The organism is Microbacterium sp. BH-3-3-3 (assembly GCF_007679045.1).
Classification (GTDB): domain Bacteria; phylum Actinomycetota; class Actinomycetes; order Actinomycetales; family Microbacteriaceae; genus Microbacterium; species Microbacterium algihabitans.
Genome location: NZ_VEFS01000002.1, coordinates 57672 through 114215 on the forward strand (window position 1 = coordinate 57672; position 56544 = coordinate 114215).

The window sequence follows — 56544 nt, forward strand, 5'->3', positions numbered from 1 at the left end:
CCTCGTCGCCCTCTCGGGTCACATCTCGTACGGATCGTCGAAGGCCGCCCTCGACAACATCACGCGGGTCTCCGCCCTCGAGCTCGGCGGCTACGGCATCCGCGTCAACAGCGTGAACCCCACGGTCGTCATGACCCCGATGTCGGCCTGGTACTGGGGGCGTCCCGACATCGAGGGCCCCTTCCTCGAGGCCATGCCGCTGCACAAGTGGGCCACCGAAGACGACATCGCGGCCCCGATCGTGTTCCTGCTCGGCGACGGCGCGGGAATGATCTCGGGCGTCTCGCTCCCCATCGACGGCGGCTACTCCAGCCGCTGATCCCGGATGCCGTGAGGCGGCGCCGCGGTGGGCGGCGTCGTCTCGTGGTGAAGTGTTGGCGGCACGCGGGTTCCGGTCCCTTCGACAGGCTCAGGGACCTGGGTGAGGCTCAGGGACCTGGGTGGGGCGGGGGTTCCGGTCCCTTCGACAGGCTCAGGGACCTGGGTGACGCTGAGGGACCTGGGTGGGGCGGGGGTTCCGGTCCCTTCGACAGGCTCAGGGACCTGGGTGAGGCTCAGGGACCTGGGTGAGGCTGATCAGTCGCCGAAGATGCGCCGCAGGTAGGCGTTGCGGAAGACGCCGCGGGGGTCGGCCTCGCGGGCGACCGCGGCGAAATCGTGCGCGCGTGCCAGCGTCGTGAGGATCCGCTCGCCGGGCATGGTGAACGCCTTGCCCCAGTGCGGCCGCGCGTCGAACGGCGCGAGGGCTGCCTCGACGTGCGGAAGGGCCGACAGCACCCCCGCGGTGTCGTTGCGCCACGTGAAGTGGATGGCGAGGACGTCGCGCTGATACGCGGGGCTCAGCCACAGCTCGTCGGCGGCGACCGTGCGCAGCTCGGTCACCAGGAGGTGCTCGGCGAAGCCCGGGGCGATCTCGCGGACGGCCGCGAGGGCCTCGGCCGCCGAGCTCAGCGGAACGAAGTACTCCGACTGGATCTCGTCGCCGTCGCTGGGGAGGGCGTCGGCACGGAAGTGCGGCAGGCGCGTGTGCCACGGGCCGGAGGTGCCGCGCGGCGTCGTGTTGTCGACGGTGCGGATGCTGCCGAGGTGGATGTCATCGCCGACGGCGGTGCCGCCGAGCTCTTCGACCCACGTCGGAGACCCCGTGTCGCTCTTGGCCCAGACCAGGTCGTGCGCGGGGTCTCCCCAGGTCGTGAAGATGCTGACGCTGCGCGAGCCGCCGAGCACGGCGATCGGGTCGGCGATGATGTCGGCCCAAGCGACTCCGGTGTACGCCTGCTGCGTGACGGCGTAGGTCGGTTCGGTGCGCAGCTCGAGGGCCGTCACCACGCCCAGGGCGCCGATGCTGAGCGCGGCGGCGCCGAACCACGGGTGGGCTTCGTCGATGCGGTGCGTGCGGCCCTCGGCATCCATCAGCTCGACGCCCGTCACGGCGCTCGAGAGATTGCCGTTGCGAACGCCTGAACCGTGGGTGCCGGTCGCCGTCGCGCCGGCCACGGAGATGTGGGGGAGTGACCCGAGGTTGTGCAGCGCGCGGCCCTCGGCTTCGAGCACGGGAGCCAGCTGGGCGAAGGTCAGGAGCCCCTCGACACGCGCCCGGTCACCGGAGATGTCGATGCGCGTGGGCATCTTCTCGAGCGACACGAGGGTGGACTCGCTGTCGGCGACGTCGTTGAACGTGTGGCGGGTCGCCTGCACGCGCAGATGATCGGCGGATGCCACGACCTCGGCCAATTCGTCGGGCCCGGTCGGCAGCAGCACCTCGCGGGCACGGTACTGATGGTTGCCCGACCAGGTGGCCCCGGCGGAGCGTGTCTCGATCATCGGTTCTCCTCGCGTCGTCGCTCACCCATCCTGCCCCGGACCTCCGACATCGGGGCGCGGGTGGAGGGTTTCGGGAGGTGTTCCGCGCTCAGCGGGCCGGGAAGAGCGCGGCCTCGAACACGGCCTCGGCCGCGCCCACCAGTAGACGGTTCTCGCCGAGCTCGGCGGCTGCCAGGCGCAGACCCTCCGCGCAGGCGGGGATGGTCTGCGCGCGCACCGCGGCGTCGAGACCGGGCAGGTCGAGGTCGCCGAGGATCGCGAGAAACCCGCCCAGCACGATGACCGCGGGGTTCATCACGTTCGCGGCGTTGGCGAGGGCGGTGGCGAGGATCCGGCGCTGTCGATCGGTCTCGGCCCGCACCGCCGCATCGGTGCTGCGGGTGAGCGCCGCTGCGAGGGCCGCGTCGTCAGCGCCCTCGATGCCGAGCGCTCTCAGCAGCAGCGACCGGCTGACCTCGTCTTCGAGCACCCCCTCGGGCGCGCGACGGTCGTCGGGATCGGCGATGCCGGGCCTGTTCTGCCCGAACTCCCCGGCGTAGCCGCCCGCCCCGCCCAGCGGCATCCCACCGACGATCACCGCCCCGCCGATACCGCTCGCGCCGCCGTTGAGGTAGACGACGTCGTGCGCTCCGCGCGCGGCCCCGAACAGGTGCTCGGCCACGGCGCCCAGCGCCGCGTCGTTGGCGACGTGGGTGGGCAGGCCCGTGGCATCCGTCATCAGACCGGCGAGGGCGGCGTCGATCCAGCCGAGGTGCGGGGCTTCGCGTACGAGCCCGTCGGATGCGCGCACCGGACCGGGGACGGCGACCCCCACGCCCACAAGACGGGAGTCGGCGAGCGGCCCGCGGCGCCAGGAATCGAGGCGGATGCCGACGAGCTCGGCCGTGCGCTCGGGCGTGAGCAGCGTCGACTGGTCGAGGCGTTCGCGCGCGATGATCGACCCGTCCAGGGCGACCGCTGCGATGTCGAGGGCGTCGACCTCGGGGTTCACGGCGACGGCGACGACACGCGGGTCGGGCTCGACGATGGGGGAGGGGCGGCCGACGCGGCCCTGCGCCTCGGACGCCCGTTCGACGACGAGTCCCGCGCGCTGCAATTCGCCCACGAGGTCGGCGATGGTCGAGCGGTTCAGGCCCGTCGCCTCGGTCAGCGCGGCGCGCGAGCGCGGTCCCTCACGGTGCACGGTGCGCAGCACGAGGGCCAGATTGGCGCGGCGCATGCCGTCGCCCCGGCTGCCCGCGGTGACCATCCGACCACTGTGCCACGGGCGAGGCCGATTCCCACCCCGACCACAACCGCGCGGTGCCAGGATCGGAGCATGGACCTTTCCGGCATCCCCATCACGACCATCCGCGGCGAGCAGACGACCTTCGGCGAGCTGACCGACGGCAAGGCCGCCCTCGTGGTGAACGTCGCCTCGCGATGCGGCCTCGCCCCGCAGTACGAGGCGCTCGAGGCGCTGCACAAGAAGTACGCCGACCGCGGTTTCACGGTGATCGGCTTCCCCAGCAACCAGTTCCTGCAGGAGCTCAGCGACGAGGACAAGATCGCCGAGTACTGCTCGGCGACGTGGGGCGTGACCTTCCCGATGTCGGAGAAGGTCAAGATCAACGGGCGCAGCGCCCACCCCCTGTACAAGGAGCTCACGACGACTCCGGATGCCGAGGGCAAGACCGGCCGCATCTCGTGGAACTTCGAGAAGTTCGTCGTCGCCCCCGATGGTCGGGTGACCCGCTTCAGCCCGCGGACGCTGCCCGACGCCCCCGAGGTCGTCGCCGCGATCGAGGACGCGCTCCCGGCCTGATCCCCCCTCAGCCAGGCGCGCGGGTGTCCCCGCGATGTCGGAGCCGTGCCCTAATCTGAGCGGCATCCGACCCTCTGAGGAGTTGCCGTGGCCGATGCCGTCGTTCTCGTCTCCGGCGGCGCTGCCGTCACCCCGTTCACCGACACCGACCGGGGTGCCGGGTCGGGGCTCGCGGCGGGCAACACGCTGACCGCCCTCCGCGAGCACCACCGTGCGGCCGGGCGGCAGGTCTTCACCGCTCCGGCCCGCATCGGTGCGGGGACGGTCGAAGCGGATGCCGGGTGGCAGGGCTTCGGCGACGTCCCGGTCGTGCTGCCCGCCGAGCTGACGATCAACGCCGTCGGCGCTGTCGACCACGCGGGCGTGGCGCTCGCCGCATTCCTCCGCTGGCTCTCCGTCGAGTACGCCGTTTCGAGTGTCGATCTCGTCGCGCACTCCATGGGCGGTCTGTTCTCGCGCGCGGCGATCCGCGAGCTGGCCGGGGCGGCCCCGCGGGTGGACCACCTCGTGACCCTCGGCACGCCCTGGGACGGCGCGGTGCTCGGCGACGCCGTCGCGGGCGACATCACGGATGCCGACGCGCACGGCGACCCGGCGACCACGACGATCCTCGACCAGGCGCGTGCCTATGCGGCGGCGAACTCGCAAGGGGCGGCCGAGCAGGTGTCGCGGCGGTTCCTCCGCACCTGGAACGAGGCGCAGGCCGGAGTGCTCGACGACGTGGCGGTCACGGCGATCGGGGCGGGGTACTTCGCCGCCGCCACCGAGCCGGCGCAGCTCTGGCCGCACGACGGGCTCGTGTCGTTGCGCAGCGGTCGGGCCGACGATGTGCCGGCGGCCGTCGTTCCTCGCATCGATCGGCACTCCTTCCCCGACCACGTGCACAGCATCTTCTTCGCCGACGGGTTCGGCCTGCCGTGGGAGCGCGCGCTGACGTGGGATCCGCAGGTCTTCGACGTGGTCGACGCCGCTCTCCGGCGGTGATCCGAGCGGGACTCAGTTCGTCGGCGCGACGTATTCGTACGCCAGATCGCTCACCGCGGCGATGTGAGCGAAGTCGTGATCAGAACTCAGGACCGTCGCGTCGTTCGCGATGGCGTACGCCGCGATCAGGATGTCGACGGTGCCCGCGGCACGCACGAGGCCGGCGTTCCAGAGTGCGGACTGGATGCCGACGGCGAGCGTCTCGTCCGGTGCCCGTTCGAGAGGGAATCCCAGCGAGATCTGCTCGCGGTAGTGCGCGCGTTCCTCGGGCGAGCGTGCGCTGTGGCAGAACTCCACCACCTGCGGCGGGCACGTCACGAACAGGTCGGAAGGCGATCGCGCGATGCGTTCGAGCCGATCGCGGATGGCCGGGTCGCCTGAGGCCAAGCGCGCCCAGACCGAGTTGTCGACGAGGTAGTCGGTCACGACGTCGAGGCGACAGGCGCATCGAGCCCGGCCTCGAGGTCCGTCAGTCCGGCAATTCCGGCGATCATCGCGTCCTTCTGCTGGGAAGCGATGAGACGGCGGAGGGCGAGGTCGAGGACCGCGCGATTCGAGGGTGCTCCGGTGAGGATCCGCGCGCGTTCGATGAGTCGTGGATCGAGGTCGACGCTGGTCAGTGCCATGGGAAGCCCCCTTCGCTATATATCCCAGTATATGTCGGCCGAAGCGGTGAGAGGGGGTGGACGCCGCGGCATCCGGGATATATGTTGTGAGCACCAACAAACCCGCTGCGCGCCACCGCGCGCTCGTGCGTCCATGCGAAGGAGCAGGAATGCCCACCCCCACCCGCGACGACAAGTTCTCGTTTGGTCTCTGGACCGTCGGCTACAACGGCACCGACCCCTTCGGCGGCCCCACACGTGAGCCCCTCGACGTCGTGCACGTCGTCGAGAAGCTCGCCGAGCTCGGCGCCTACGGCCTGACCTTCCACGACGACGACCTCTTCGCCTTCGGCTCCACCGACGCCGAGCGTCAGAAGCAGATCGACCGCCTCAAGGGCGCGATGAGCGACACCGGCATCGTCACGCCGATGGTGACCACCAACCTCTTCTCGGCCCCCGTCTTCAAGGACGGCGGCTTCACCTCGAACGACCGCCAGGTGCGTCGTTTCGCGCTGCGCAAGGTGCTGCGCAACCTCGACCTCGCCGCCGAGCTCGGCGCGAAGACCTTCGTCATGTGGGGCGGCCGCGAGGGCGCCGAGTACGACTCCGCGAAGGACATCCGCCAGGCGCTCGAGCGCTACCGTGAGGCCGTCAACCTGCTCGGCGACTACGTCACCGACAAGGGCTACGACATCCGCTTCGCCATCGAGCCCAAGCCCAACGAGCCCCGCGGCGACATCCTGCTGCCCACGCTCGGACACGCGATCGCGTTCATCGACTCGCTCGAGCGCCCCGAGCTGGTGGGCCTGAACCCCGAGGTCGGCCATGAGCAGATGGCGGGCCTGAACTTCGCCGCCGGCATCGCCCAGGCGCTGTACCACGGCAAGCTCTTCCACATCGACCTCAACGGTCAGCGCGGCATCAAGTACGACCAGGACCTCGTGTTCGGCCACGGCGATCTGCACAACGCCTTCGCGCTCGTCGACCTGCTCGAGAACGGCGGCCCCGGCGGCGTGCCCGCGTACGACGGCCCCCGTCACTTCGACTACAAGCCCTCGCGCACCGAGGACGAGACCGGTGTCTGGGACTCCGTGTCGGCCAACATGAACACCTACCTGCTGCTCAAGGAGCGCGCCGCGGCCTTCCGCGCCGACCCCGAGGTGCAGGCAGCTCTCGAGGCCGCCAAGGTCGCCGAGCTCGCGCAGCCGACGCTGAACGAGGGCGAGACCTACGACGACTTCCTCGCCGACCGCTCGGCCTACGAGGACTTCGACACCGACGCGTACCTCGGCGGCAAGGGCTTCGGCTTCGTCCGCCTGCAGCAGCTCGCCACCGAGCACCTGCTCGGCGCGCGCTGAGTCGGAAGGGGTCCGGATGCCGCGGCATCCGGGCCCCTTCGCGTCACTTCCGCTGCGGTCGAGTCGCGCATCCCGCTCGGCATCCCGCCCGTACGCTGAGTGTCCGAAACACCCGGACGAATTCGAAAAGTCTCCGGGTGTTTTGGACACTCAAGAGGGCGGGGCGAGACGGGGCCTCGGCGCCACGGGGCCGCACCCCGCAACACAGACAACTCGGACCGCGCCGACGGAGGCGCGGCGGACAGAAGGGCAGAGCATGGCGCTCGTCATGGGAGTCGACTCGTCGACGCAGTCGTGCAAGGTCGTCGTCGTCGACGCCGAGACCGGGAAGGTCGTGCGCGAGGGGCGCGCGTCGCACCCCGCCGGCACGTCGGTCGATCCCGAGGCGTGGTGGAAAGCGCTTCAGGATGCCATCGCCCAGGCCGGCGGTCTCGACGATGTCGCCGCGGTGTCGATCGCGGGTCAGCAGCACGGCATGGTCGTGCTCGACGCCGAGGGGGCCGTCATCCGCGACGCCCTGCTCTGGAACGACACCCGGTCGGCGCAGGCCGCGCGCGACCTCATCGACGAGGTGGGCGCGGAGGCGTTCGCCGAGCGGACGGGTGCCGTGCCGGTCGCCTCGTTCACCGGCACCAAGCTTCGATGGTTGCGCGACGCCGAGCCGGACAACGCCGCGCGCGTCGCCGCCGTGGCCCTGCCCCACGATTGGCTGACCTGGCGTCTGCGCGGATTCGGCCCGGGCAACGCCGTTCTCGAGGAGCTCGTCACCGACCGGTCCGACGCCTCGGGCACCGCGTACTGGGGCGCCGACGGCTACGACCTCGACCTATTCCGACGCGCCCTCGGGCACGATGCCGTGCTGCCGCGCGTGCTCGGTCCGTGGGAGAGCGCGGGGACGCTGCCCGGCGGCGCCCTCGTCGGCCCCGGGGCAGGAGACAACGCCGGCGCGGCGCTCGGCCTCGGCGCGGGCGTGGGCGACGTGGTCGTCTCGCTCGGCACCTCGGGCACCGTGTTCGCCGTCACCGACACCCCGGCCCGCGATGCGACGGGCGCGGTGGCCGGCTTCGCCGACGCCACGGGGCGCTTCCTGCCCCTGGTGGCCACCCTCAACGCCGCCCGGGTGCTCGACGCCTTCGCGGGGCTCCTCGGCGTGTCCCACGACGAGCTCGGGGCCCTGGCACTCGAGGCCGAGCCCGGTGCCGGCGGCGTGGTGCTCGTGCCGTGGTTCGAGGGCGAGCGCACGCCCAACCTGCCGCACGCGCAGGCCTCGCTGACCGGCCTGACCCTGGCATCCACGAACCGCCCGAATCTCGCGCGCGCCGCCGTCGAAGGCATGCTGAGCGGGCTCGCCGTCGGGCTCGAGGCAATCGAGGCGCAGGGAGTCGAGGTGCGCCGCGTGCTGCTGATCGGCGGTGCCGCCGCGAACGAGGGCGTCGCCCGCATCGCCGCGCAGGTGTTCGACGCCGAGATCGTCGTCCCGGCCGCGGGTGAGTACGTCGCGCTGGGCGCGGCGCGCCAGGCGGCGGGGGTGCTCGCCGGCGGTCCGGTCGAGTGGACGGTATCCACCACGCGGGCGGTCGAGCCCGACCACCGCCCCGGGATCCGCGAGCGGTACGACGTGGTGGCGGCTCTGCGTGCGACGGAGTAGTGACACAGCGCACTCATAGGCCAAAGTAGAGGCGGGTCCGTCGGCGTCTTGTAAGGGGGGCGTCGGCGGACTCTCTGCGGGAGCGCTCCCTGTCAACCGTCTCGCGTGCGGGCCGGGCGGGATCCAGCCTGAGCGCATGACGCGCATCCGGCTCCACGCCCCATCCTTCGAGCGCGAGGTCGACGTCGACCTCGACGCGTCCTCCGGCGCCCGTGAAGACCTCATCGAGGCCGAGGGTATGACCTGGGTGCGCGACGGGGACAGCGGGGGGATGCCACGGTACGTGCCCGCATCGTCGGGCTGATCGGGCAGCGTCACGGCATCCGGAGCGTCGCCCCCTCTGCCTGCACCCGTTCGTACGACGGTTGACGCGCCGCCCGGACCCACGCGTAGGCCCGCGTTCCGGGCAGGGGTCGCCGCACCGCGTCGAATCGGAGCCCGGCATCGTCCTGGTCGGGCGAGACCGTCAACTCGGCGACGGCGAACGGATGCCACGCCCCCAGCGCCGACGCGTGGCCCAGGGTGAGCGTCCACTCGACGCCGTCGTCGGGTGTGGTCGCGGTCGCGAGTGACAGGCGGCGCGGGTCGGTCGCCCGAGGCCGTCCCGATCGCGTGCGCGCTCCGAGCAGCACGGCACTGCGCGGGCCCCGGTACGGCAGCAGGGTGCCGAATCGCGCTCGCTCGGCGCGTCGATGCGGCATGAGGGTGAAGCGTGCCGGGATCGACCATCCGGTCGACGCCAGTTCGATGTCGACCGGACGCCCGTCGTGGGTGACCCGCAGAGCGAGGCCGACGACGTCGGGCAGCGGCGCGGGCAGGCCGATCGAGCGCGACAGCCGGGCGACGACCGGGACGCCATGGGGCGGGGCGTCGTCGATCCATGACACGCCAGCGGGCGCTGCGCCCGGGATCCAGCGGATCCGCCCCTCGAACACCACGCCCCGCGAATGGATCGGGCGGGGAGCGCGCGCGAGACGGATCGCCGCGAAGGCGCCGTCGAGCAGCGCGCCGAGGGCTCGCGCAAAGGGGGCCCGGGAAGGACGGGGGACGCCGGTGTCAGCGATCATGCCCACATGGCACCCCGCGAGGACGGCGTGCAGCGAGGGGGTTGCGCCCCACTACTGTGAGTCACCATGAGCGGCGAGGTCGGGGGCAGGCGCATCGGCGTGCGCGAGGTCGCCGCCGCTGCGGGGGTCTCGACGCAGACCGTCTCTCGCGTGCTCAACGGGTATCCGGGCATTCGCGAGGCGACCCGCGAGCGCGTGCTCGATGCGGTGGCCGCCCTCGACTACCGGGTCAACAACGCCGCCCGTGCGCTGGGTACGAGCCTCACGCGCACGGTCGGGGTCGTGGCATCCGACGCCGTCCTGCATGGACCCGCCGCCGGCATCGCCGCCCTCGAACGGGCCGCGCGGGCGCGGGGTCGGTGGATCTCCACCGCGTACACCGACTCCGACGACCCGGCCGACATCGACGCCGCCGTGCGCCACCTGCTCGATCAGGGAGTCGATGGGATCGTGCTGGTCGCCGCCCACGGCGCCACCGCCCTCGACGGTTTCGACGTGCCGATCGTGCCGCTGTACGGCGAATCCGGGGCCCGCCAGCGCGACGCGGCCGCGCTCGTCGTCGAACACCTCGCCGACCTCGGACACCGTCGGATCATCGAGGTCGCCGGTCCCTCCGACTGGCGCGAATCCCTCGCCCGCACGGCGGGGGTCGCAGACGCCGTCGCCCGCCTCGACCTCGAGCTCGTCGATCGCGCGGAGGGCGACTGGAGTGCGGCATCCGGCTTCGCGCTCTCTGAGGCCGTCGCCGCCCGCGTGCGCAAGGGGGTCACGGCCGTCGCCGTCGCCAACGACCAGATGGCTCTCGGTCTCATCGGGGGGCTCACCGCCCGAGGCCTCGCGGTGCCGGGTGACGTCTCGATCGCGGGATTCGACGACAATCCGGATGCCGCGTTCTACACCCCCGCGCTCACGACCGTGCGCCTCGACGTCGAGGGCGAGGCCGCGCACGCGGTCGCGGCCGTGCTCGGCGATGCCTCGGCGTCCCCGGCGGCACCGGTGCTGGTGATACGCGCGTCGACGGCCTCGCCGCGCTGAGCGGTCGGCCCCCGGGCCGAATTCCGGAAAACCCGCCGGCGCGGCTTCCTCAGCCCGGCGACCTCGGCGTTCGACCGGAACCGGCGGCGCGGATCTCCGGAGTTCTGCACCGACGTCGCTGCACGGCCGCTCTCGGGGTCAGCCCGGCCGCCGACATCCGCTCTCGCGAAGACGCGATGTTACCGGTAACATCGAACCCGGCCCCACCCGACCCCGTCGAAGGAGACACGCGTGTCTGCTGCCGCCACGTTCGCACCCGAGGTGCAGGAGGCGATCGACGCCGTCCGCGCCGACGTCGCGAAACTGCACGCCGAGCTCGTGCGCTACAACCTCATCGTCTGGACCGGCGGCAACGTCTCGGGCCGCGTTCCCGGCGCCGACCTGTTCGTCATCAAGCCCTCCGGCGTCTCGTACGACGACCTGGCTCCCGAGAACATGATCCTCTGCGATCTCGACGGCAACGCGATCCCCGGCACGCCCGGCTCCGAGCGCAGCCCCTCGAGCGACACCGCGGCGCACGCCTACGTGTACCGGAACATGCCCGAGGTCGGCGGGGTCGTGCACACGCACTCCACCTACGGCGTCGCCTGGGCCGCCCGCGGCGAAGAGATCCCCTGCGTCATCACCGCGATGGCCGACGAGTTCGGCGGACCCATCCCGGTCGGCCCGTTCGCCATCATCGGCGACGACTCGATCGGCCGAGGCATCGTCGAGACCCTGCGCGGCCACCGCTCGCGCGGCGTGATCATGCAGAACCACGGTCCCTTCACGATCGGCACGAACGCGAAGGACGCCGTCAAGGCCGCCGTCATGCTCGAAGACGTCGCCCGCACCGTGCACATCGCGCGCGAGGCGGGCCCGCTCATCCCGATCCCGCAGGACAAGATCGACGCCCTCTACAACCGCTACCAGAACGTCTACGGACAGAGCACGGACGACCGCCGATGACCGCCCACATCACTGCACTGCTCGAAGAAGGCCGCGCCAGCCTCGGCATCGAACTCGGCTCCACCCGCATCAAGGCGTGCCTGATCGGCCCCGACGCCGAGGTGCTCGCCACCGGCTCCCACGAGTGGGAGAACGTCTACGCCGACAAGCTCTGGACCTACTCGCTGGATGCCGTGTGGTCGGGCCTGCAGGCCGCGTACGCCGCCCTGGTCGCCGACGTGCGGCAGCGCTTCGGCGTCACCCCCGAGCGCTACGCCGCGATGGGTGTGTCGGCGATGATGCACGGCTACCTCGCGTTCGACGCCGATGGTGAGCTGCTGGCGCCCTTCCGCACGTGGCGCAACACCAACACCGGTGTCGCAGCCGCCGAGCTCACCGATCTGCTGGGCGTGAACATTCCGCTCCGCTGGTCGATCGCGCACCTGCACCAGGCCGTCGTCGACGCCGAGCCCCACGTCCCCGAGATCCGCTTCCTCACCACCCTCGCCGGGTACGTGCACTGGAAGCTGAGCGGCGAGAAGGTGCTCGGCGTGGGCGATGCCTCGGGCATGTTCCCCATCGACTCCGCCACCCGCGACTACGACGCCGAGCTCGTCGCGCGCTACGACGCGCTCGCCGCGGGCCGGGTGCCCGCGCTCAACGACCTGTTGCCGCGCGTGCTCGTGGCGGGCACGGCCGCCGGCGCGCTGACCGACGCCGGTGCGACGCTGCTCGACCCGAGCGGAACCCTGCGCCCCGGCATCCCGTTCGCTCCTCCGGAGGGCGACGCGGGCACCGGCATGGTCGCGACCTGCGCCGTGGCTCCGCGCACCGGAAACGTCAGCGCCGGCACGAGCATCTTCGCGATGGTCGTGCTCGAGCGCCCGCTCACCGAGGTGCACCACGAGCTTGACCTCGTCACGACGCCCGCAGGAGATGCGGTCGCGATGGTGCACTGCAACAACGGCGCGAGCGAGCTGGCCGCGTGGGCGAACATGTTCACCGCGTTCGCCGCCGCCGCCGGCACCCCGGTGACCCCGGATGCCACCTACGCGGCGCTCTTCGACGCGGCGCTGAACGGCGAGGCCGACGCCGGCGGATTGCTGGCCTACAACCACCTCGCGGGCGAGCCCATCGCGGATCTCGACGAGGGCCGGCCGCTCGTCGTACGCACCCCCGACAGTCGTCTGACGCTGCCGAACTTCATGCGCGCGCAGCTCTACGGCGTGTTCGGCACCCTCGCGCTCGGCATGGACGTGCTCCACGGCGAGGGCGTGCAGCTCGACAAGATGTACGCGCACGGCGGCATGTTCCGCACGGCCGGCGTCGCCCAGCGCTTCCTCGCCGCCGCCCTCGACGCCCCCGTCGCGGTCGCCGAAACGGCGTCGGAGGGCGGGGCGTGGGGCATGGCCGTGCTCGCGGCGTACGTCGCCGACGACTCCGGCCGCGACCTCGACCAGTGGCTGCGCGAGACGGTGTTCGCCACCGCCCCGATCGTCACCGCCGACCCCGAACCCGCCGACGTGGCCGGTTTCTCGTCCTACCTCGACCGCTACCGCGCAGGCCTCGCCGTCGAGGCCGCCGCCGTGGCATCCCTCTGATCACCCGAAAAGGAACAGTCATGACCCGCACTCCCCTCAAGAACGACCTCGGCGGCTACGAGGTCTGGTTCGTCACCGGTAGCCAGAACCTCTACGGCGAAGAGACGCTCACGCAGGTCGCCGAGCAGTCGCAGGCCGTCGTCGAGGGCCTCAACGGCCTGCCGGTGAAGGTCGTCTGGAAGCCCGTGCTGAAGGACTCCGACAGCATCCGCCGCATGGCGCTCGAGATCAACGGCCGCGACGACGTCATCGGCGTCATCGCCTGGATGCACACCTTCAGCCCCGCGAAGATGTGGATCGCCGGCCTCGACGCCCTGCAGAAGCCGCTGCTGCACCTGCACACGCAGGCCAACGTCGAGCTGCCGTGGAACGACATCGACTTCGACTTCATGAACCTCAACCAGGCCGCCCACGGCGACCGCGAGTTCGGGTACATCCAGACGCGCCTCGGCGTCTCGCGCAAGACGGTCGTCGGCCACGTGTCGAACCCGGCCGTGCGCCAGCAGATCGAGGACTGGGAGCGCGCTGCCGCCGGCTGGACCGCCGCCCGTACCCTCAAGCTCGCGCGCTTCGGCGACAACATGCGCTACGTCGCCGTCACCGAGGGCGACAAGACCGAGGCCGAGCTCCGCTTCGGAGTGCAGGTCAACACCTGGGGCGTCAACGAGCTCGTCGAGGCCGTGGAGAAGGCATCGGATGCCGACATCGACGCGCTCGTGCAGGAGTACGTCGACAGCTACGACGTCGTCGACGAACTCCTCCCCGGCGGCGCGCGTCACCAGTCGCTGCGCGACGGCGCGGCGATCGAGTTGGGCCTGCGTTCGTTCCTCGAGGAGGGCGGCTTCGGTGCCTTCACCACCTCGTTCGAAGACCTCGGCGCGCTGAAGCAGTTGCCCGGTCTCGCGGTGCAGCGCCTCATGGCCGAGGGCTACGGCTTCGGCGCCGAGGGCGACTGGAAGACCGCGATCCTCGTGCGCGTCGCCAACGTCATGGGCGCGGGCCTGCCCGGCGGCGCCTCGCTCATGGAGGACTACACCTACGACCTCGTCCCCGGCAACGAGCGCATCCTCGGGGCGCACATGCTCGAGGTCTCGCCCTCGCTGACCACCAAGAAGCCGCGCCTCGAGATCCACGAGCTGGGCATCGGCGGCAAGGACGACCCGGTGCGTCTGGTCTTCACCGCCGACGCCGGCCCCGCGCTGGTCGTCGCGATGAGCGACATGCGCGACCGCTTCCGTCTGGTGGCCAACGTCGTCGAGAACGTCGACGCGCCCGACCTTCCGAAGCTCCCCGTGGGCCGCGCGGTGTGGAAGCCCGCGCCCGACTTCGCGACCTCGGCCGGCTGCTGGCTCGCCGCCGGCGCCGCCCACCACACCGTCATGACGACGGCCGTGGGCATCGAGGTGTTCCGCGACTTCGCGGAGATCGCCAAGACCGAGCTCGTCGTGATCGACGACGACACCACGGTCCGCGGTTTCCAGAGTGAACTGCGCTGGAACCAGGCGTACTACCGCCTGGCCCAGGGCCTGTAAGACCCGTCGCCCCGGGAGCCGCACTGCCCCGGGGTGACGCGGTACGCGCGCGTCCCGCTCTCTCGAGACGCGCTCTCGCCCGACGAGGCCTCCCTATCGCCTCGACGAGCGGATCGTGCCCCGGACCCGGGGCGGCGGTGGGCCGCCGAGGGTCCGGGGCACGTTTTCGTGTGGTCACCCGGCCTGCATCTCTCGGGACGCGGATGCCCTGGCATCCGGTGCGGGGGTGCTCGTCCCCATTTCGGTGGGGGCGTGTCCCAGATTGTGCGGTTCGCGGGGTGTTCAGCCCGCACTTTTCGGGACATGGGTGCGGGGGCGTCCGGTGCTTTGGAAACCTCCCGTCGGCGCCGGGCCGAAACCCGGCCGAGGAATACCCTTCGACCTCGCACGGTTGCCGTTCGTTCACCTCGATCGATGGGACCCCCGTTTTGACTGCATCCGCACACGCCCTCGTGGTCGGCGCGACCGGTATCGCCGGCGGCGCGCTGATCGACCGACTGTCCGACGAGGGATGGGCGGTGACCGGCCTTTCCCGTCGGCCGGGTGCGGAGCGTCCGGGTGTCGAGTGGCGGTCGGCCGACCTGCGCTCGCCCGAGTCGCTGCGCGCGGCGCTGGGCGACCTGCCTGTCACGCACGTGTTCTTCACGGCGTGGTCGCGGCAGGACACCGAGGCCGAGAACATCGCCGTCAACGGCGGCATGGTCCGTGACCTGCTCGCGGCGCTCTCCGACGCACCGGTGCGTCACGTCGCCCTGATGACCGGGTTGAAGCACTACCTCGGGCCCTTCGAGGCGTACGGCCAGGGCGAGATGCCCGACACCCCGTTCCACGAGGACGAGCCGCGACTCGACGTCGACAACTTCTACTACGCGCAGGAGGACGAGCTCTTCGCGGCCGCCCGCCGTCAGGGCTTCACATGGTCGGTGCACCGTTCGCACACGGTTCTCGGCCATGCCGTCGGCAACGCGATGAACATGGGGCTCACGATCGCCGTCGCCGCCGCGATCAGCCGCCACACGGGCCGGCCGCTCGTCTTCCCGGGCAGCGAGACCCAGTGGAACGGCCTCACCGACGTCACTGATGCCGACCTGCTGGCCAGCCAGATGGTCTGGGCGGCCACGCACCCCGAGGGCGCGGATGAGGCGTTCAACACCGCGAACGGCGACGTCTTCCGGTGGCGCTGGATGTGGCCGCGCATCGCGGCAGACCTCGGTGTCGAGGCGGAGGGATTCGACACCGCCCCGCGCCCGTTCGAACAGCAGATGGCCGATTCGGCGCCGGTGTGGGCCGAGATCGTCGAGCAGCACGGACTCGTCGAACCCGGCATCACGCGCGTCGCCTCGTGGTGGCACACCGATGCCGATCTCGGGCGCGACATCGAGGTCATGACCGACATGTCGAAGAGCCGCCTCGCGGGGTTCACCGAGCATCACCGCACGCGCGACTCGTTTACGAAGCTCTTCGGGCGGTACCGCGCGGCGCGCCTCATCCCCTGAGCCACAGACGCTGACCCACGGTCCCGAGCTGGCCGTGGCGACCCGTGGTTGCAGGTGCCGTCAGCTCTCAGGGTCGTCGGTGGTCGTCGTCGTGCTGTGCCAGTACGCGGCGGTCTTGCTCCCGAGCCGCACGATCTGGTCGGGGCGAGTGTCGGCATCCGGCCAGAAGCAGAGTTCGTAGCGGTCGGGCGCGGCCTCCTCTTCGAGGACGGTGTCGGCGTCACGGCCGGCATCCATCGCGGTCGCCGACCACCGTGCACGGTACGACATGACCGGGAGCGTGATCTCGTCGCCGTCGTCGAAACCCCCGAACCACAACACCCGCTGGTCGGGGCGGAAGGACACCTCGACGACGTCCTCCGCTTCACTGAGCGGGGGCTCACTGTCGACCAGCACGACGCGTACGGGAACGGCGCCGGTGTGCAGCCCCGTCCGCAGATCCAGGAGCCCCGGAATCGCTGCGCCGCAGAGCCCGTTCTGCTGTCCGGCGAACGGGCTGCCCGAAACGATCTCACCGAAGCGTTCCTCGGGATGCAGCCAGATGAAGCCGTAGTGCACATGCAGTGGTCGGTCGAAGAGCACCTTCTCCGCGTGCATCTCGGTCACAGCCGCTGCCCCAGCGCCCACAGCCGGTCGGCGCGACCCGAGATCGCCTCCGACAGGGCGAAGGCCTGCGCGTCGGTCAGCGACGCGATGTAGTCGACGATGCCGCGGGAGCGCGCGAGGGTCTCGGCCTCGGCATCCGTCGGGCGGCGCTCGGCGGGCAGCTGCGCGTACTGCTCGCGGGCCAGCGCGATGAGCTCACGCAGGCGCCGCGGCGTGCGGGCGCGGTCGAGGTCGTCGTCGAGCCACTCACCGAGCGCGCGCACCGATCGCGCGAGGATGCGGCTCATGCCGCGTTGCTGGATCGCCAGGTCGGGGCGGCTGAGCACGAACCGCTTGTGCACGAACTTCAACACCTCGACGTGGTGCCAGGCCCAGGGCGACAGCACGACGGGCCCGGCGCGCGGGGTGTCGAGGGGCCGCAGACGCGCCGACTCCTGGAAGCGGCGAATCCACCGATCCGTGAACCCGGCCAGCCGGCGCTCGGCCGTCAGCGACCCGTCGAACGGGCGCGCGAGCAGGTCGGTGACCATCTCGGCATCCACGTCGCTGACCGCGGCGAGGAAGGCCTCATCGTCGGCGATCCAGGGGTCGTCGCGACGCATCTTGCGGCGCAGGCGCTCGAGACCGGCCCCGGGGGCGAGCTCGGCGCGCACCTCGGCATCGTCGCGCGAACGCCACTCGAGCACGTCGTCGAGCCAGCCGCGGAACTCCGCCGCGATCGGGGCGTGGTCGAGGATGCCGGCGCGATAGAAGTCGTCGACGTCGTGCACCGAGTAGGCGATGTCGTCGGCGAGGTCCATGACCGCGCCTTCGATGCTCTGGCGCAGTGGCTCGGCATCGACGCCCTGACGCGCTTCGGCGAGGTCGTCGAGGTCGATGTCGTACGCGGAGTACTTGTGCACGCGGTACGCGCCGTCGGGGGAGCGGCGGATGCCACGGGGCGGGCCGATCCGCTCGATGTCGGCCGCGCCGACCGACGGCGCCCACGGGTACTTGGCCGAGGCGGCACGGACGGCGGCCGTGAGATTGAGTCCGCGCGGGGCGTTCTCGACCACGTCGAGCGCGGTGAGGATGCGGTAGGTCTGCGCGTTGCCCTCGAATCCGTCGGCGAGGCCCAGCTCGTCGCGGGCGAGCCTGTCGAGGGTGGTCTCGCCGAGGTGGCCGAACGGCGGGTGCCCGAGGTCGTGCGCGTAGGCCGCGGCCTCGACGACAGTGGCGTTGCAGACGTCGCCCTCTCCGGCCTGGCGTGAGCGGGTGTTCAGCTGCAGGGCGACGACACGGGCGATCGCGCTGACCTTGAGCGTGTGGGTGAGGCGGTTGTGCACCGGGGCCCCGCCCATCGACGGCGAGACGACCTGCGTCACGGCCGAGAGTCGCGAGAAGTACGGCGAGAACTGGATGCGCTCGAGGTCGATCGACCACGGATCGGCCCGGGCGTCGTCCCCGTCGGGGTAGACGCGCGAGGCGAGGTTGCCGACGGCGCGCTCGTGGCGCGAGCCCGCGGCGGCCCCGCCGGAGACGGGGTGCGCGAGCGCAGCGGCATCCGGGGGCGTGGTCTCGTCGTGCAGCGTCATCCGGTCCTCTCGCGGCGTCGATGGCGTGGGTCAACGCTAACGCGGCGCCGGGTCGTCGGCAGTGCCGGAGACGACCGCGATCGCCGGTGTTACATTTCGACTCGCCCGCACTGTCGCACTCGAAGATCTCCTCGACGCCGGAACCATCGTGGCCATCGGTTCCGACTGGCCCATCGGGCCCTTCGACCCGCGGAAGATCATCGCGATCGCTGAGATGCGACCGCGGGTGGGCGCGGTCGACATGGGCGCGGTGGTGCCGTCGCAGCGGCTGACACGGGCAGAGGCCCTCACGGCGTACACGCTCTCTGCGGCGCGGACTGCCGGGGTGGACGAGAGGGCGATCGCCCCCGGGCGCAGCGCAAGCTTCACCGTGTTCCAGGGCGACCTTTTCGCCCCGCCCCCGACGACCTGCCTGCCGTGGCCGTACGGGGCACGATCATCGAGGACGTGGTCGGTTCCGCCGCCGCCGTCGACGTCCTGAGCGGTCCCGCCGGCTGAGGTCCCCGCCCCGCCCGGGGCCGGTCCAGAGTCCAGAACACCCGGAGGGCCCGAGAATCCGTCCGGGTGTTCTGGACGTTCGAGCGGTGGTTATCCGCTGCGCCGAGAGTCAGCCTCGCCGCACCTCGACGTCGGCCACGCGCTGTGCGCCGGCCGTGACGCGAGCATGATCGTGCGCATCTCGGAGCTTCATCGGCTCGCGCACTCCCCGCTTATACGCCTCCGTGCCGACCGCCGCAATCATCCGGGCCGCCGTGTATTCGAGAAGGCGCCCGGCTTAACGTTGCGAGTGTGACGCTGAACCATATTCGACGAGGGACGGGCAGCCCGCTGCTGCTGGTGCACGGCTTGGGCGCGGGCTGGCGATCCTGGGCCCCGATCCTCGACGACCTGGCCCGGCACCGTGAGGTCATCGCCGTCGATCTGCCGGGGTTCGGTCAGACACCGCCGCTGTCCGGTGACGTTTCCATCGCCACGTTGACCGACTCCGTCGCGGACTTCATCCGCGAGCAGGGGCTGGATGGGGTCTCCACCGTCGGGCAGTCGATGGGCGGCCGAATCGTGCTCGAGCTCGCGCGGAGGGGAGTCGGCGCAGACACCGTGGCGTTGGACCCCGGCGGCTTCTGGAGTCCCCGTGAGCGTGCCGTCTTCGCCGCCACGCTGCGGCCGTCGATCGCGCTGGTCCGAGCATTGCGCGGCACGCTGCCGGCCCTGCTCGGCAACCCCGTCGGGCGGACGCTGCTCCTGGCGCAGCTGTCAACGCGACCCTGGGCTCTTTCGCGGGAAACCGTGCTGGCGGACGTGCGCGGACTGGCCGATTCCCCCTCGGTCGGAGACGCCATGGACGCCCTCACGAAAGGCCCGCTGCAACAGGGCGCCCCCGCAGGCACGGCACCCGGCCGGGTCACCATCGGGTGGGGTCGGCGCGACCTCGTGACGGTGCCGAAACAGGCCGATCGCGCCACGCGACTGTTCCCCGACGCCTCGCTCCACTGGTTCGAACGGTGCGGCCATTTCCCGCAATGGGACGCCCCCCGCGAAGCGACGCAACTCATCCTCGACCGCACCAGCTGATACAGAGGACTGCGCGACCCTCACCGGCAGCCGGGTTTCCGGGTTCGGCGCGAAACGTCGTGCTCCGTTTCGCGCCGAACCCGGCCTCACCCCCTCCGCACGTCAACCTCGACGATCCGCGCGTCATCGATGCCCAGCTCGTACGCCGGCCCGGTGATCCGCAGCGTCACCGACTCGTCGACCGCCGCGCACGACGGCCCGAGCCGTAGCTCCACCTCGCCCGCCTCGACCACACGTCGCAGCGCACGATCGCTGTAGGCAAGACGCGATGCGGGCACGGTGAAGCGCACATCGGCGCTCTCGCCGGGATCGAGTTCCACACGCGCGTACGCCACGAGCTGCGCGACGGGGCGCGTGACGGTCGCAACAGCACGATGCGCGTAGATCTGCACGACGTCGGCGCCGCACACGGCTCCGGTGTTCGTTACGCGAGCCGAGACGGTGAACGCATCGCCGGCGCGCGCCTCGGCGGAGATTCCGGATGCCGGCACACCGGCGTCGCGGCGCGCGTGGGTCGCCGTGACTCCGTCCACCCGTAGCTCCCCCCTCTCGAAGGTCGTGTACGACAACCCGAATCCGAACGGGCGCACGGGGGTGGGGTCGGTGCTCGTGACGCCTGACGGCCCGCCCAGCAGGGGGTGGAGGTAGGAGTAGGGCTGCGCACCGGCGGAGCGGGGGAGCGAGACGGGCAGACGCCCCGAGGGGGTGGCGTCTCCGGCGAGCAGCGCGGCCAGCGCGGGCCCGCCCTCCTCGCCGGGGAAGAACGCCTGCAGCACCGCCGCCGGTCCCGTGGCGGTGTCGAGCGCCCAGCCCAGGGCGTAGGGCCGCCCGGTCAGCAGTACGAGCACGACGGGCGTGCCGGTCGCGATGACCGCCTCGACGAGCTGTCGCTGCACGCCGGGCAGTTCCAGCGAGTCGGCGTCGTTGCCCTCGCCGACCGTTCCGCGTCCGAAGAGCCCGGACCGGTCGCCGACGACGACGATCGCGACCTCGGCGTCGCGGGCGGCGGACACCGCGGCCTCCAGACCCGAGAGGTCCGTCCCCTCCACCTCGCATCCGCGGGTGTAGGAGACCTCGCCGAACCGCTCGACGAGTGCCTCGCGGACCGTCGGGATCTCGAAGCCCATCGGGGTTCCGGGGTGGTGCGCGAGCACGTGGTTGGCGAACGAATAGCAGCCCATCAGCGCCTCGGCGCTGTCGCCGTTCGGTCCGATGACGGCGATCCGCGTTCCGGCGGCGAGGGGGAGGGCGCCGTCGTTTCGCAGCAGCACGGCCGATTCCTCGGCGAGTCGACGCGCGAGGGCGCGATGCCCGGCGTCGTCGAGGTCGATGTGCTGCGGGGGCATCGAGAAGTCGGCATCCAGCAGCCCGAGGTCTTCCTTCTCGGCGAGCACGCGCGCGACGGCGCGGTCGACGACGGCTTCGGGAAGAGCACCGGATGCCACCCTCTCGGCCAGGAACGGATAGGCGTCGGGGCCGGGGAGCTCGACATCGATGCCCGCCTCGAGCGCGAGCTGAGCGGCCTCGCCGCGGTCGGCGGCGATCCCGTGCATCGAGCGGAGGAACTCCACCGCGAAGTAGTCCGACACGACGGTGCCGTCGAAGCCCCACTGCCGCCGCAGGAGATCGGTCAGCAGCTCGTGCGAAGAGGCCACCGGCACGCCGTCGATCTCGGTGTACGAGTTCATGACGCTGCGTGCGCCGCCGTCGCGCACGGCCATCTCGAACGGCGGCAGGAACACGTCCTGCAGCTCGCGGCGTCCGGCCGACACGGGCGCGTGATTGCGCCCGGCCCGCGAGGCGGAGTACCCCGCGAAGTGCTTCAGCGTGGCGTGCACCCCCGAGTCTTGAAGTCCGCGCACGTAGGCCGTGCCGATCGTGCCGACCACGTACGGGTCTTCGGCGATGCACTCGTCGACGCGTCCCCACCGGGCGTCGCGCACGACGTCGAGCACGGGCGAGAGGCCCTGGTGCACCCCGAGGTCGCGCATCGAGCGACCGATCGCGGATGCCATGGCTTCCACGGCATCCGGATCGAACGACGCGCCCCAGGCGAGGGGCGTCGGGAAGGTCGCCGCCTGCCAGGCCGCGAAGCCCGTGAGGCATTCCTCATGCACGAGGGCGGGGATGCCCAGGCGCGTCTCGGCCTGGAGTCGCCGCTGCTCGCCCCAGAGCCACTCGGCGCGCTCGACCGGGTCGACCGGCCGGGTGCCGTAGACGCGGGTGAGGTGGCCGAGGCCGTGCACGGTGGCATCCGCATAGGCGGTGGTGGTGACCTTCTCGCCCGAGAGCGGGGCGACGACCTCATCGCCCTGGTCGACCCAGTAGCCCACGAGCTGCGCGAGCTTCTCGTCGAGGGTCATCTCGGCCACGAGCGCCTGCACGCGAGGGGACACCCCGCTGGCGAGGGCAGCGCCGACGTCGGTGTTGTGGATGGTCATGGTGGGTCAGCCCTTCACGGCGCCGGTGAGGCCGCCGACGATCCGACGCTCGAACACGCTGAAGAACAGCAGAGCGGGGATCATCGACAGCGAGGTGAATGCGAGCACGCGCGCGGTGTCGACGGAGTACTGGGAGGCGAACGCCTGCGTTCCGAGAGGCAGCGTGAAGGCGGCCTCGTTGTTGAGGATGAACAGCGGGAGCATGTACGAGTTCCAGCTGTTGACGAAGGCCAGGATGCCGACGGTCACCACCGCGGGGACGGCGAGGGGCAGCACCATGCGCCAGAAGAACCCGAGGCGGCCGAGCCCGTCGATCGAGGCGGCTTCCTGCAGCTCTTTCGGGATGGCCGCGAGGAAGGGCGACAGGATGATGATCGTCAGCGGCAGGGCGAAGGCGATCTGCGGCACGATGACGCCCGCCAGCGAGTTCATCAGGCCGAGATTGCGCACGAGGATGTACAGCGGGGTGATGGCGACCGTCATCGGGAACATCAGGCCGGCGGTGAACAGCGCGAAGACCGCGCCGCGGCCGCGGAAGCGGTAGCGCGCCAGGGCGTACGCGGCCATCAAGCCGAGGGCGACGACGAAGACCGTGGTGGCGATCGCCGCGATCGCGGAGTTGCCGACCTGGCCCCAGAAGATGGGGCTGGCGAGCACATCGGCGTAGTTCTGCCAGTTCCAGGTGGTCGGGAAGCCGGCCGGGTCGACGGTGATCTCGGCGTTCGAGCGGAAGCCGCCGAGGATGATGTAGACCACCGGGGCCAGCATCATGCCGATCAGCAGCAGGGCGACGAAGCCGACGAGCACCGAGGTGGAGCGCTTCGCCCCGGCGGGGGAGCGCAGCGTCGAGCGCGGGGCCTTGGGGGCCACGAGGGTGGCGGTGGCGGTCATTCGGAACCTCCGGTGAGGGCGCCGGCGGTGTCGCGCCGCAGCACGAAACGCTGGTAGATGAGCGCGACGGCGAGCGAGATGAGGAACATCACCACGGCCACGGCGCTGCCGTAGCCGAAGCTGCCCGCGTTGCGGCCGTTGGCGACCATGTAGGTGGCCATGGTCGAGGTGCCGGCGGTCGAGGCGACGTACTGGCCCCAGATGATCCAGACGAGGTCGAACAACTGCAGCGAGCCGATGATCGACAGGAACGCCCAGATGCGGATCGTCGGACCCATCAGCGGCAGCACGATGTGGCGCTGGATCTGCCAGTACGAGGCGCCGTCGATCGCGGCGGCCTCGCTGAGCTCTTCGGGGATGCCCTGGAGTCCGGCGAGGAAGAGGATCACCGCGAAGCCGATGTACTTCCACGTGATGATGATCAGCAGCGTCCAGATCGCCAACGCCGGGTCGGAGATCCAATCGGCGCGGAGGGCGCCGAGCCCGATCTTCTCGAGCGCCCCGTTGAGCGCGCCGCCCGACTGCAGCATGAGGCCCCAGCCGAGACCGACGACGACCTCGGAGATGACGTACGGCACGAAGATGAGCACGCGGATGAGCGACTGCGCCCGCATCTTGCGGTTCAGCAGCAGCGCGAGCCCGAGGGCGAGCGGCCCCTGCAGCACGAGCGAGCCGATCACGATGAAGGCGTTGTGGCCGAGCGCCTCGTGGAACGCGGGATCGGTGAGGATCGTGACGTAGTTGCGGATGCCGACGAAGTCGACGGGAGTGCCGAAGCCCGACCACTTGTAGAAGCCGTAGTACGCGGCCAGGGCGACGGGGAGGATGACGAACGACACGAACACCACCAGGGCGGGGCCCAGGAGGATCGCGAGTTCGCCGCGGATGCGCCAGTTCTCGAGCCGCCGCCGCGCGGGCGGCCGCCCGGCCGAGGGGGTGCGGTGCGCACCCTCCCCGGCCGGGCGGCGAGACCCGGCGTCGGTCGCCGAAGCGGCGAGCTGCGTGGTCATGAGCGGTGTCCTCAGCGCGAGGCTGCGGCGTTGACGGCGTCGACGATGCCCTGCGGCGAGCCCTTGCCGGCGAACATGTCGACGACGGCGACGTTCAGCGCGTTGCCGACGTTCTGGCCGTAGAGGGTGTCGAGCCACACCGAGACGTAGGGCGCCTTCGAATAGGCCTCGAGCACCGACTTCAGCGCGGGGGTCGTCACCGCTCCCTCGGCCTCGCTCGAGGCGGGAAGGGTCTGGAAGGCCTTCGCGTACGCTTCCTGGTTCTCCTTGTTGACGAGGAAGTTCAAGAAGTCGGTGCACTGCGCGGGAGCGTTGACCCAGCACGAGTAGCCGTCGACGCCGCCCATCATGGCGCCGGGTTCGCCGTCGCCGCCCGAGACCTCGGGGAAGGGGAACCAGCCGAGGTCGGCCAGGGGCTGCTCGTCGGGGGTGAGCGAGGCGATCACGCCCGGGTCCCAGGCGCCCATGAGTTCCATGGCGGCCTGGTGGTTGGCCAGGAGACCCGCCGACGAACCGGCGCCCTGCTGGGCCGCGGTGGTGAGGAAGCCGTCGTTGAAGGGCTGCGTCGCGAGGAACGACTGCAGGTCTTCGCCGGCCTTCAGCCAGCACGGGTCGTCGAAGCTGCGGCTCGCGGCGGCGGAGTCGAGCACGTCCTTCGAGCAGGCGCGCAGCGCGAAGTTGTAGTACCAGTGGGCGGCGGGCCAGGCGTCCTTGGCGCCGACGGCGATCGGGGCCACCCCGGTCGCCTTGATCTTGGCGTTGGCCGCCTCGAGCTCGTCGATGGTCGTCGGCGCCGAGGTGACACCGGCGGCCGTGAGCAGGTCTTGCGAGGTGAAGATGCCGGAGGGCAGCACGGCGACCGGCATGCCGTAGTTCTTGCCGTCGATCTCGAACGCCGACAGCGACGAGCCGAGGGCCGTCTTCGCGTCAGCCGAGATCTTGTCGGTCAGGTCCATCGCCTGGCCGGCGGTGACGATGTCGGCGAGCTTGCCGCCGCCGCGGGCCATGAACAGGTCGGGGGCGTCGCCCGAGTTCAGGGCGGTCTGGAGCTTGCCGTCCATCTCCTCGTTCTGCACGGCCTGGATCTCGACGGTGACGCCCGGGTTCGCCGCCTCGAACGCGGCCGCGGTGTCTTCCCAGTACTTCTTGCCGTCGCCGGTCGTGGAGTTGTGCCAGAGCGTCAGGGTGACGCTGCCGTCGGCGTTCTGGCCGCTGCCGCCGCCTGCGGCGCAACCGCCGAGCGCGAGGGTGCCGGCGACGGCGAGGGCCGCTCCGGCGAGGATCTTGCGCGTGTTCATGTGATGCCCGTTTCTCTTCGTCGAGGTGCGCCGCGGGGCGCGTCGGTGTGTGCGGCTGCTCTGCCGTTCGTGCGCTTCTCGGGGTCTGCTGCCCGCCGAGGTGTCAGCAGTGTCGCCCGGAGCCCGCTTCGTCGTCAAACGTTTTCGAAAATGATTTCCACGCTAGGGTCGGATGCCATGACGAGGCGAACCACCATCCACGACGTCGCCGCGGCGGCCGGGGTCTCGGTGGCCACGGTGTCGAAGGCCGTGAACGGCCGTTACGGCGTCTCGCCCGAGACCGTGGGCCGCGTGCTCGACGCGGTGAAGACCCTCGGCTACGAGTCGAGCCTCGTGGCCAGCAGCATGCGCTCGCGCCGCACGGGAGTGATCGGTGTGCTGGTGGCCGACATCGAGCCGTTCTCGGCGGAGATCCTCAAGGGTGTCGCGGGGGCCCTGTCCGACACCGGTTACGACCTGCTCGCGTACACCGGAGCCCGTCGCGACGGCGAGGGCTGGGAGCGCCGCTCCCTGAGTCGGCTCAGCGGAACGCTCATCGACGCGGCGATCATCGTCACCCCCACGGTGGTCAACGTCTCGAGCGACGTGCCGATCGTCGCGATCGATCCGCACACCGGACGCGGCGACGTGCCGACCGTCGAATCCGACAGCTTCACCGGAGCTCAGCAGGCGGTGCACTACCTCGTGCAGCTCGGCCACCGCCGCATCGGTTTCATCGCCGGTCGCCCCGATCTGCGTTCGGCGGTGGCCCGCGCATCGGGATACCGCGCGGGGCTCGCGGCCGCCGGCATCCCGTTCGATCCCGCGCTCGTGGGCGACGGACGGTACGAGCACGACGTCGCCCGCGAGGCCGCGCACGCGATGCTCGCATTGCCCGACCCGCCCACCGCGGTATTCGCGGCGAACGACCTCTCGGCCCTGTCGATCGTCGAGGTCGCCGGCGAACGTGGTCTCCGCGTGCCCGACGACCTCTCGGTGGTCGGCTTCGACGACGTGCCCGAGGCCGCCCGCGCCCAACCCGCTCTCACGACGGTGCGCCAACCCATGAAGCGCTTGGGCGCTGAAGCCGTGCGCATCGTGCTGGCGCTGCTCGCCGGCGAGGAGCTGCCGGCCACGCACGTCGAGCTTCCGACGCGTCTGGTCGCGCGCGGGACGACGGCGCCGCCGCGCGAGCGCTGAAGCGGGGCGTGCGGCCGGGGTCCCGGCATCCGGTGCCCCTGCCCTCACCCCTTGCGTGAGTGTCGAGATCGTCCGGGTGTTCTGGACGCTCAGCGGCCTGTCGTCGCCCGGGCGAGAGCGCCGACGAGCCCGCAAGGCGCGCCGCGACACCCCGCGGCTCCGGTACCGTCGAAGAATGCCTACCGCGAGCAGTAAAGACGACGAGGTCGACCTCCTCATCGACGCCTGGTCGCAGCTGCTGCCCGAGGTCGACCTGACGCCCCTCGATGTGATGTCGCGCCTGCGCCGCGCGGCCTTCCACCTGTCGAAGCTGCGCGCCAAGGCCTTCGCGAGCGCCGGCATCGCCGTGTGGGAGTTCGACGTGCTCGCGGTGCTCCGCCGCGCGGGCACCGAGCTGAGCGCCACGCGCCTCATCACGGCCACCATGATCGGCAGCGCCGCCATGACCAACCGCCTCGACAAGCTCGCCGAGCGCGGCCTCGTGCACCGACGTCCCAATCCCTCCGACGGTCGGGCCATCCTCGTCGCGATCACCGCCGAGGGCATCGAGCGCGTGGACGCCGCGATGACCGAGCTCGTCCGTCTCGAGGCCGAGGCCCTGCGCGATGTCAGCCGCCAAGACCAGGCGCTGCTCGCGAGCGCGCTGCGCGTGCTGGCGGCCGGCGAGACGCACGAGGCGTGACCGACTTCGCCACCGCTCTGACCCAGCGCCCCGTCGTCCTCGACGGCGGTCTCGGCACTCTGCTCGAGACGCGCGGCAACGACGTCACGAGCGACCTGTGGTCGGCGCGCGTGCTGCGCGACGACCCCGACGAGGTGCGCGCCGCACACGCCGAATTCGTCACCGCGGGCGCCGAGGTCGTGATCACCGCGTCGTACCAGATCGGTTTCGGGGGAGAGATCCCGGATGCCGAGGTCGAGGCGTTGCTGCGCCGCTCGGTGACCGTGGCGCGCGACGCCGGCGCGGCGGTGGTCGCGGCATCCGTCGGTCCAGTCGGAGCGCTCCGCGCCGACGGCAGCGAGTACACCGGCGCGTACGGGCTGACCCTCGCCGAGCTGCGCGATGCCCACCGCCGACGCCTGCACGTTCTCGCGGATGCCGGGGCCGACGTCCTGGCGATCGAGACGATCCCCTCGCCGCTCGAGGTGGAGGCCCTCGCGCTCGAGCTCGCCGCGCTCGACATGCCGGCCTTCGTCAGCCTTTCGGCCGACAGCACCGGTTTCGCGGGACGCGGAGCGCTCGCCGCGGCACTGCGCGAAGCGGCATCCGCCCCGGGAGTCGTCGCAGTGGGGGTCAACTGCTGCGCCCCCGGCTCGGTGCTGCCCGCCCTCGCGGATGCGCCCGACCTGCCGCTGGTGGTCTACCCCAACACGGGCGAGACGTGGGAGGCCGCGACGCGCACCTGGCACGGCGGAGCTGCCCCGCTCGCCGACGACGCTCCCGCGTGGGTCGCCGCCGGCGCGCGTCTGGTGGGCGGATGCTGCCGGTCGAGGCCCGCCGACATCGCCGCGATCGCGGCCGCGGTGCGCTGAGCGGGCCCTCCACCGTCTGCGTGAGGGGTCACGAAGTGTCGCTTCGAGAGGCTTCCAGCGACCGATCGTGACCCCTCACGCGGGGGCGGGCTCAGTCGAAGTCCGCGGCCAGGGCGTTGCGGTGGTACTCGAAGATGATGCTCGTGCGCGTCGAGGCGACGCTGTGCCGAGCCGAGAGGTGGTCGACGACGAAGCGGCGCACGGCCGACGAATCGTCGACGGCGATGTGCACGAGGAAGTCGTCGGCGCCGCCGAGGAAGAACAGCTGGATCACGTCGGGGTGGCGGCGGATCTCGTGAGCGAACGCGCGGATGCTCTCCTGCCGCTGCCCCGGGCGCAGGGTGACCCCGACGATCGCCTGCAGCCCGCGGCCGAGGCGGCTCTGGTCGACGGCTGCGTGGAACCCGGTGATGAGCCCGCGGTCGACGAGGCCCCGTAAGCGCGCATGGGCGGTGGATGCCGCGACCCCGAGCTCGTCGGCGAGGGCGGCGTTCGTCATGCGTGCGTCGGCCGACAGCAGTTCGATGATGCGCGCGTCGAGGGGGTGCAGGTCGTCGTCGGCCACCGTAGATCCTTCGCGTCGGCGACCCCGGCGGGAGTCGTTTCGCCGATGATATCCCTGCACGAACGGCTGTAGCCGAAGGATCTGCGCGGAAACACCACGGAAACACTCTTTTCTGCGATCCTCTCGGCAACGCTCATCCGCTCGAGGAGGAACCCATGCGCGTGTCCGTGCCCACCGAGATCAAGAACAATGAGAACCGCGTCGCCATGACGCCCGCGGGGGTCGATTCGCTCGTCCATCGCGGTCACGAGGTCTTCGTGCAGGCGGGTGCGGGTGAGGGCAGCGGCTTCTCCGACGAGCAGTACCGTGCGGCCGGTGCCGAGATCGTCGACACCGCCGAAGAGACCTGGGCGCGTGCCGAACTGCTCGTCAAGGTGAAGGAGCCCATCGCCCCCGAGTACGGCTTCCTGCGCCGCGACCTCACGCTCTTCACCTACCTGCACCTCGCCGCCGACCGACCGCTGACCGACGCCCTCATGACCGCCGGCACCACGGCCGTGGCGTACGAGACCGTCCAGACCGCCGATCGGGCGCTGCCGCTGCTGGCCCCCATGAGCGAGGTGGCCGGGCGCCTGTCGATCATCGAGGGCGCCCACCACCTGCTGCGCGCCTCGGGTGGGCGCGGTCTGCTCCCCGGCGGCGTGCCCGGCACCCCGCGGGCCAAGGTCGTCGTGATCGGCGGCGGCGTCGCGGGCGAGCACGCCGCGGCCAACGCCCTCGGACTCGGTGCCCGCGTCACGGTGATCGACATCTCGCTGCCCAAGCTCCGCCAGCTCGAGGAGCGCTTCGGCGGCGCGATCGAGACCCGCGCCTCGACCCGTCTCGAGATCGCCGAGCAGCTGTCCGACGCCGACCTCGTGATCGGCTCGGTGCTCATCCCCGGCGCCGCCGCCCCCAAGCTCGTCACCGACGACATGGTCGCCGCGATGAAGCCCGGCGCGGTGCTCGTCGACATCGCGATCGACCAGGGCGGCTGCTTCGAGGGCTCGCGCCCGACCACGCACGACGCACCCACCTTCCGCGTGCACGAGGCGCTGTACTACTGCGTGGCGAACATGCCCGGCGCGGTGCCGCACACCTCGACCCGGGCTCTGTCGAACGCCACCCTGCCGTACATCACGCGCATCGCCGAGCAGGGCTGGGAGGCAGCGGCATCCGCCGATCCTGCCCTCGCCAAGGGCCTGAACGTGCGCGCCGGGGTGGTCGTGAACGAGGGCGTCCGCGCGGCTTTCGACCTCTGATCCGCAGAGGTGGCTGAGCTTGTCGAAGTCACCGGGGTTGCCGCGGGTTCCGGTCCCTTCGACAGGCTCAGGGACCTGGGTTGCGCGAGGTGGCTGAGCTTGTCGAAGTCACCGGGGTGGCTGTGGGTTCTGGTCTCTTCGACAGGCTCAGGGACCTGGGTTGCGCAGAGGTGGCTGAGCTTGTCGAAGTCACCGGGGTGGCTGTGGGTTCTGGTCCCTTCGACAGGCTCAGGGACCTGGGTTGCGCAGAGGTGGCTGAGCTTGTCGAAGTCACCGGGGTGGCTGTGGGTTCCGGTCCCTTCAACAGGCTCAGGGACCTGGGTTGCGCGAGGGGGCTGCGGGTTGCGGTCCCTTCGACAGGCTCAGGGACCTGGGTTGCGCAGAGGTGGCTGAGCTTGTCGAAGTCACCGGGGTGGCTGTGGGTTCTGGTCCCTTCGACACGCTCAGGGACCTGGGTTGCGCGAGGGGGCTGCGGGTTGCGGTCCCTTCGACAGGCTCAGGGACCTGGGTTGCGCAGAGGGGGCTGCGGGTTGCGGTCCCTTCGACGGGCTCAGGGACCTCGCGTTGCTCAGGGATCTCGCGTGGCTCAGGGACCTCGCGTGGCTCAGGGACCTCGCGTGGCTCGGGGACCTCGCGGGGCTCAGCCGCGCACCCAGGCGTAGGTGATCTCGGGGCGGCCCTGGCCGCCGTACCGGGGTTCGCGGCGCACGCGCCCGGCGTCGGCGAGGTGTTCGAGGTACCGCCGGGCGGTGACCCGCGACATGCCTTCGCTCTCGCCGACCTCGGTCGACGACACCGCTCCGGCGGCGGTGCGCACGCGCGCGGCGACGGCCTGCAACGTCTCGTCGCTGAGCCCCTTCGGCAAGGTGGGGGCGGCGACCGTGCGGAGCGACCCGAGCAGGGCATCGACCTCCGACTGCGTCGCATCGCCGGCGGCGCGATCCAGTCCCTCGACGTACGCGCGGTACGCCTCGAGGCGCTCGCGGAACGCGGCGAACGCGAACGGCTTGATGAGGTACTGCACGACCCCGATCGACACCGCCGCCCGCACGGTGGCGGCGTCGCGCACCGCGGTCACCGCGATGATGTCGACGCCCGCACCCATCGCGCGCACGCGCCGGGCGACGTCGAGTCCGGTGCCGTCGGGCATGGTCATGTCGAGCAGCACGAGATCGATCGAGCGATCCGGGTCGGTGATCGCGGTGAGCGCCGCGCGGGCTCCGGCGGCCTGACCGACGACCTCGAACCCCGGCACGCGGCCGACGTAGGCGCTGTGCAGCTCGAGGGCGAGGGCGTCGTCGTCGACGACGAGCACGCGGATCACGGTGCCACCGCCTCGGCCACCGCGGGGAGGAAGACTCGCACCGTGGTGGGCTGAGCGGTCACCTGCAGAGTGCCTCCCCGGGCGGCGACGATGTCGCGGACGAGCGCGAGTCCCACGCCGCGGCCACCGGGGGAGAGGGCGGTCTTCGTCGAGGCGCCGAAGGCGAAGGGGTCGGCGAGCGCCGGATCGAATCCCGCTCCGCTGTCGACGACCTCGACGATCACGTCGGCGCCGTTCTCGCGCAGCGTCGCACGCACCCATCGCGGCTCGGGGCCCGTCGCCGCGGCATCCAGTGCGTTGTCGACGAGGTTGCCGACGACCGTCACGGCCTCGGCGGCGACCAGCGGCAGCGTCGGGGTGGGCTCGGCCACATCGATGTCGAGGCGCACTCCGCGTTCGGCGGCTTCGTCGAGCTTGCCGAGCAGCAGGGCGACGACCACGGCGTCGTCGTCGTCCGAGACGAGGCGGTCTGCGAGGTCCTGACGCTCTCCGGTCGACGCGACGATCAATCGTCGGGCTTCGTCGACGCGGCCGAGTTCGAGCAGAGCGAGCAGGGCGTGCAGGCGGTTGCCGTGCTCGTGCGTCTGCGAGCGCAAGGTGTCGCTGAGCGTGCGCACGCCCTCGAGCTCGCCCAGCAGGGCCTGCAGTTCCGATCGATCGCGCAGGGTCATCACGCGCCCGCGCTCGGGAGCGCGTCGGCCGCTGAGGTCCCGCGCTTCCTCCTGGTTGACCAGCAGCACGCGGTCGCCGTTCACGACGGTCTCTTCGACCATGCGGCGCCCGGTCGCGATGGCATCGGCGAGCCCGGCGTCCATCTCGACCTCGCGGGGGTCGAGAGACACCTGCCCGCTCGTGGCCGGGGGCAGCCCCAACAGGTCGGCCGCCTCGTCGTTGTACAGCACGATGCGTCCGGCACGGTCGGTCACGACGAGCCCCTCGCGCAGCGAGTGCAGTACGGTCTCGTAGCTCTCGACGAGCCGCGACAGCTCGCCCGGCGTGTACGACCCGGTCACGCGACGGGCGCTGCGGCGCACGTACAGCGCCCCGAGCACGCCCATGCCGACGATGGCGGCGGATGCCAGGACGATGAGCGGTGCGCGCGCCGCGATGTCCTGCTGCACGGCGCCGAGGGTGACGCCCACCGAGACCAGCGCGATGATGTCGCCGTTCTCGCCGCCGTCGACGCGGATGGGGGCGATCGTGCGGACCGAGGGACCGAGGGTGCCTTCGTACACCTCGGTGAACGTGTTCCCGGCGAGGGCTTCTTCGCGCGAGCCCAGGTACGGCTCACCGATCTCCGACCGGTTGCGATGGGTGATGCGGGTGCCGTCGGGCGTCATGATCGTGACGAACGACAGGTCGGCCTCGGCAAGGATCTGCTCGACCATCGGCTGCAGGGTGTCGGAGTCGCGGGCGGCCGCGAGCACCGCGACATCGGGCTCGTGCGCGAGCGTCTCGGCGACCGACCGCGTCACCTTCTCGGCCTCGCGCTGACCGGAGTCGCTGAGCTGCAGCGACAGCAGCGCCGCGAGCACGCCGGCGACGAGAACGACGACGCCGAGCGACACCAATGCCAGGCGTCCTCCCACGCTCAGTCGCATGTCACCGCCCTTCCTCGCGCTGTCGTGAACAATACGACCACAAATCGTGGATGCGTCCGCGCTCGACCACAGTCAAGTCATTCGCCGACGGCTTCGTCGGGAAAAACAATGACGTTAGGAAGAGGGGATAGGCGCTGATGGCTCTCTCACTCCGCACCACCCGGGATGGTCGCCCCCGTAAGAAGATCGACCGCAACCACTGGCTCTACATCGCCGTGATCGTCGCCGTCGTGGCCGGCATCATCGTCGGTCTCATGGCCCCGGCCTTCGCCACGGCACTCGAGCCGGTCGGCAAGGGCTTCGTCTCGCTGATCAAGATGATGATCGCCCCGGTGATCTTCTGCACGATCGTCGTGGGCATCGGTTCGATCGCCAAGGCCTCCACGGTCGGCAAGATCGGCGGCCTGGCGATGGTCTACTTCCTGGTGATGTCGTCGTTCGCACTGATCATCGGCCTGGTCGTCGGCAACATCATCCACCCCGGTGAGGGTCTCAACATCTCGGGAGCGACGTACGAAGCCCCGGCCGAGGCCACCACCACGCAGGACTTCATTCTGGGCATCATTCCCACGACGTTCTTCTCGGCATTCACCGGCGGCAGCATCCTCCAGGTGCTGTTCATCGCCCTCCTCGTCGGCTTCGCCCTGCAGGGCATGGGCGAGCGCGGAGCGCGCATGGTCGAGGGCATCCGCAACTTTCAGGTGCTCGTCTTCCGCATCCTCGGCATGATCCTGTGGCTCGCTCCGATCGGCGCCTTCGGTGCGATCGCCGCGGTCGTCGGCAAGACCGGCTTCCAGGCCGTGATCAGCCTCGGCATCCTGATGGGCGCGTTCTACCTGACGTGCTTCCTGTTCATCACGCTCGTGCTCGGTGTGCTGCTGTACGTCGTGACCCGCGTGAACATCTTCACGCTCATGAAGTACCTGGGCCGCGAGTACCTGCTGATCGTCGGCACCTCGTCGTCGGAGGCTGCTCTGCCCCGCCTCATCGCCAAGATGGAGCACCTCGGCGTCTCGAAGCCGGTGGTCGGCATCACCGTCCCGACCGGGTACTCGTTCAACCTCGACGGCACCGCGATCTACCTGACGATGGCCTCGCTGTTCATCGCCACCGCGATGGGCTCGCCCATGTCGCTCGGCGAGCAGATCGGGCTCATGATCTTCATGATCATCGCCTCGAAGGGCGCCGCCGGTGTCACCGGAGCCGGTCTCGCCACCCTCGCCGGTGGACTGTCGGCCTACCGCCCCGACCTGGTGGACGGCGTCGGTGTCATCGTCGGCATCGACCGCTTCATGTCGGAGGCCCGCGCCGTCACCAACTTCACCGGCAACGCGGTGGCCACGATGCTCATCGGCGTCTGGACCAAGGAGTACGACGGCCAGCGCGTCCGCGAAGTGCTCGCCGGCAACCTCCCGTTCGACGAGACGATGCTCACCGGCGACGGTCACGGCGGCTCGCACGGTGCGGCCGTGAACGAGGCGGCGGATGCCAAGCAGGACGCCTCCGTGGCGGTCGGCGCCGGCCCCGTCGGTGCCGTCGACACCTCGACGCTCAACGCCTTCCGCGTCCAGGCGGAGGCGGAGGAGTCGGCTCGGAGCCGCTCGTGAGCCTTGCGCACACCCCGGCGGGGGCGGCTTCGGCCGCCCCCGCCCCCGCGCGCGCGGACCTCGCCCGCACCTGGATGCTTCGCTCGCCCCTCGCGGGCGGCCTTGACACCGCGGCCGATGTTCTCGTGCTCGATCTCGAAGACGGCCTTCCCTCCGGACGCAAGGACGAGGGTCGCGATCGTGCGCGCCGCGCGGCCGCCGAGGTTCCCGTCTGGCTGCGCATCAGCGCCGCCGGCACCCGAGACGGGCAGGCTGATCTCGCTCTCGGACGCGAGCTCGACGACCGTCTCGCCGGGGTCGTCCTGGCGATGTGCGCCGGCCCCGCCGACGTCGGTCACGTCGCGGCCTCGCTTCCGGCGGGCACGCCGATCGTCGCGATGGTCGAGTCCGCCGCGGCTCTTCTGGCCGCCCCCGCGATCGCCGCGCACCCCGCGACCCGACGTCTCGCTTTCGGCACCGGTGATTTCCGTCGCGACACCGGCATGGCGGCGGACCGCATCGCGCTGTCGTGGCCGCGCGCCCAGCTCGTGGTCGCTTCCGCCGCGGCGGGCATCGCCGGCCCGATCGACGGCCCCTGCGGTCCGATCGACCAGGCGCTCGACGCGGCTCGGCACGCGGTCGCGATGGGTTTCACGGGCACCTTGGCGCTCCAGGATGCCGCCGTGTCCGGCGCCCATGCCGGCTTCACGCCCGCGCCCGACGAGGTGGAGCGCGCCCGCGCCCTGCTGACGGCGACTCCCGACGGTCCGGTCGACGGCTCGTACGCCCCGACGCTCGCGCGGGCCCGCGCCCTCATCGCGCGCGCCGAGGCCCTCGCCGCCCTCTGACCGAGCGATCACCCCGCGCAAGGTCCCTGAGCCCGTCGAAGGGACCGCCTGACCGCGAGGTCCCTGAGCCTGTCGAAGGGACCGCCCAGCGCAAGGTCCCTCAGCCTGTCGAAGGGACCGCCTGAGCGCGAGGTCCCTGAGCCTGTCGAAGGGACCGCCCAGCGCAAGGTCCCTCAGCCTGTCGAAGGGACCGCTCCAAACCGGCGGCTTCGACCAGCTCAGCCACCTCGCGAAGGACGCCCCTACCGCCTCCGGAACCACCTCCGACGCGGAGCCGGCGCCTCCACCGCGGCCGCGGCCTCGCGGGCGCGGCGTCTCTCGCCCCACGCCGCGAGCTCGGCCTCGACGTCGACGGTCGGGGTGACCACGGGCGGCCCGCCCTGCAGCTGACGCCGCGCCTCGATGACGCGGCGGTTGAAGTCCTCGAGGGCTTCCCGCACGTCGGGCTCGCGCGCGATGGCATCCATCCGCTCCGCCCGTTCGGCGTACTCGACCCGCAGCGTCAGGGCCGGGGGACCGAGACCCGAGAGCTGCTCGGTCTCGATCTTGCGCCGGATCCACCAGTTCGGGTCGTGCGACGCCCCCAGGTCGGGCAGGGGCTTGCCCGCCCCGGGCAGATCGTCGAACTCGCCGCGACGGATCGCCTGCTGGATCGAGGTCTCGACGAAGGCGGCACGCTCCGCAGCCGTCGAGCCGCGGGCCGGTGCCTCGGGCTCCGCTTCGGGTTCGAGCCCCGCCTCGCGCAGACGGCGGTCGAGTCGGTAGCGTTCGGCCTCCTGCCGGGGGTCTTCGCTCACGCCGCCTCCCGCTGTTCGCGCTCCAACCGGCGCAGGCGTTCACGTGCCATGTCTTGGGCGCGGGGCCCCGAGCCGAGCGCGCGCTCGGTGATCCGCAGCACGAGGCGGGTGAGGGTCAGCACGGGCAGGGGCCAGCGTCGCACGCCGAGCATCTTGCGGTAGCGGCGGGGGATCGTCGCGACGGCCGCGGCGAACAGCACGCGGTACGACAGACCCATGAGGCCGGGGAACGGCGGCTTGCGCAGGAAGCGCACGACGTCGGCCACGCGCTCGTCACCGCGCAGCTCGCGGCGGTCGGCGAAGCCGTCGATCTCGGCGCGCAGGGCGTCGCGCGTGAGGGGCGGATCGACCACCCGCATCAGGCGCCCCGCCGTCGCCCAGTCGGCGACGTAGGCGTCGGGTCCGCCGGGAATCGGTTTGCGTGAGACCTCGTGTCCGGCGAGGAACGCGTCGGTGAAGGCCAGGTGCACCCACCTCACGAGGTCGGCCGCCTCCGCCGTGTAGCCGCGCTCAGTGCCGTCACCCGCCCGGTATTCGCCCTTCACCCGTTGGTGGAATCGACCGACGCGTCGGGTCTCGGCATCCGCCTGCGTCGTACTCCCGTAGGTGAGGGTGATGACCCAGCGCACCGTACCGGTGAGGCGACCGATGGGGTCTTCGCGATAGCGCGACCAGTCGTGCACCCCCGCGAGCGCTCCCGGGTGCAGTGCTTGCAGGAGCAGAGCCCGGATGCCGGCGACGAGAGTCCCCATGCCGGCGTGCACGGTCCACGCGGGGCCGTTCTCGGCGAAGTAGCCGGTGTCGTCCCCGTCGGCGATGGCGCGGACGTACGGTGCCATCCCGGTCGGGTCGCCCGCCAGAGCGACGAGGATCTTGCCCCGCAGCGACTGGATCCAGCCGGGAGCGGAGGGGTAGGTCGCGTCGGTCACCTCTCCAGCGTGCCACCGTCTGAGCGGGCGGGCGCGGGATCGACCGAGGTCGTCAGTGACCTTCGTGCGAGATCACAGGAACGGTGCCGTCGTCGCGCATGAGCACGGCGTCCTGAGTGGCTCCGAGAGCCGGGGTGACGATGACCGAGAGCACGGCGGCCGCGACGAGCAGCCCGACGACGCTCATCGGCTTCGCCGCACGGTCTGCGGGTGCTCCATCGCGCAGACGGCGCAGGTGCACGGCGACCGTGGCGCCCACGACGACGAGCAGCACGCACGCGGCGGCGACGCCGAGGATGCTCGTGTGCGCGGGCGTGAGGAACATCAGTGCCGACACCACGAGCAGCGAGGCGATCGCGCCGCCCAGAGCGAGGCGCGGAAACACGAGACGGCCGGTGGAGAGGACCGCGCCGCCCCAGGCGAGAGCGGCGAGTCCCAAGACGACCGCCCCGATCCCGAGGCCGTCGGCGACGGCCCCGGAATCGGAACGGACGATCGCACCCGCGCCGAGGGCGGCGGTGATGAGGCCGGCCCCCCACGCGGATACGGAGGGCCACGACCGCACGAAGGTCGCGGCGGTCATGATCAGACCGCAGCCGTGCGCGGGACGTTGCGCTCGGTGCCGAGTCCGACACCCAGCAGCACGACGGCACTGGCGAGGTGGAGGAAGTGGTCGGGCACGTTCAGCGCAAGGATGTTCGCCGCGGTACCGGTCAGGAAGAACCCGACGATACCGAGCAGCAGGTACACGGCGCCGACGGTGGTGTTGACGCCCTTCGCGGCACGTGCGTTGGCCAGGCCCGCGATCAGCAGGGCCGCACCGATGAGCAGGTGGGCGATGTTGTGCAGCGGGTTGACCTCGAAGATGCCGAGCAGCAGACCGCCCTGCGTCGCGATGAAACCGACGCCGCCGGTGACGGCGAAGCCGAGAAGACCGACCAGCAGGTAAACGGCACCGAAGACGGTCGCGACGATGCGGTTGGGTGACGAGCTCATGATGAACCTCCCAGAGTGTTGGCAGCGACCGTCCGGTCGCTTCACCACATCTTCGGAGGAACACTTCGAATCGGATTGCCCTTTGCTTTCGCAGCACGCAATGCACTATGCCCGGAAACGACAGAAGGCCCCCGAGTACTCTCCGAGGCCCTCCGCAACAGATCCGACGATAGGCAGGGGTACCAGTCCGCCCGAGGGGATTGCATTTCGCGGGGTGTTCACGTAGCGAGCGATCTGGGACACTCATCGCATGCGGTTCGAGACCACACTGCTTCAGATGGGCAACAACACCGGCATCGAGGTGCCGCCCGAGGTGCTGGAGGCTCTGGGCGGGGGCAAGCGCCCTGCCGTGACCGTCGATGTGAACGGCTACACCTACACCAGCACTGTGGGGGCGATGGGCGGGCGCTCGCTCATCCCGTTCTCCGCCGACAAGCGCAAGGCGACCGGTCTGGCGGGTGGCGATGCGATCACGGTGGAGCTCGCGCTCGACACGGCGCCGCGCACCGTCGAGGTTCCCGACGATCTGGCCACCGCGCTCGCCGAGGTGGGGAGACGTGACGCGTTCGACGCGCTCTCGCCCAGCGCGCGCAAGGCGCACGTGACGAACGTGGAGTCCGCGAAGGCCGCCGACACCCGCTCGCGTCGCGTCGAGACGATCGTGTCGAAACTCGCCTGAGCGATCCGCGCGCCCCGGGCGATAGCCTGGAGCGGGAGGTCCCGTGGGGCGTACGAAAGAGGCCATCGCCGAGGGGCTGTCGATTGCGACGGCCGCGGCGCGTCTGACCGTGCGCAATCGGATCCTGGTCGAGACGATCGCCCGCGGGGGGCAGTTCGACGGCGAGGTCTTCGCCGACTTCGCCCGCGAGACGCTCGCCGCCCTCGCCGATGAGCAGGACCAGGCGGCCGAGCGCGTCACCCACCAGCGCAAGCGTGCGTGGGGACGGTTCTCCGACTCGTCGGGCACCCATGACTACCGCGATCGCGACACCCGCAACCTCCGCCGCCGGGCGAAGCAGTCCCGTGGCGTCGCGAAAGAGCTGCGTGCTCTCGCCGCCGACCCCGAGCGCCTCGCCAAGCTCGTCGCCGACGCCCGGATCGCGGCGTGGGGCGATGTCGAGGCGAACCTCAGCAAGCGGCTCGACGTCGAGGGCATGACCGCCGACGCCGATCCGGAGTACGCCCAGATGCGCAAGGCCCGTATGGACGCCCTGCGCATGGTCGACCTCGCCCGCCTCGCCTCCCAGGCCAAGCGCCGCGCGAAAGAGAAGGCCGCGGCCGATGAGGCCGAGCCCGCCGACGAGGTCGCACCGACGACCGGTGGCGGCAAGGGCGGCAAGAAGAAGAAGTCCGCGGCGCGCTGAGGGGTCCTCTCGCGTGAACTGACACGGGTGCCTTCGATCATGCGGCCGAGTCTCACCCGCGTGCGGCGCGGTGCGCGGGCGCCCGTGCGAGCCCCGAGTAGCGTCGGCGCCGACGGAAGGTGGATGCCATGGCGCAGCGACGCTTCGGACGAAAGCCCCGCGTGGCCCGAGAGGGATATGCGCTCGTGTCGGTGAGCGCCCGCGACGCGGCCGGCTTCGTGCACCACTACGACGACATCGAGGCCCCGCTCGGATCGCTGCACGAGGCGATGGCGATCCTGCAGCTGCACTCGGCGGCGACCGAGGCCGCGCACCGGGGTGAAGCCTCGGCCTGACCCGGCACCACCGCGACCACGCGGGACGCGGAGGGCTCGGCATCCGGAGACGGAAAAAGCCCCGGCCGGAGTTTCCTCACGGCCGGGGCTTGTCACTGTCTCAACACAGTGTGCGCCCGAAGGGACTCGAACCCCTAACCTTCTGATCCGTAGTCAGATGCTCTATCCATTGAGCTACGGGCGCTAGGGCCTCCGCGCGAAACGGCGCGCAGGCCGTGGTCCAGCATAGCCGGGACCCTGTGGCACGTCTAATCGGCCCCGCACACCCTGCATCCCGGGCGTGGCGCAGCGGTGACGGCATGGTGTCTGCGCGGTGACTGCGCCGGGGCGGAGGGGCGACGTACGCTGGCGGGATGAGCGCATACACCTCCGCGTTCGAGCTGTTCTCCATCGGGATCGGACCCTCGAGCTCCCACACCGTCGGCCCCATGAGGGCCGCTGTCGATTTCGCCGCTCGACTCGAGGGCGACGGCGCCCTCGAGAAGGTGGCATCCGTCTCGTGCGCCCTGTACGGCTCGCTCGGCGCCACCGGTATCGGGCACGGCACCCCGGACGCGGTCGTCGCGGGCCTGCAGGGCCTCGAGCCCGAGAGCGTGGATCCGGATGCCGTGCGGCGGGCCTGGTCGGATTGGCCCGAGGGGCAGCCGCTCCTCCTCGCCGGTCGGCGCGAGATCGCCTTCGCGAAGAGCGACGTGGTCTTCGAGCCGCGAACGCGGTTGCCCGGTCACCCGAACGCCATGACCCTCGTCGCGCGCGACGGCGATGGCGCGGTGATCGCGGAGGACACGTACTACTCGGTCGGTGGAGGCTTCATCCGCCGCGAGGGAGAACCCGCGCGCGTGGCGGCCGAGCCGATGCCGCTCGCGTTCGACGACGCGGCGACACTGCTCGCGCTGTGCGACGAGCGCGGGATTACGATCGCCGAAGCGGCTCGTCTCAACGAGACCGCGCTCCACAGCGACGAGGAGGTCGCGGCCGGCCTCGATCGCATCTGGGACGCCATGGCGGCGTGCGTGAACGCCGGACTCGCGAACGACGGTGTGCTGCCGGGCATGCTCAAGGTGAAGCGTCGCGCCGCGGTCATCCGCGGCCAGCTCGAGGAGATCCAGGCCGAGGGGCACCGCGAGCTGCCGGGCGAGTGGCTCGGCGCCTTCGCGCTGGCCGTCAATGAAGAGAACGCCGCGGGCGGACGGGTGGTGACCGCCCCGACCAACGGCGCCGCCGGCATCCTGCCCGCCGTGGCCATGTACTGGTGGCGATTCCTGGCTGACTCCGGACTCGGCCAGGGCAATGCGGTCACCCCTTACGGCGAGCTCGTCGGCAGCGCCCTGCTGGGCTACGACGGTCACGCGGTCACGCGCGGCGAGGTGTCGGCGTGGGACGACGACGATGTCGCAGAAGCCAATCGCCGTCGCGGCATCCGGCGATTTCTGCTGACGGCGACGGCGCTTGGCTCCCTCTTCAAGGCCAACGCCTCGATCTCGGGGGCCGAGGGTGGATGCCAGGCCGAGGTCGGATCCGCGTGTGCGATGGCCGCGGGTGGACTGACCGCCGTGATGGGCGGCACCAACCGGCAGATCGAGAACGCGGCCGAGATCGCGATGGAGCACCACCTGGGCCTCACGTGCGACCCGGTCGGCGGGCTCGTGCAGATCCCGTGCATCGAGCGCAACGCGATCGCGGCGTCGACGGCGGTCACGGCCGCACGTCTCGCCCTGCGCGGCGACGGCAGTCACTACGTGTCTCTCGACGCGGTGGTCGAGACGATGCGTCAGACCGGTATCGACATGTCGACGAAGTACAAGGAGACGAGCGAGGGCGGCCTCGCGGTCAACGTCATCGAGTGCTGAGCGGGAGCGGCGGCTCAGGCGTCGTCGCGCAGCTTCGCGGTGAGGGCGTGCAGTTGCGCGAGTTCTGCGTCGCTCAGGCGCGCCATGCGCTCGGCGATGGAGCGGGCGTGCGAAGCGGCGATGCGACGGAAGATGACCGCTCCCTCTTCGGTGGCCGTCACCAGGGACCCTCGCCCGTCTTCCGGGTCGGCGCACTTGGTCACGAGGCCGCGCGCGACCATCCGCTCGACCAGTCGCGAGACGCTCGGCTGGCTGATCAGCATGTTGCCCGTGACCTCGCGCAGGCGTGCCGTCATGCGCGGGGCGCGGGTGACGGTGAGCAGCACGTCGTACTCAGCCTGCGTGAGTTCGGTGCCGTCGAAGTCGGTGCGGATGTCGTCGAACACCTCGTGCTGGGCGCGGAAGAGACTCTCCCAGGCCTGCACGGCGAGACGACGATCGGTCATAGGTTCAGCGTAGGGGAGCGGCCCGGCGGGACCGCTCTCTCGACCTCGGCGCGGCGCACAGAGTAAGGGCCGGTCGGAGAGGCTTCCGACCGGCCCTTGTCCCTGCACCAAGAGTGTCCTGCAATCACATGTCGGTAGCTGCCACAGCAAAACAACTACCGTGCGAGCACTCTATAACGGTGAGGTAACGGAGGGGAAGAGGGGCTCGTTATGTTCTTGTGATCGATTTCCGACGAGCGGGCCGGGACTCGGTTCCTGATGCCGGGCGCGACGGCTCTGCGTATTCCGGCCGACGTCGGCGCGTTGCCCTCCGCGGTGCTCGGCGGACCGAGGGCGAGGAGTAGATTCGCCTCATCCTCATCGCTTAGGGATCCCGTGCGCCTGCTGCCCTCTTCGTCGCGCGTCGTCTTCGGTGGCATGGTCGCCCTCGTCGCCGCGGTGACGACGGCGCTCGCGGTGCTCGTGCCCGCCCTGACCGAGCAGGCCGGTGACGCCGGGGCGCGCGGCGTCGTCGCCGCTCGATCGGGAGCCGAGACCGGCCTCGACCTCGCGCTCCCGGCATCCGGAGACCCCGTCGCTCAGGACGAACTGGTGCGTCGCACGATCGCCCGCGTCATGCCCGACGGTGCCGACCTCTCGATCGAGAGGACGGAGACCGCCGGGCTCCTCGACGCCGGGGCGGGGCGCGCGTATCTCGCGAGTATCGACGGCCCCGCCTTGCCCCTCGAAGCCGGACGATGGCCCGCCACCGCCAGCGAGGCCGCCCTCGGCTCCACTGTCGCAGAGACGCTGGATGTCGAGATCGGCGACACCTTCGACCTCGGCGGCCGCACGGTGCAGGTCATGGGATTGTGGTCGTCGTCGCGCGCGGCGGCGGATCGATGGTTCGGCGTGCGAGCGGCCTTCGCCGCGGGCGGGGGAGAGGGCCCCGTCGCAGTGTCGGCGGAGGTCGTGGACGCCGTGGCCACCGCGGACGGTCTGACGCGCGAGGTGCATTGGACGCTGCGCCCCGACGCCGCGCGCCTCGACCTCGCGACGTTGCACGCGGTGAGCGCGGGGTGGCGAGCGCTGCCGGACGCCCTGGCGGCGGAAGGGGTGGAAGCCGCGGACATCGAGACCGCCGGGGCCCTCGTCCCGACGGCGCAGATCGCGTCGGCCCGCGCCGCGGTGCTGAACGCGGCCGCGCCCGTTTCGCTGGCGACCGTCGCTCTCGCCTCGCTCGCGGTGACGACCCTGTTCGCCGCTCTGCTGGTGGGCTCCGCAGCCGCCGAGCGCCGGACCCGCTGGGCGCGGGGGCAACCGCTGACGCGCATCGTCGCCGCCGAGTCGGTGCGAGCGCTCGTACCCGGCGTCGTCGGTGCGATCGTCGGTGCGGTGACGGTCGCCGTCGTGCTCACGCCGTCCGTCGCCATGGTCCCGTGGATCATCGGTGCCACCGCGGTGGGGGCCGCGGCTCCGGCGGTGCTCGTGGCCGTCCTCGCCACCCGCGACGTGGGCGTCCTCAGTCGCGCGGAGGGGGCGGCATCACCCTCGCGCCGGTGGAGTGCCGGGGTCGCGGCATCCGTCGTCCTCCTCCTCGCGGGCTTCACGACCTGGCGCGCGCTCACGCTCGGCTCGACCTCGGGCGACGGTCGCGGCGGCCTCTCGCCCGACCCCGTCGCCGTCGCCGCCCCGGCAGCGCTGCTGCCCGCCGCCGTCCTCGTCGCGACGGCCGCCCCGTTGCTGCTGACGCAGCGGCTTCGCGAGCGTCGTGCCGCCCGAGGCAGCGCCACCGCGTTCCTCTCCGCGATGGGCGCGGCGCGGCGTCCGTTCGCCCTCGCCGCGACCGTCGCCGTCGTGGGGGTCGCTGTCGCGCAGCTCGGGTTCGCCGCGGTGTACCAGTCGACGTGGGACGCGGGGTATCGCACCGCCCTCGCCGCCCAGGAGGGAACGGACCTGCGCGTCGCGGGCGACGGCGACGAGCTGACGCCCGCGGTGCTCGACCGCGTCGCGGGTGTCGAGTCGGTCGCGGGGGTCGCGCCCGTGTGGACGGCGAACACCTCGATCGCCGCGCGTTCGGCCTCGCTCGTGATCGCGTCGCCGGCCGCGGTCGCCGCCCTCGCCGATCCCGCGGTCCCCGACCGCGATCGTCTTGCCGAGGGCGCACGCTCCGACGCTCCCGGCCCGCTCCTCCCCGAGGACGCCCAGGACCTGACGGTGCAGGTACGGGCGACGGATGCCACGGCTCAGGCCGCCGCGGTCGTTCTCGTGGACGCGTGGGGGCGGGTCACCTCCGTGGGGGCCGGAAGCGACGGGGCATTCGCGATCCCCGCCGTCTCCGCCGGCCCGGGCGGGGCGTGGCGGCTGGCGGCGGTCGAGGTCGCCGTATCGACAGGGGATGAATTTGGAGCCCTGGTCGCCATCGACGGCGTGAGCGTCGACGGGGCGCTGCTCGACCTGGGCGCGGCGGTGATGCCCGTCGACATCAGCGGCGAGGCGATCGACATGCAGACCGCGGCGGGTCCCGCCGAGGTCTCCGTCGGCAGTGCGATCACCCGGGTGCGGTTCGTGCCGGTCGCATCGACGGCCTCCGCCGTCGTTTCGCAGGCGTTCGCCGCGGCCTCCGGCGTGACGGAGGGAGACACTCTTCCCCTCGCGCTCGCGCCCGGTGCCGAATCGCGGCCGGCCCGCGTCGCCGCGGTCGTTCCGGTCATCCCCGGGGCGCCCCTCGACTCGGCCGTCTTCGTCGACGTCGGGACGGCGCTGTCGTCGCGTCTGCGCACCGCCACGGCACTCCCGGGAGCGGAGGGCGCCTGGATCTCGCCGGGTGCCGATCCCGAGGCCGTCGCCGCGGTGCTGCCCGACGGATCGCGGATCGCGGGCACCACCGCCGACGACGGGTACGTCGTGCTGTCGAAGGTGCCGACGTTGCTCTGGACGGGTGCCGCGGGCTTCGCCGCCCTCGCGGTCGCGGGGCTCGCCGCGATCGCCCTCGTCACGCGTCGATCGAGGCGCGATGAAGCGTCGTCCCTGCGCGCGATCGGTGTCGCACGGGCAGTGCGCCGGCGCCTGCGCGTGACGGAGGCCGCCGCCGCGGTCGCGGCGGGATCCCTGGTCGCCGTCGTGGCGACGGCGGTGGCAGCGATGGTTCTCCTCCCCGTCGTGATCACCGGTGCCCTCCCGCGAGCGGTCGATGCGGACGTCGTGATCGATCCCGTGCGCGCGGGCGGTGTCGTCGCTCTCGCCGTGCTCGTCGCACTGGCCGTCGCCGTCTGTTTCGCGATGCGCGACGACATCTCCACGGACGGAGGCGAACGATGAGGCGGTGGTGGCGCACGATCGCACCGCATCGATTCGCCCTGGCGCTCGTGTCGATCACGGTCGCCGTGCTCGTGGCATCCGGAGTCGCCGTTCCGCGCGTGCTCGACACGGTCGCCGACGCGCGACTGGCGGCGGCCCTCGCGCCGGAGGGCGACGCGGAGGCGGTCGCCGCGGCGAGTGTCGTGTTGAGCGCCGACCTCGACGACTTCGCGTTGGGCGCCGACACCGTCGACGACGTGGCCACCACCCTCGCGCGGTATCCCGCGACCGTCGATGAGCCGCTGCGGTCGGCTCTGGGGGAGGCGGCGTGGATCCTGTCGTTCCCCGATGTCACGGCGGTCGCCGTCGATGGCTCGCTCCTTCGCATCCGCGTGGGTACGGCGCCCGAGTACCAGGGGCAGTGGTCGATCATCGAGGGAACGGCCCCGCGACCTGCCGCCTTCGGTGCACCGGTCGAGATCGCCCTCGAGCAGTCGGTCGCGGCCCGAGCCGACGCGAGCGTCGGCACCGTGTGGCAGGGTCCCGACGGATCCTTCGCCGTGACGGCACTGATCGCCGACGCGGAGGGCGGTCCGTCGGCGCAGGACGTCTTCCATCGGGCGGTCTCGTCCCGCGTGAGCGCCACCGATGACCTCGTCACGGTCGGGGCGTACGTCGACCCGGGGTCGATCGCGACGCTCGGCCCTCAGCTCGCTCGCGCTCAGCTGGTCGCGACGCTCCCCGTGCGTGCACAGGGCCTGCGATCAGGCGATGTCGACGGCCTCGAACAGGCGGCGAACAAGACCTCCGCGCAGGGGACCACCCTGGCGAGCGGCTATCCCGTGACGGTCTCGACGCGACTGTCCGCCCTGCTCGATCGGGTGCGGACCGCGCAGGACGCGCTCGTCGCCCTCACGGCCCTCCTCGTCGCCGCGCCCCTCGGCGCCGCGATCCTTCTATGCGCCCTCGCCGTCACCGCCGCCGAGCGCCGCCGCGCGGGGGAGCGTCGGCTCGTCTCGGCGCGTGGTGCGGCGACCGGGCGCGTCATGGCACGCGGGGCCGTCGAGGCGTCGCTCGCGGCGACTGTCGGAGGGGTAGCGGGGTGGGCGCTGGCGGTCGCCCTGACGCCTCGGTCGACGCTTCCGGATGCCGTGGCCACCGGGCTCGGCCTCGTCTTCGTGGTCGTGGCCGGGGTGGCGGCGCTGGCGGCGATGTGCGCGCGCCAGGCGGTGCGGCCGACGCGGGTGCCGTCGGTGGTGCGGGTCGCGAGGGACGGGGTCGTGGTCGCCGTCGCCCTCGTCTCACTCTCGCTCCTGCTCGGACGCGGGGTTCCCGCCGCGGGCGTGGACCCGTTGCTCAGCCTCAGCGTTCTGCTGGTGGCGGTCTCCGCGGGGCTCGTGCTCGCTCGGGTGCTCGGCCCGCTGGTGAGTCCCCTCGCCGGGGTCGCGTCGCGCGGCCGTTCCCTCGGCGTCGCTCTCGCGTTGTCCCGACTGGCGCGAGGGGGCGGGCGCGCCCTGCAGATCACCGGCGTGACGATTGCCGTGGCCACCGCGACCCTCTCCCTCGGGCTGGCGCAGCTGACCGGCGACGGCATCTCCGCCGCGGCCTTCCGCAGCGTCGGTGCCGACGTGCGTGCGTGCGGCGACGATGCCTCCCTCGCCGCGACGAGCCGAGAGGCGGCCTCGGTCGACGGCGTCGCCGCCGTCGCGCGGGTGCGCCGGCTCGACGGCATCCCGGTGACGGGGGATGGACGACTGCGGCCCGTCACCGTGCTCTCCGCATCGACCGTCGACCTGCACCGCGTCGCGCCCCCCGTCCCCGAGCTCGGCGACACCGATCCCGTGCCGGCGGTGATGTCGCGCTCTGCGGCGGAACTGCTCGAGGGGACGTTGGCGGTCGGGGGTCGAGAGGTGTCGGGTGCAGCCGTCGTCGACGACGACGTCCTGCCTTCGTTCGCGGACTCGTGGGTGCTGCTCGACGATCGCGCGGCGGAGGCTCTCGCCGCTCCCGTCGGGGCGTCGTGCCTCGTCATCACCGTGATGCCCGACTCGCCTCCGGGGCTCGTCGCTTCGCGCCTGCGCGACGCGGATCCCGGGCTCGAGGTGGTCGATGTGGCGTCCGCGACGGCCCAGCGTCTGGCCGCGCCCACGGCGGCGACGATCCTGGGGCTCCTTGCGGGGGCCGCCGCTCTCGCGGTTCTCACCGCGCTCGCCCTCTCGGTCATCACGGAAGCCGCAGCAGCGCCCGAGCGGCGGCGAACGCGCGCTGTGCTGTCGGCGTTGGGCGCGGGCCGGGTGCACGGCGTGGTCGCGGTCGAGGCGGTGCCGTTGGCGACGGTCGCCGCCATCGTCGGCTGGGGCGTCGGGTGGGTCGGCGTCGTGGTCGTCGCGGGGGCGGGTGGTCTCGCCGACCGCCTGGGTATCGCCGCACCGCTGTCGATCGCCAGCGTCGTGGCGCCGGCGGCCGCGTCCGCGCTGATCGTCGGGGTGATCGCTGCCGCATCGACGACCACGGCCGCGATCGCGGGCAGGCGGCGCCGCGCGCGCCGCGATGAGGGAGAGGAGCGGGGCACATGACGGAGAGCTCGGTCGAGATCGAATGCGTCGATCTGGTGAGGATCTACCGCGGAGCGGGCGTCGAGGTGCAAGCCCTGCAGGGGCTGAACCTGCGGGTCGAGAGAGGCGAACTCACCGCGATCGTGGGCGCGTCGGGGTCGGGCAAGTCGACGCTGCTGTCGATCCTGTCGGCCCTCGATGTCGCGAGCGCGGGGCGCGTCCACGTGGCTGGTCGCGACCTGCTCGCGCTGACCCCGCGCCAGCGGGCGGAATACCGTCGCACGGTGGCGGGATTCGTGTGGCAGCAGACGGCCCGCAACTTCCTTCCGGGCCTGACGATCGCCGAGAATCTCGACCTCACGTTGTCGGTGGGGCGCATCCCGCGCCGCGAGCGGCCGGCTCGTGCGGCGGAGATGCTGTCGATGCTCGACGTGGCGGGCGTCGCCGACCGACGGCCGGGCCAGGTCACCGGAAGCGAGCGACAGAGGGCGGCGATCGCGCTGGGCCTGGCCAACGGGTGCCGTGTGCTGTTCGCCGACGAGCCCACCGGAGAGCTCGACGATGCCAGCTCCGCGCAGGTGCTCGCGGCGATGCGGGCCGTGAACGAGCGCTCGGGTGTGACGGTGCTGATCGTGACCCACGACTCCGGCGTCGCCGATCACGTGCGCAGAACCGTCGGCATCCGGGACGGACGGACCTCGGTGGAGGTGTGGCGCGATGAGGCCGGACCCGGCAGAGATGCCCGGGAGTACGCCGTGCTCGATCGCGCCGGCCGTCTGCAGCTTCCGCGCGAGCACATCGACAGGCTCGGCATGCGCGACCGCGTGCGGTTGCAGCTCGAGAGCGATCACATCCGCGTGCAGCCCGCCGAGACGACGGAGGGTTCTGCGGCGGCGGCGGAAGGGTCGGATGCCGCGGGCCCGCCGCCCGCGACCAGAAGGAGCCGGCGCCGATGAGTGGAGACGACATGATCAGGGTCGCGGGTCTCACCCGCTTCTTCGGACGCGGGGCTGCGCGCACGACCGCCCTCTCCGACGCGTCGCTCTCCGTCGCAGCCGGCGAGTTCGTCGTGCTGCGGGGCCCGTCGGGGTCGGGGAAGACGACGTTGCTGACCCTCGCGGCGGGCCTCGACGAGCCCGACGCGGGGGAGGCGTGGATCGGCGATGTTCGGGTGACGGGGGCGGGGGAGGCGGATGCCGCGCGCCTCCGCCGCGAGGTGATGGGTTACGTCGACCAGGAGTTCGCGCTGGTTCCGTTCCTCACCGCGGCCGAGAACGTCGAGCTCCCTCTGCGGCTGCGCGAGGCGGGAGCGCGCGAGCGACGGGCGCGGGTGGCGGAGATGATCGATGCGGTCGGCCTCGGTGACCATGCCGCTCAGCGGCCCGAGGAGTTGTCGGGCGGTCAGCAGCAGCGCGTCGCGGTGGCGCGCGCTCTCGTGCACCGGCCGCGGGTGCTCGTCGCCGACGAGCCCACGGCGCAACTCGACAGTGGCACGGCGGCATCCGTCATCTCGCTCGTGATCGAGCACGTGCGCCGCGACGGGATGGCCGCCCTCATCGCGTCGCACGATGCGATCGTCGCGGACCGCGCCGACCGGGTCGTCGAGATCCACGACGGGAGGGTGCGCGCCTGACCGGTCTCAGCGGCCCCGCACGTGGTTCCACTGCGTGATGACCTCGGTGCCGTGCTCGAAGCCGAGCTCGCTGACCGCGGAGGTGCCGAGCACGAAATAGCGACCGCCCGCTGCGGTCAGGCCGAGCCAGGTTCCCGCGAGGGCGCGGAGGAAGTGCCCGTGCGAGAACAGCAGCACCTGCTGGCCGGCGCGCACGCGGGGGCGCAGCTCGGAGAGCAGCGCTTCGGCCCGTGCCGTGACCTGCGCGACGGACTCGCCCGGCGTCTCGCCGGCGGGCGTGCCGTCCCAGATGGTCCAGGGATGGCCGAGCTGCTCGATGATCTCGGGGGTCGTGAGGCCCTCGTATGCGCCGTAGTCCCATTCGACGAGGCGCTTCTCGGGCTGGGCATCCGGATAGCCCGCTCGGGCGGCGGTCTCGACCGCGCGCTGCAGGGGACTCGTGAGCACGAGGTCGTAGCGGCGGGTGGCCAGCAGGGTGCCGGCGAGCTCGGCCTTGTAGGCACCGGTCTCGGTGAGCGGAATGTCGGTGAGTCCCGTGTGCTTGCCGGAGCGGCTCCACGCCGTCTCGCCGTGGCGCACGAGCACGATGCGCCCGTCGGGTTCGGTCAGCTCTTCATCCTTCACCCGTCCATCCTTCCGCGCCGCGGGCCTGTCGGCATCCCGAGACGGACGAAGGGCCGGTCGGGAGATTCCCGACCGGCCCTTTCCTGCACCAGAGTGTCCTGCAATCACATGTCGGTAGCTGCCACAGCAAAACAACTACCGTGCGAGCACTCTATAACGGTGAGATAACGGAAGGGAAGATGTGTCCGTGACACTTTCGTTATTCATAGGTTTCGGCGGCCGGTGCCCCCCGGCCCCGGCTCCGCGGGGCGATGTCGGAGGTCCTCGTTAGCATGCAGACATGCCACCCGAGACGCCCTCGACGCCCCCGCCAGACGGGCCACGCACCCGTCACGCGCTCGTGGCCGAGGCGCTCGCCGCCGATGCGGCTTTCGCGGCGGCAGAGGCTCGGCGTACCCGCGCCTACGCGGCGCTCGGGCAGTTCGGCGTCGACGCGAACGCAGAGCGAACGTCGGTGCGCGCGGCCGATATGGCGCTGCGCGAGATCGCGTCGGAGGTCGCAGCGGCGCAGCGCCTCTCCGACCGCACGGTGCAGGCGCACATCGGGCGCGCGATGCTGATGGTCGACGACTTCCCGGCCACCCTCCAGGCTTGGGGTGAGGGGGCGCTCACGCGGGCGCACGTGCGGGCGATCGCCGACATCGGCGCCGCACTCCCCGAAGAGCGCCGCACCGAGTTCGACGCCCTCGCGGTGGGGCTCGCGCCGCGACTGAGCCCGGGGCGCCTGCGCTCGCGCCTCGCCGCCGTGGCCGAGAAGCTGCAGCCGACGACGCTCACCGAGCGGCATCAGCGAGGTCGCGAGACGCGCTGTGTGCGAGTGGTCCCCGGTGTCGACGGCATGTCCGACCTCATCGCGACCCTCCCCACGGTGCTGGCCGTCGGAATCTACGACCGGCTGACCCAGCAGAGCAGGGTGGTGATCGACGCGCGCAGTGGGGGCGCCCTCGCGACCCCGGGCGTGACGGGTCCGGATGCCGTGACGGCAGCCACCGGCGCATCCGCGGCCACGACCGATGAACGCACCACCGCGCAGTTGCGCGCCGACATCCTCGCCGACCTGCTGCTCGCCGCCGCTCCGGTCTCCGACCCCACGGTCTCGGGCGACGGACCGGGGGCGCTCGGGGCGATCCGCGCGCGCGTGCAAGTGGTCGTCCCCGCTCTGTCGGTGGTGCGGCCGGGGGAAGAGGGCCTCGATCCCGCCGAGCTCGTCGGGCACGGACCGATCGACATCGACACGGCTCGCCGCATCGCCGAGGCGACGTCGATGCCGTGGGATCGCGTGATCACCCACCCCGTCACCGGCGCTGTCCTGATGACCGACACGTACCAGCGCACCGCGGCGATCGACCGGCACCTCCGTGCCCGCGATCGCCGGTGCCGGTGGCCCGGGTGCGTGGTCCCCGCTGTTCGATGCGAGGTCGATCACACCGTCGACTGGGCTCTGGGCGGCACGACCGACGTCGCGAACCTCGCCCATCTGTGCCAGCGACATCACTCGCAGAAGCAGTTCACCCGCTGGAAGGTCCGACAGCGCGCCGGCGGGGTGCTCGAGTGGACCTCTCCGTCCGGTCGGGTCTACGCCGACGAGCCTCTGCCGTACTCGCCGGCGGTGCGGTTCCTCCCGGATGATCCGTCGCCGCCGGAAGACGAGGCGGCACCGTTCTGAGGGAACGACAGGGCTGAGCCTCGCCGTTCACCTCCGCCTGAAAGAATGAACCGTGCCTCACGACATCCGCCTGATCGCCGTCGACATGGACGGCACCCTCCTCGACGGAGACGGCAAGGTCCCCGCGGGGCTGTGGGACGTGCTCCCGCGCCTCGCGGCTCGCGACGTCTCGTTCGTCCCCGCGTCCGGCCGGCAGCTGGCGGCGCTGCGACGCGAGTTCGGCGCGGCGGCCGACGGCATGACCTTCATCGCCGAGAACGGCGCGTACGTCGTGCGCGAGGGTGTCGAGGTGGCATCCGCGGTCTTCTCCCGTGACGAGGTCGAGCGGGTCATCCTGCGGTTGCGCGCGCTGATCGCGCAGGGCTACGACCTCGGGGTCGTGCTGTGCGGCAAGCGCTCCGCCTACATCGAGCGGGCGGACGCCGCCTTCCGCACGAACGCCGAGGCGTACTACGCCGCTCTCGAGACGGTCGACGACCTGCTCGCCGCCGACGACGACGTGCTGAAGATCGCCGTGTACGACTTCGCGATCGCCGAGCACAGCGTCGGGCCCGCTCTCGACGACCTCACCGACACGCTCCGCGTCGTCGTGTCGGCGCGTCACTGGGTCGACATCATGCAGCCCGGCGTCGACAAGGGCACGGCGCTCCGGAGCCTGCAGAACGCCCTCGGAGTCGCGCCGGCGCAGACGGCGGCCTTCGGCGACTACCTGAACGACCTCGAGATGATGGATGCCGCGGACTGGTCGTTCGCGATGGACAACGCCCATCCCGAGGTGGTGGCGCGTGCGCGGCACCGCGCGCCCTCGCACCTCGACCACGGCGTGGTCACGACGATCGAGGCGCTGTTCCCCGAATTCGGCCCCGAGGGCTGACGAGATTCAGCGGGTCACCGCGTCGAGCGCGGCCGCGAGATCGGCGAGCAGGTCGTCGGCGTCTTCGAGGCCGACCGACAGGCGCAGGTGGCCGTAGCGGCGGAACTCCTCGGGGTACGTCGCGGTGCGCGGTCCCTCGGCGGCGGTGTGCACGATGAGGCTGTCGTCGTGCCCGAGCGAGAAGCCCGAGGTGATGAGACGCAGCTGCGCGACGAAGCGGTTCTGCAGGTCGGGGTCGCCGTCGAGGGCGAAGGCCATCATGCCGCCGAAGCTTCCGCTGAAGCCGTCGCCCCCGAACTGTCGGGCCGCGAGCTCGTGCTGCGGGTGCGAGGCGAGGCCGGGGTAGGCCACGAACGCGACCCGCGGATCGGCGTCGAGGAACGCGGCGACACGGGCCGCCGAGGCGAAGTGCTGGCGCAGGCGCAGCGGCAGGGTCACCGAGCCGCGCTGGATCATCCACGCGTTGAAGGGGGAGATGATCCCGCCCACGTCGACCATGGCGTCGGCCTTGATCGGCTCGATGAGGTCGGTGCGCCCGATGACCGCGCCGCCCATCGCGTCGCCGTGACCGTTGATGAACTTGGTGAGCGAGTGCACGACGAGGTCGGCGCCGTCGGCGAGCGGGCGATAGAACGGGGGAGGCGTGAAGGTCGAGTCGACCATAAGGATCGCTCCGCCCTCGTGCGCGATCTCGGCGAGCAGCGCGATGTCGGCGACCTTGGTGGTCGGGTTGGCGATCGCCTCGACGCACACGAGCACCGTCTCGGGCCGCATCGCCTGGCGCACGGCATCCGGATCCGTCACGTCGACGAACGTCGCCTCGATGCCGTATCGGCGGGGGAGCAGCTCGGTCCACAGGCGCCAGGTCGCTTCGTAGACGACGTCGCTGACCACGACGTGGTCGCCCGCGCTCACGTGCGTGAAGAACACGGCGTGGAGGGCGGCGACTCCGGATGCCAGGGCCACGGCGTCTTCGCCGTGCTCGAGGGCCGCGAGCTTGCGCTCGAGGGCGAGCTGATTGACGCCGGTGTTGCGGGTGTAGAGGCCGGGGGCCGTGGCCGACCAGCTGATCTCGCTCGGATCGTCGGGCAGGGCGAAGGAGTTCGCCATGACGAGGGGCGTGCGCAGGGCCTTCGTGCTGTCGAGCTCGATGCCGCCGTGGACGGCGAGGCTCGCGTCGGACATGCTGTCGGCGAGGGTGCGATCGGGACGGGTGGTCATGTCGCGGTCCTTTCTGCGTCTCGGCGCGTGACGGCGGCGATGTTCTCGGCTACCCTAACGTGCAATATGAGCATTGCATAGTGCTCTATATGCACACAGGGAGAGTCATGGTTCGACCGCGAACGGATGCCGTCGACGAGCGGATCCTCACCGAACTGCAGGCCGACGCCCGCATCCCCCTCGTCACGCTCGCCGCACGCGTGCACCTCTCGCGCAACGCCGTGAAGCAGCGGATGGAACGCATGGAGCGCGACGGCTTGATCGCCGGATACACGCTCGCGCGGCCCCGGGTCGACGACGGCCGCGTGACCGCGATCGTCCTGGTCTACCGTGCCGACCGCATGCGCGGGGCCGGGGTGATCACCGAGCTGACGCGCATCCCCGAGGTCGTGCAGTGCGACATCCTCTCGGGGCAGTTCGACCTGCTCGTGACGATCCGCGCCGAATCGATGGAGAGGATCGGGCAGATCTGGGAGCGCATCGCCGCCCTCCCGGAGGTCTCCGACACGGTGACGTCGGTCTCGCTCACCCGCGTGATCGACAGGGCGTGACCGGCGGGCGCGCGGATGCCGCAGCCCCCTCTCGTGGCGGGAGCCGCGGCATCCGTCGATCATGCGTTGATGCACACGACCTTGGGCTGGGTCATCTCCTCGTAGGCGAAGCGGACTCCTTCGCGACCCATGCTCCCGAACTTGGCTCCGCCGAAGGGCATGCTGTCGACGCGGTAGTCGGAGGAGTCGTTGATCATCACGCCGCCGGCTTCGAGGCGATCGGCGACGCGCAGCGCGCGCCCCAGGTCGCGGGTGAAGGTGCCGGCGTGCAACGCGTATTCGATGTCGTTCGCCTGGGCCACCGCATCGTCTTCGTCGTCGAACGGGGCGAGCACGACCACGGGGGCGAAGGCCTCGTCGGCCCACAGCTCGCACGACAGCGGCACGCCCTCGACGACGGTGGGGGAGTACACCGACCCCTCGAGGCGGTGCCCCACGAGCACGCGGGCGCCGGCGCGCACCGCGTCATCGACCACGCGCTGGGCGGTCTGCGCGGCGGCGGGGGTGATCATGGGCCCCACGTCGGTGGCCTCGTCGGCGGGGTCGCCCGCGCGCAGGGCTGCGGCCGCGTCGACGAACAGCTCGCGGAAGGCCTCGAAGACCCCACGCTGCACGAGGATGCGCTGCGCGCCCACGCAGTTCTGCCCGGCGGCCCAGAACGCCCCCGACACGCACGCCTCCACGGCCTGCCGCACATCGGCGTCGTCGAAGACGATCACCGGTGCGTTTCCGCCCAACTCCATCGCGAGGCGCTTCAGGCCCGCTCCTCGCGCGATGGCCTCGCCCGTGGCGAAGCCGCCGGTGAACGACACCATGCGCACCTCGCGCGCGGCGACGAGTGCGGCGGCGACCTCGCGATCGCCGTGCACGACGGTCACGATCTCATCGGGAAGGCCCGCCTCGATCAGGATGCCGACGAGGAACTCGGCCGTGAACGGGGTGTACGGCGACGGCTTGAGCACCACGGCGTTGCCACCGGCGAGGGCCGGGCCGAGCTTGTGCGCGACGAGGTTGAGGGCGTCGTTGTAGGGCGTGATGGCCACGACGATGCCCAGCGGCTCGCGGGTGAACCAGCCCTTGCGGTTCTCCGACCCCTCGAACGCGTCGAAGGGGATGACCTCGCCCGTCGCCGAGCGGGCGGTCTCGGCCGACAGCGACAGGGTCGTCACCGCGCGGCGCACCTCTTTGCGGGCCTGTCGGATCGTCTTGCCGGCCTCGCGCACGATCAGGGCGCTCGCGGCGTCGGAGCGCTCGCGCAGCAGGGCGGCCGCGCGTTCGAGGATGCCGTGACGGGCGAAGCGCGAGAGCCCGCGGGAGAGCTCGGCGCCGACGCGGGCCCGGGCGATGACCGCGGGCACGTCGTCGACGGGCGTGAGGGCGACGTGCCCGACGACGGTGTCGTCGAAGGGGTTGCGCACCTCCAAGGACGAGGAGGGGGCCACGAGCGTCATCGCTTCGCCTCGGCGGTGCGGGCGACGCGGGCGTCGATCTCGATGATGTCGGACAGCAGGGCGTACGCGGTCTCCACGCGGCCGGCGCCGGGGCCGCTGACCGTGACGGTTCCGAGCAGGTCGGTGTCGAACGACACCGCGTTGGTCGGTCCGCTGATGCCGGCGAGGGGGTGGGTGAGGGGCAGGGCCATCGGCTCCACGCGGGCGTCGATCGAGCCGTCGGCACGACGCTCGGCCGAACCGATGAGCTTGAAACGCAGACCCCGGGCCGCGGCATCCGCGATGTCGGCCGGCGCGAGGCCGGTGATGCCCGTGCAGGTGACGTCGGCGGGGGTGATGCGGGCGCCCAGCACCTCGTTGGCGAGGATCACGACCTTCAGGCGCACGTCGGACCCCTCGATGTCGGCCGAGGGGTCGGCCTCGGCGTATCCGAGGGTCTGCGCTTCGGCGACGGCGGTGGCCAGGTCCATTCCCGCTTCCATCTGCCCGAGCACGTAGTTGCTCGTGCCGTTGAGGATGCCGCGCACCGCGTCGATGCGCAGTCCCTGCAGGGCGGATGCCGCGAAGCGCAGCACCGGGGTGCCGCTGACGACCGACCCCTCGTACGCGAAATGCACACCGTGGGCGGCGGCGACGGCGTTCAGCTCGGTGCCGGCGAGGGCGACGGGACCCTTGTTGGTGGTGGTGACGCTCTTGCCGGCCTCGAGCGCGAGGCGCACGTGCGAGACGCCGGGCTCTCCGTCGAGGGGGTTGGTGAAGGTCGCCTCCACGACGATGTCGGCGCTCGTCTCGCGGATGACCTCGGCGTTGCGCGGGTCGGCCG

Annotated in this window: 53 protein-coding genes and 1 tRNA gene (2 of these 54 running past the window's edge); 30 read left to right on the plus strand and 24 right to left on the minus strand. The window is 71.6% G+C overall.

From position 1 onward, the window contains the following. Nucleotides 1–319, plus strand: the 3' end of a protein-coding gene (locus tag FS769_RS08065; RefSeq protein ID WP_144785922.1) for an SDR family oxidoreductase. It extends 410 nt beyond the left edge of the window; the window shows 319 of its 729 coding nt (coding positions 411–729); its start codon lies off the left edge, out of view; its stop codon occupies nt 317–319. 257 nt (nt 320–576) lie between these two features. On the opposite strand, the gene FS769_RS08075 is transcribed toward FS769_RS08065, so the two are convergent. Together FS769_RS08075 and FS769_RS08080 are read right to left on the minus strand one after the other, a co-directional pair. Further along, nucleotides 577–1824 (minus strand): D-arabinono-1,4-lactone oxidase, encoded by a 1248-nt coding sequence (locus FS769_RS08075; protein ID WP_144832160.1) that lies wholly within the window; start codon nt 1822–1824, stop codon nt 577–579. 88 nt (nt 1825–1912) lie between these two features. Then, nucleotides 1913–3073 carry an ROK family transcriptional regulator gene (locus tag FS769_RS08080; protein ID WP_144832163.1) on the minus strand — a complete coding sequence of 387 codons (1161 nt, stop codon included), beginning with the start codon at nt 3071–3073 and terminating at the stop codon, nt 1913–1915. Nucleotides 3074–3142: 69 nt separating this feature from the next. Between FS769_RS08080 and FS769_RS08085 the strand changes: the two genes are divergently transcribed. Next, nucleotides 3143–3628, plus strand: a complete 486-nt coding sequence (locus FS769_RS08085) for a glutathione peroxidase (RefSeq protein WP_056224130.1) — start codon at nt 3143–3145, stop codon at nt 3626–3628. A gap of 87 nt (nt 3629–3715) precedes the next feature. Beyond that, a complete protein-coding gene (locus FS769_RS08090; protein WP_144832166.1) occupies nt 3716–4612 on the plus strand; it encodes a triacylglycerol lipase in 897 nt (298 codons plus the stop codon). 12 nt (nt 4613–4624) lie between these two features. On the opposite strand, the gene FS769_RS08095 is transcribed toward FS769_RS08090, so the two are convergent. Both FS769_RS08095 and FS769_RS08100 read right to left on the minus strand, forming a co-directional pair. Next, on the minus strand, nt 4625–5038 hold the full coding sequence (locus FS769_RS08095; RefSeq protein ID WP_144832169.1) for a PIN domain-containing protein: 414 nt from the start codon (nt 5036–5038) through the stop codon (nt 4625–4627). Next, nucleotides 5035–5238: a type II toxin-antitoxin system VapB family antitoxin gene (locus tag FS769_RS08100; protein ID WP_144832171.1), complete on the minus strand. Its 204-nt coding sequence runs from the start codon at nt 5236–5238 to the stop codon at nt 5035–5037. Before FS769_RS08100 ends, FS769_RS08095 begins: the two co-directional genes overlap by 4 nt. A 149-nt stretch (nt 5239–5387) precedes the next feature. Between FS769_RS08100 and xylA the strand changes: the two genes are divergently transcribed. From xylA to FS769_RS16815, 3 genes are all read left to right on the plus strand, one after another. Next, nucleotides 5388–6575 carry a xylose isomerase gene (xylA, locus tag FS769_RS08105; protein ID WP_056224126.1) on the plus strand — a complete coding sequence of 396 codons (1188 nt, stop codon included), beginning with the start codon at nt 5388–5390 and terminating at the stop codon, nt 6573–6575. Nucleotides 6576–6831: 256 nt separating this feature from the next. After that, complete coding sequence (gene xylB, locus FS769_RS08110; RefSeq protein ID WP_144832174.1) at nt 6832–8223, plus strand: xylulokinase; 1392 nt, start codon at nt 6832–6834, stop codon at nt 8221–8223. Nucleotides 8224–8359: 136 nt separating this feature from the next. Further along, complete coding sequence (locus FS769_RS16815; RefSeq protein ID WP_186325481.1) at nt 8360–8527, plus strand: hypothetical protein; 168 nt, start codon at nt 8360–8362, stop codon at nt 8525–8527. Nucleotides 8528–8537: 10 nt separating this feature from the next. Here the strand turns inward: FS769_RS16815 and FS769_RS08115 are convergent, their stop codons facing one another. After that, nucleotides 8538–9290: a hypothetical protein gene (locus tag FS769_RS08115; protein WP_144832177.1), complete on the minus strand. Its 753-nt coding sequence runs from the start codon at nt 9288–9290 to the stop codon at nt 8538–8540. 66 nt (nt 9291–9356) lie between these two features. Here FS769_RS08115 and FS769_RS08120 point away from each other — a divergent pair, with 66 nt between their 5' ends. From FS769_RS08120 to FS769_RS08140, 5 genes are all read left to right on the plus strand, one after another. Further along, the gene (locus FS769_RS08120; protein ID WP_144832180.1) at nt 9357–10325 is read left to right on the plus strand and encodes a LacI family DNA-binding transcriptional regulator; all 969 of its coding nucleotides are present in this window, start codon (nt 9357–9359) and stop codon (nt 10323–10325) included. Nucleotides 10326–10556: 231 nt separating this feature from the next. Beyond that, complete coding sequence (locus FS769_RS08125; protein ID WP_144785930.1) at nt 10557–11273, plus strand: L-ribulose-5-phosphate 4-epimerase; 717 nt, start codon at nt 10557–10559, stop codon at nt 11271–11273. Next, nucleotides 11270–12853 (plus strand): xylulokinase, encoded by a 1584-nt coding sequence (locus FS769_RS08130; protein WP_144832183.1) that lies wholly within the window; start codon nt 11270–11272, stop codon nt 12851–12853. Before FS769_RS08125 ends, FS769_RS08130 begins: the two co-directional genes overlap by 4 nt. A 20-nt stretch (nt 12854–12873) precedes the next feature. Continuing rightward, on the plus strand, nt 12874–14385 hold the full coding sequence (gene araA / locus FS769_RS08135) for an L-arabinose isomerase (RefSeq protein ID WP_144832186.1): 1512 nt from the start codon (nt 12874–12876) through the stop codon (nt 14383–14385). Nucleotides 14386–14813: 428 nt separating this feature from the next. After that, nucleotides 14814–15881: an SDR family oxidoreductase gene (locus FS769_RS08140; protein ID WP_260979724.1), complete on the plus strand. Its 1068-nt coding sequence runs from the start codon at nt 14814–14816 to the stop codon at nt 15879–15881. A gap of 60 nt (nt 15882–15941) precedes the next feature. Here FS769_RS08140 and FS769_RS08145 read toward each other — a convergent pair whose 3' ends face one another. Together FS769_RS08145 and FS769_RS08150 are read right to left on the minus strand one after the other, a co-directional pair. After that, nucleotides 15942–16487, minus strand: coding sequence for a hypothetical protein (locus tag FS769_RS08145; protein ID WP_144832193.1), 546 nt, complete (start codon nt 16485–16487; stop codon nt 15942–15944). Continuing rightward, nucleotides 16484–18061: a deoxyguanosinetriphosphate triphosphohydrolase family protein gene (locus tag FS769_RS08150; protein ID WP_222123914.1), complete on the minus strand. Its 1578-nt coding sequence runs from the start codon at nt 18059–18061 to the stop codon at nt 16484–16486. Before FS769_RS08150 ends, FS769_RS08145 begins: the two co-directional genes overlap by 4 nt. Before the next feature lie 61 nt (nt 18062–18122). Between FS769_RS08150 and FS769_RS17235 the strand changes: the two genes are divergently transcribed. Both FS769_RS17235 and FS769_RS08160 read left to right on the plus strand, forming a co-directional pair. Further along, the gene (locus tag FS769_RS17235; protein WP_144832196.1) at nt 18123–18542 is read left to right on the plus strand and encodes an amidohydrolase family protein; all 420 of its coding nucleotides are present in this window, start codon (nt 18123–18125) and stop codon (nt 18540–18542) included. A gap of 308 nt (nt 18543–18850) precedes the next feature. After that, the gene (locus FS769_RS08160; protein ID WP_056224106.1) at nt 18851–19633 is read left to right on the plus strand and encodes an alpha/beta fold hydrolase; all 783 of its coding nucleotides are present in this window, start codon (nt 18851–18853) and stop codon (nt 19631–19633) included. An 86-nt stretch (nt 19634–19719) separates the two neighbouring features. Here FS769_RS08160 and FS769_RS08165 read toward each other — a convergent pair whose 3' ends face one another. Genes FS769_RS08165 through FS769_RS08180 form a run of 4 tightly spaced genes read right to left on the minus strand, consistent with a single transcriptional unit; the run spans nt 19720 to nt 25273 of the window. Further along, entirely contained in the window at nt 19720–22074 is a 2355-nt protein-coding gene (locus FS769_RS08165; protein WP_144832199.1) for a glycoside hydrolase family 3 N-terminal domain-containing protein, read from the minus strand. A 6-nt stretch (nt 22075–22080) separates the two neighbouring features. After that, nucleotides 22081–22965: a carbohydrate ABC transporter permease gene (locus FS769_RS08170; RefSeq protein WP_144832202.1), complete on the minus strand. Its 885-nt coding sequence runs from the start codon at nt 22963–22965 to the stop codon at nt 22081–22083. Next, nucleotides 22962–23975: a carbohydrate ABC transporter permease gene (locus tag FS769_RS08175; RefSeq protein ID WP_144832205.1), complete on the minus strand. Its 1014-nt coding sequence runs from the start codon at nt 23973–23975 to the stop codon at nt 22962–22964. The genes FS769_RS08170 and FS769_RS08175 overlap by 4 nt, the downstream gene beginning before the upstream one ends. A gap of 11 nt (nt 23976–23986) precedes the next feature. Then, on the minus strand, nt 23987–25273 hold the full coding sequence (locus tag FS769_RS08180; RefSeq protein ID WP_144832208.1) for an extracellular solute-binding protein: 1287 nt from the start codon (nt 25271–25273) through the stop codon (nt 23987–23989). A 177-nt stretch (nt 25274–25450) separates the two neighbouring features. On the opposite strand from FS769_RS08180, the gene FS769_RS08185 reads away from it, so the two are divergent. From FS769_RS08185 to mmuM, 3 genes are all read left to right on the plus strand, one after another. Then, complete coding sequence (locus tag FS769_RS08185) at nt 25451–26452, plus strand: LacI family DNA-binding transcriptional regulator (protein ID WP_144832211.1); 1002 nt, start codon at nt 25451–25453, stop codon at nt 26450–26452. Between the two features lie 175 nt (nt 26453–26627). Next, nucleotides 26628–27134: a MarR family winged helix-turn-helix transcriptional regulator gene (locus FS769_RS08190; protein WP_144832214.1), complete on the plus strand. Its 507-nt coding sequence runs from the start codon at nt 26628–26630 to the stop codon at nt 27132–27134. Then, on the plus strand, nt 27131–27985 hold the full coding sequence (gene mmuM / locus FS769_RS08195) for a homocysteine S-methyltransferase (RefSeq protein WP_144832217.1): 855 nt from the start codon (nt 27131–27133) through the stop codon (nt 27983–27985). Before FS769_RS08190 ends, mmuM begins: the two co-directional genes overlap by 4 nt. A gap of 91 nt (nt 27986–28076) precedes the next feature. Here the strand turns inward: mmuM and FS769_RS08200 are convergent, their stop codons facing one another. Continuing rightward, nucleotides 28077–28550, minus strand: coding sequence for an Lrp/AsnC family transcriptional regulator (locus tag FS769_RS08200; protein WP_144785944.1), 474 nt, complete (start codon nt 28548–28550; stop codon nt 28077–28079). A 155-nt stretch (nt 28551–28705) separates the two neighbouring features. Here FS769_RS08200 and ald point away from each other — a divergent pair, with 155 nt between their 5' ends. Next, entirely contained in the window at nt 28706–29791 is a 1086-nt protein-coding gene (ald, locus tag FS769_RS08205; protein WP_144785945.1) for an alanine dehydrogenase, read from the plus strand. A gap of 640 nt (nt 29792–30431) precedes the next feature. On the opposite strand, the gene FS769_RS08210 is transcribed toward ald, so the two are convergent. Both FS769_RS08210 and FS769_RS08215 read right to left on the minus strand, forming a co-directional pair. After that, nucleotides 30432–31115, minus strand: coding sequence for a response regulator (locus FS769_RS08210; RefSeq protein WP_144832220.1), 684 nt, complete (start codon nt 31113–31115; stop codon nt 30432–30434). Further along, complete coding sequence (locus tag FS769_RS08215; protein ID WP_144832223.1) at nt 31112–32716, minus strand: ATP-binding protein; 1605 nt, start codon at nt 32714–32716, stop codon at nt 31112–31114. The genes FS769_RS08210 and FS769_RS08215 overlap by 4 nt, the downstream gene beginning before the upstream one ends. Before the next feature lie 137 nt (nt 32717–32853). On the opposite strand from FS769_RS08215, the gene FS769_RS08220 reads away from it, so the two are divergent. Next, the gene (locus FS769_RS08220) at nt 32854–34323 is read left to right on the plus strand and encodes a cation:dicarboxylate symporter family transporter (RefSeq protein ID WP_144832226.1); all 1470 of its coding nucleotides are present in this window, start codon (nt 32854–32856) and stop codon (nt 34321–34323) included. Further along, on the plus strand, nt 34320–35150 hold the full coding sequence (locus FS769_RS08225; protein ID WP_144832229.1) for an aldolase/citrate lyase family protein: 831 nt from the start codon (nt 34320–34322) through the stop codon (nt 35148–35150). The genes FS769_RS08220 and FS769_RS08225 overlap by 4 nt, the downstream gene beginning before the upstream one ends. A gap of 242 nt (nt 35151–35392) precedes the next feature. On the opposite strand, the gene FS769_RS08230 is transcribed toward FS769_RS08225, so the two are convergent. From FS769_RS08230 to FS769_RS08245, 4 genes are read right to left on the minus strand one after another with little or no spacing between them, the layout of a single operon-like run. Further along, nucleotides 35393–35947: a DUF1992 domain-containing protein gene (locus FS769_RS08230; protein ID WP_144832232.1), complete on the minus strand. Its 555-nt coding sequence runs from the start codon at nt 35945–35947 to the stop codon at nt 35393–35395. Continuing rightward, a complete protein-coding gene (locus tag FS769_RS08235; RefSeq protein WP_144832236.1) occupies nt 35944–36876 on the minus strand; it encodes an oxygenase MpaB family protein in 933 nt (310 codons plus the stop codon). The genes FS769_RS08230 and FS769_RS08235 overlap by 4 nt, the downstream gene beginning before the upstream one ends. Before the next feature lie 52 nt (nt 36877–36928). After that, entirely contained in the window at nt 36929–37459 is a 531-nt protein-coding gene (locus FS769_RS08240; RefSeq protein ID WP_144832239.1) for a hypothetical protein, read from the minus strand. Nucleotides 37460–37461: 2 nt separating this feature from the next. Continuing rightward, nucleotides 37462–37872, minus strand: coding sequence for a DUF4383 domain-containing protein (locus tag FS769_RS08245; RefSeq protein WP_144832241.1), 411 nt, complete (start codon nt 37870–37872; stop codon nt 37462–37464). Between the two features lie 250 nt (nt 37873–38122). Between FS769_RS08245 and FS769_RS08250 the strand changes: the two genes are divergently transcribed. The 3 genes from FS769_RS08250 (at nt 38123) to FS769_RS08260 (ending at nt 39571) form a co-directional block, all read left to right on the plus strand. Continuing rightward, a complete protein-coding gene (locus FS769_RS08250) occupies nt 38123–38551 on the plus strand; it encodes a YdeI/OmpD-associated family protein (RefSeq protein ID WP_144832244.1) in 429 nt (142 codons plus the stop codon). A gap of 43 nt (nt 38552–38594) precedes the next feature. Beyond that, nucleotides 38595–39236, plus strand: a complete 642-nt coding sequence (locus FS769_RS08255) for an asparagine synthase (RefSeq protein ID WP_230704997.1) — start codon at nt 38595–38597, stop codon at nt 39234–39236. A gap of 128 nt (nt 39237–39364) precedes the next feature. Continuing rightward, nucleotides 39365–39571, plus strand: coding sequence for a hypothetical protein (locus FS769_RS08260; RefSeq protein ID WP_144832246.1), 207 nt, complete (start codon nt 39365–39367; stop codon nt 39569–39571). A gap of 111 nt (nt 39572–39682) precedes the next feature. Here the strand turns inward: FS769_RS08260 and FS769_RS08265 are convergent. After that, nucleotides 39683–39755 (minus strand) — tRNA-Arg (locus FS769_RS08265). A 169-nt stretch (nt 39756–39924) separates the two neighbouring features. Between FS769_RS08265 and FS769_RS08270 the strand changes: the two genes are divergently transcribed. Beyond that, the gene (locus FS769_RS08270; RefSeq protein WP_144832249.1) at nt 39925–41421 is read left to right on the plus strand and encodes an L-serine ammonia-lyase, iron-sulfur-dependent, subunit alpha; all 1497 of its coding nucleotides are present in this window, start codon (nt 39925–39927) and stop codon (nt 41419–41421) included. Between the two features lie 14 nt (nt 41422–41435). Here FS769_RS08270 and FS769_RS08275 read toward each other — a convergent pair whose 3' ends face one another. Then, nucleotides 41436–41867, minus strand: coding sequence for a MarR family winged helix-turn-helix transcriptional regulator (locus FS769_RS08275; protein ID WP_144832253.1), 432 nt, complete (start codon nt 41865–41867; stop codon nt 41436–41438). Nucleotides 41868–42242: 375 nt separating this feature from the next. Between FS769_RS08275 and FS769_RS08280 the strand changes: the two genes are divergently transcribed. Genes FS769_RS08280 through FS769_RS08295 form a run of 4 tightly spaced genes read left to right on the plus strand, consistent with a single transcriptional unit; the run spans nt 42243 to nt 49334 of the window. Further along, nucleotides 42243–45167: an FtsX-like permease family protein gene (locus tag FS769_RS08280; RefSeq protein ID WP_144832256.1), complete on the plus strand. Its 2925-nt coding sequence runs from the start codon at nt 42243–42245 to the stop codon at nt 45165–45167. After that, nucleotides 45164–47722, plus strand: a complete 2559-nt coding sequence (locus FS769_RS08285) for a hypothetical protein (protein ID WP_144832258.1) — start codon at nt 45164–45166, stop codon at nt 47720–47722. The genes FS769_RS08280 and FS769_RS08285 overlap by 4 nt, the downstream gene beginning before the upstream one ends. Beyond that, nucleotides 47719–48657, plus strand: a complete 939-nt coding sequence (locus tag FS769_RS08290; RefSeq protein ID WP_144832261.1) for an ABC transporter ATP-binding protein — start codon at nt 47719–47721, stop codon at nt 48655–48657. The genes FS769_RS08285 and FS769_RS08290 overlap by 4 nt, the downstream gene beginning before the upstream one ends. Further along, a complete protein-coding gene (locus FS769_RS08295) occupies nt 48654–49334 on the plus strand; it encodes an ABC transporter ATP-binding protein (RefSeq protein WP_144832263.1) in 681 nt (226 codons plus the stop codon). The genes FS769_RS08290 and FS769_RS08295 overlap by 4 nt, the downstream gene beginning before the upstream one ends. Before the next feature lie 6 nt (nt 49335–49340). Here FS769_RS08295 and FS769_RS08300 read toward each other — a convergent pair whose 3' ends face one another. Next, nucleotides 49341–49958 (minus strand): histidine phosphatase family protein, encoded by a 618-nt coding sequence (locus FS769_RS08300; protein WP_144832266.1) that lies wholly within the window; start codon nt 49956–49958, stop codon nt 49341–49343. A gap of 280 nt (nt 49959–50238) precedes the next feature. Here FS769_RS08300 and FS769_RS08305 point away from each other — a divergent pair, with 280 nt between their 5' ends. Further along, the gene (locus FS769_RS08305) at nt 50239–51624 is read left to right on the plus strand and encodes an HNH endonuclease signature motif containing protein (protein WP_144832269.1); all 1386 of its coding nucleotides are present in this window, start codon (nt 50239–50241) and stop codon (nt 51622–51624) included. Between the two features lie 52 nt (nt 51625–51676). Next, a complete protein-coding gene (locus FS769_RS08310) occupies nt 51677–52498 on the plus strand; it encodes a Cof-type HAD-IIB family hydrolase (protein WP_230705002.1) in 822 nt (273 codons plus the stop codon). 6 nt (nt 52499–52504) lie between these two features. Here the strand turns inward: FS769_RS08310 and FS769_RS08315 are convergent, their stop codons facing one another. After that, entirely contained in the window at nt 52505–53719 is a 1215-nt protein-coding gene (locus FS769_RS08315; protein WP_144832272.1) for a PLP-dependent aspartate aminotransferase family protein, read from the minus strand. Between the two features lie 107 nt (nt 53720–53826). Here FS769_RS08315 and FS769_RS08320 point away from each other — a divergent pair, with 107 nt between their 5' ends. Continuing rightward, nucleotides 53827–54270 carry an Lrp/AsnC family transcriptional regulator gene (locus FS769_RS08320; RefSeq protein ID WP_144832275.1) on the plus strand — a complete coding sequence of 148 codons (444 nt, stop codon included), beginning with the start codon at nt 53827–53829 and terminating at the stop codon, nt 54268–54270. 59 nt (nt 54271–54329) lie between these two features. Here the strand turns inward: FS769_RS08320 and FS769_RS08325 are convergent, their stop codons facing one another. Both FS769_RS08325 and FS769_RS08330 read right to left on the minus strand, forming a co-directional pair. After that, entirely contained in the window at nt 54330–55721 is a 1392-nt protein-coding gene (locus tag FS769_RS08325) for an aldehyde dehydrogenase family protein (RefSeq protein ID WP_144832277.1), read from the minus strand. Next, nucleotides 55718–56544 carry the 3' portion of a homoserine dehydrogenase gene (locus tag FS769_RS08330; RefSeq protein WP_144832281.1) on the minus strand. 229 nt of this gene lie beyond the right edge of the window, so the window shows 827 of its 1056 coding nt (coding positions 230–1056); the start codon falls outside the window, past its right edge; its stop codon occupies nt 55718–55720. The genes FS769_RS08325 and FS769_RS08330 overlap by 4 nt, the downstream gene beginning before the upstream one ends.

Bases quoted from the DNA above. Each gene is read 5' to 3' on its own strand.
- FS769_RS08075 (WP_144832160.1), bottom strand. From the start codon at position 1,824: ATGATCGAGACACGCTCCGCCGGGGCCACCTGGTCGGGCAACCATCAG.
- FS769_RS08080 (WP_144832163.1), bottom strand. From the start codon at position 3,073: ATGGTCACCGCGGGCAGCCGGGGCGACGGCATGCGCCGCGCCAATCTG.
- FS769_RS08085 (WP_056224130.1), top strand. From the start codon at position 3,143: ATGGACCTTTCCGGCATCCCCATCACGACCATCCGCGGCGAGCAGACG.
- FS769_RS08100 (WP_144832171.1), bottom strand. From the start codon at position 5,238: ATGGCACTGACCAGCGTCGACCTCGATCCACGACTCATCGAACGCGCG.
- xylA (WP_056224126.1), top strand. From the start codon at position 5,388: ATGCCCACCCCCACCCGCGACGACAAGTTCTCGTTTGGTCTCTGGACC.
- xylB (WP_144832174.1), top strand. From the start codon at position 6,832: ATGGCGCTCGTCATGGGAGTCGACTCGTCGACGCAGTCGTGCAAGGTC.
- FS769_RS16815 (WP_186325481.1), top strand. From the start codon at position 8,360: ATGACGCGCATCCGGCTCCACGCCCCATCCTTCGAGCGCGAGGTCGAC.
- FS769_RS08115 (WP_144832177.1), bottom strand. From the start codon at position 9,290: ATGATCGCTGACACCGGCGTCCCCCGTCCTTCCCGGGCCCCCTTTGCG.
- FS769_RS08120 (WP_144832180.1), top strand. From the start codon at position 9,357: ATGAGCGGCGAGGTCGGGGGCAGGCGCATCGGCGTGCGCGAGGTCGCC.
- FS769_RS08130 (WP_144832183.1), top strand. From the start codon at position 11,270: ATGACCGCCCACATCACTGCACTGCTCGAAGAAGGCCGCGCCAGCCTC.
- araA (WP_144832186.1), top strand. From the start codon at position 12,874: ATGACCCGCACTCCCCTCAAGAACGACCTCGGCGGCTACGAGGTCTGG.
- FS769_RS08150 (WP_222123914.1), bottom strand. From the start codon at position 18,061: ATGACGCTGCACGACGAGACCACGCCCCCGGATGCCGCTGCGCTCGCG.
- FS769_RS08165 (WP_144832199.1), bottom strand. From the start codon at position 22,074: ATGACCATCCACAACACCGACGTCGGCGCTGCCCTCGCCAGCGGGGTG.
- FS769_RS08170 (WP_144832202.1), bottom strand. From the start codon at position 22,965: ATGACCGCCACCGCCACCCTCGTGGCCCCCAAGGCCCCGCGCTCGACG.
- FS769_RS08175 (WP_144832205.1), bottom strand. From the start codon at position 23,975: ATGACCACGCAGCTCGCCGCTTCGGCGACCGACGCCGGGTCTCGCCGC.
- FS769_RS08180 (WP_144832208.1), bottom strand. From the start codon at position 25,273: ATGAACACGCGCAAGATCCTCGCCGGAGCGGCCCTCGCCGTCGCCGGC.
- FS769_RS08185 (WP_144832211.1), top strand. From the start codon at position 25,451: ATGACGAGGCGAACCACCATCCACGACGTCGCCGCGGCGGCCGGGGTC.
- FS769_RS08190 (WP_144832214.1), top strand. From the start codon at position 26,628: ATGCCTACCGCGAGCAGTAAAGACGACGAGGTCGACCTCCTCATCGAC.
- ald (WP_144785945.1), top strand. From the start codon at position 28,706: ATGCGCGTGTCCGTGCCCACCGAGATCAAGAACAATGAGAACCGCGTC.
- FS769_RS08215 (WP_144832223.1), bottom strand. From the start codon at position 32,716: ATGCGACTGAGCGTGGGAGGACGCCTGGCATTGGTGTCGCTCGGCGTC.
- FS769_RS08220 (WP_144832226.1), top strand. From the start codon at position 32,854: ATGGCTCTCTCACTCCGCACCACCCGGGATGGTCGCCCCCGTAAGAAG.
- FS769_RS08240 (WP_144832239.1), bottom strand. From the start codon at position 37,459: ATGACCGCCGCGACCTTCGTGCGGTCGTGGCCCTCCGTATCCGCGTGG.
- FS769_RS08245 (WP_144832241.1), bottom strand. From the start codon at position 37,872: ATGAGCTCGTCACCCAACCGCATCGTCGCGACCGTCTTCGGTGCCGTT.
- FS769_RS08250 (WP_144832244.1), top strand. From the start codon at position 38,123: ATGCGGTTCGAGACCACACTGCTTCAGATGGGCAACAACACCGGCATC.
- FS769_RS08260 (WP_144832246.1), top strand. From the start codon at position 39,365: ATGGCGCAGCGACGCTTCGGACGAAAGCCCCGCGTGGCCCGAGAGGGA.
- FS769_RS08270 (WP_144832249.1), top strand. From the start codon at position 39,925: ATGAGCGCATACACCTCCGCGTTCGAGCTGTTCTCCATCGGGATCGGA.
- FS769_RS08275 (WP_144832253.1), bottom strand. From the start codon at position 41,867: ATGACCGATCGTCGTCTCGCCGTGCAGGCCTGGGAGAGTCTCTTCCGC.
- FS769_RS08285 (WP_144832258.1), top strand. From the start codon at position 45,164: ATGAGGCGGTGGTGGCGCACGATCGCACCGCATCGATTCGCCCTGGCG.
- FS769_RS08290 (WP_144832261.1), top strand. From the start codon at position 47,719: ATGACGGAGAGCTCGGTCGAGATCGAATGCGTCGATCTGGTGAGGATC.
- FS769_RS08295 (WP_144832263.1), top strand. From the start codon at position 48,654: ATGAGTGGAGACGACATGATCAGGGTCGCGGGTCTCACCCGCTTCTTC.
- FS769_RS08305 (WP_144832269.1), top strand. From the start codon at position 50,239: ATGCCACCCGAGACGCCCTCGACGCCCCCGCCAGACGGGCCACGCACC.
- FS769_RS08315 (WP_144832272.1), bottom strand. From the start codon at position 53,719: ATGACCACCCGTCCCGATCGCACCCTCGCCGACAGCATGTCCGACGCG.
- FS769_RS08320 (WP_144832275.1), top strand. From the start codon at position 53,827: ATGGTTCGACCGCGAACGGATGCCGTCGACGAGCGGATCCTCACCGAA.
- FS769_RS08325 (WP_144832277.1), bottom strand. From the start codon at position 55,721: ATGACGCTCGTGGCCCCCTCCTCGTCCTTGGAGGTGCGCAACCCCTTC.